This window comes from Pedobacter sp. R20-19 (assembly GCF_000708265.2).
Lineage (GTDB): Bacteria > Bacteroidota > Bacteroidia > Sphingobacteriales > Sphingobacteriaceae > Pedobacter.
In genome coordinates this window covers 57,672-115,342 of the sequence record NZ_JCKI01000010.1, presented here as the reverse complement: position 1 = coordinate 115,342, position 57,671 = coordinate 57,672, and the positions used below count along the sequence as shown (strand labels likewise).

The 57,671-nt window shown below is 36.1% G+C and carries 56 protein-coding genes (2 of these 56 cut by a window edge); 20 read left to right on the top strand and 36 right to left on the bottom strand.

Annotated elements, in window-relative coordinates; translation table 11 throughout:
- The 4 genes from AN34_RS20945 to map form a co-directional block, all read right to left on the bottom strand.
- Nucleotides 1-786 carry the 5' portion of a tetratricopeptide repeat protein gene (locus tag AN34_RS20945; RefSeq protein WP_029288967.1) on the bottom strand. The gene continues 2,238 nt to the left of window position 1, outside the view, so the window shows 786 of its 3,024 coding nt (coding positions 1-786); the start codon lies at nt 784-786; its stop codon lies off the left edge, out of view.
- Between the two features lie 366 nt (nt 787-1,152).
- Nucleotides 1,153-2,082 (bottom strand): aspartate carbamoyltransferase catalytic subunit, encoded by a 930-nt coding sequence (locus AN34_RS20940; RefSeq protein ID WP_029288965.1) that lies wholly within the window; start codon nt 2,080-2,082, stop codon nt 1,153-1,155.
- Nucleotides 2,083-2,168: 86 nt separating this feature from the next.
- On the bottom strand, nt 2,169-2,729 hold the full coding sequence (pyrR, locus tag AN34_RS20935) for a bifunctional pyr operon transcriptional regulator/uracil phosphoribosyltransferase PyrR (RefSeq protein ID WP_029288963.1): 561 nt from the start codon (nt 2,727-2,729) through the stop codon (nt 2,169-2,171).
- A gap of 71 nt (nt 2,730-2,800) precedes the next feature.
- Complete coding sequence (map, locus tag AN34_RS20930; RefSeq protein WP_029288961.1) at nt 2,801-3,565, bottom strand: type I methionyl aminopeptidase; 765 nt, start codon at nt 3,563-3,565, stop codon at nt 2,801-2,803.
- Between the two features lie 68 nt (nt 3,566-3,633).
- On the opposite strand from map, the gene AN34_RS20925 reads away from it, so the two are divergent.
- Complete coding sequence (locus AN34_RS20925) at nt 3,634-4,038, top strand: thiol-disulfide oxidoreductase DCC family protein (protein WP_029288958.1); 405 nt, start codon at nt 3,634-3,636, stop codon at nt 4,036-4,038.
- Here the strand turns inward: AN34_RS20925 and AN34_RS20920 are convergent.
- The 3 genes from AN34_RS20920 to AN34_RS20910 form a co-directional block, all read right to left on the bottom strand.
- Nucleotides 4,029-4,235, bottom strand: a complete 207-nt coding sequence (locus AN34_RS20920) for a hypothetical protein (protein WP_029288957.1) — start codon at nt 4,233-4,235, stop codon at nt 4,029-4,031. The two genes, AN34_RS20925 and AN34_RS20920, sit on opposite strands and share 10 nt — an antisense overlap.
- Before the next feature lie 106 nt (nt 4,236-4,341).
- Complete coding sequence (locus AN34_RS20915; protein WP_029288955.1) at nt 4,342-4,716, bottom strand: DUF779 domain-containing protein; 375 nt, start codon at nt 4,714-4,716, stop codon at nt 4,342-4,344.
- An 82-nt stretch (nt 4,717-4,798) separates the two neighbouring features.
- On the bottom strand, nt 4,799-6,304 hold the full coding sequence (locus AN34_RS20910; RefSeq protein ID WP_029288953.1) for an aldehyde dehydrogenase family protein: 1,506 nt from the start codon (nt 6,302-6,304) through the stop codon (nt 4,799-4,801).
- Between the two features lie 249 nt (nt 6,305-6,553).
- Here AN34_RS20910 and AN34_RS20905 point away from each other — a divergent pair, with 249 nt between their 5' ends.
- Nucleotides 6,554-7,480, top strand: a complete 927-nt coding sequence (locus AN34_RS20905) for an AraC family transcriptional regulator (protein ID WP_029288951.1) — start codon at nt 6,554-6,556, stop codon at nt 7,478-7,480.
- Here AN34_RS20905 and AN34_RS20900 read toward each other — a convergent pair.
- The 8 genes from AN34_RS20900 to cmk all read right to left on the bottom strand — a co-directional run bounded on the left by AN34_RS20900 (nt 7,477) and on the right by cmk (nt 16,406).
- Nucleotides 7,477-9,150: a beta-N-acetylhexosaminidase gene (locus AN34_RS20900; RefSeq protein WP_029288949.1), complete on the bottom strand. Its 1,674-nt coding sequence runs from the start codon at nt 9,148-9,150 to the stop codon at nt 7,477-7,479. The two genes, AN34_RS20905 and AN34_RS20900, sit on opposite strands and share 4 nt — an antisense overlap.
- A gap of 143 nt (nt 9,151-9,293) precedes the next feature.
- Nucleotides 9,294-11,228 carry a 30S ribosomal protein S1 gene (rpsA, locus tag AN34_RS20895; protein WP_029288947.1) on the bottom strand — a complete coding sequence of 645 codons (1,935 nt, stop codon included), beginning with the start codon at nt 11,226-11,228 and terminating at the stop codon, nt 9,294-9,296.
- 311 nt (nt 11,229-11,539) lie between these two features.
- Nucleotides 11,540-11,746, bottom strand: coding sequence for a type II toxin-antitoxin system RelE/ParE family toxin (locus AN34_RS21975; RefSeq protein WP_369818103.1), 207 nt, complete (start codon nt 11,744-11,746; stop codon nt 11,540-11,542).
- Between the two features lie 94 nt (nt 11,747-11,840).
- Nucleotides 11,841-12,065, bottom strand: coding sequence for a hypothetical protein (locus tag AN34_RS20885; protein ID WP_029288943.1), 225 nt, complete (start codon nt 12,063-12,065; stop codon nt 11,841-11,843).
- 27 nt (nt 12,066-12,092) lie between these two features.
- A complete protein-coding gene (locus tag AN34_RS20880; protein ID WP_029288941.1) occupies nt 12,093-13,073 on the bottom strand; it encodes an SH3 domain-containing protein in 981 nt (326 codons plus the stop codon).
- Between the two features lie 126 nt (nt 13,074-13,199).
- On the bottom strand, nt 13,200-14,705 hold the full coding sequence (locus AN34_RS20875; protein WP_051666773.1) for a YgcG family protein: 1,506 nt from the start codon (nt 14,703-14,705) through the stop codon (nt 13,200-13,202).
- 25 nt (nt 14,706-14,730) lie between these two features.
- On the bottom strand, nt 14,731-15,561 hold the full coding sequence (locus AN34_RS20870; RefSeq protein WP_029288937.1) for a DUF1080 domain-containing protein: 831 nt from the start codon (nt 15,559-15,561) through the stop codon (nt 14,731-14,733).
- A 164-nt stretch (nt 15,562-15,725) separates the two neighbouring features.
- Entirely contained in the window at nt 15,726-16,406 is a 681-nt protein-coding gene (gene cmk / locus AN34_RS20865; RefSeq protein WP_029288935.1) for a (d)CMP kinase, read from the bottom strand.
- Between the two features lie 74 nt (nt 16,407-16,480).
- On the opposite strand from cmk, the gene arfB reads away from it, so the two are divergent.
- Nucleotides 16,481-16,891, top strand: a complete 411-nt coding sequence (arfB, locus tag AN34_RS20860) for an alternative ribosome rescue aminoacyl-tRNA hydrolase ArfB (RefSeq protein ID WP_029288933.1) — start codon at nt 16,481-16,483, stop codon at nt 16,889-16,891.
- A gap of 2 nt (nt 16,892-16,893) precedes the next feature.
- Here arfB and AN34_RS20855 read toward each other — a convergent pair whose 3' ends face one another.
- The 3 genes from AN34_RS20855 to lon form a co-directional block, all read right to left on the bottom strand.
- On the bottom strand, nt 16,894-17,409 hold the full coding sequence (locus AN34_RS20855; protein WP_029288931.1) for a murein L,D-transpeptidase family protein: 516 nt from the start codon (nt 17,407-17,409) through the stop codon (nt 16,894-16,896).
- A gap of 50 nt (nt 17,410-17,459) precedes the next feature.
- Nucleotides 17,460-18,410 carry a lipid A deacylase LpxR family protein gene (locus tag AN34_RS20850; RefSeq protein WP_029288929.1) on the bottom strand — a complete coding sequence of 317 codons (951 nt, stop codon included), beginning with the start codon at nt 18,408-18,410 and terminating at the stop codon, nt 17,460-17,462.
- A gap of 82 nt (nt 18,411-18,492) precedes the next feature.
- Nucleotides 18,493-20,964, bottom strand: coding sequence for an endopeptidase La (gene lon / locus AN34_RS20845; RefSeq protein WP_029288928.1), 2,472 nt, complete (start codon nt 20,962-20,964; stop codon nt 18,493-18,495).
- 312 nt (nt 20,965-21,276) lie between these two features.
- Between lon and AN34_RS20840 the strand changes: the two genes are divergently transcribed.
- Entirely contained in the window at nt 21,277-21,897 is a 621-nt protein-coding gene (locus AN34_RS20840) for a tetratricopeptide repeat protein (RefSeq protein ID WP_029288926.1), read from the top strand.
- A 50-nt stretch (nt 21,898-21,947) separates the two neighbouring features.
- Here AN34_RS20840 and AN34_RS20835 read toward each other — a convergent pair whose 3' ends face one another.
- Together AN34_RS20835 and gpmI are read right to left on the bottom strand one after the other, a co-directional pair.
- On the bottom strand, nt 21,948-22,481 hold the full coding sequence (locus tag AN34_RS20835; RefSeq protein WP_029288924.1) for a hypothetical protein: 534 nt from the start codon (nt 22,479-22,481) through the stop codon (nt 21,948-21,950).
- On the bottom strand, nt 22,481-24,004 hold the full coding sequence (gene gpmI, locus AN34_RS20830) for a 2,3-bisphosphoglycerate-independent phosphoglycerate mutase (protein ID WP_029288923.1): 1,524 nt from the start codon (nt 24,002-24,004) through the stop codon (nt 22,481-22,483). Before gpmI ends, AN34_RS20835 begins: the two co-directional genes overlap by 1 nt.
- Before the next feature lie 170 nt (nt 24,005-24,174).
- On the opposite strand from gpmI, the gene AN34_RS20825 reads away from it, so the two are divergent.
- From AN34_RS20825 to AN34_RS20810, 4 genes are all read left to right on the top strand, one after another.
- Nucleotides 24,175-24,573, top strand: coding sequence for a DUF4783 domain-containing protein (locus AN34_RS20825; protein ID WP_029288922.1), 399 nt, complete (start codon nt 24,175-24,177; stop codon nt 24,571-24,573).
- A 156-nt stretch (nt 24,574-24,729) separates the two neighbouring features.
- Entirely contained in the window at nt 24,730-25,572 is an 843-nt protein-coding gene (nadC, locus tag AN34_RS20820; RefSeq protein WP_029288921.1) for a carboxylating nicotinate-nucleotide diphosphorylase, read from the top strand.
- Between the two features lie 49 nt (nt 25,573-25,621).
- Nucleotides 25,622-26,269: a glycerol-3-phosphate 1-O-acyltransferase PlsY gene (gene plsY / locus AN34_RS20815; protein ID WP_029288920.1), complete on the top strand. Its 648-nt coding sequence runs from the start codon at nt 25,622-25,624 to the stop codon at nt 26,267-26,269.
- 90 nt (nt 26,270-26,359) lie between these two features.
- Nucleotides 26,360-27,166 (top strand): M48 family metallopeptidase, encoded by an 807-nt coding sequence (locus tag AN34_RS20810; RefSeq protein ID WP_029288919.1) that lies wholly within the window; start codon nt 26,360-26,362, stop codon nt 27,164-27,166.
- Nucleotides 27,167-27,491: 325 nt separating this feature from the next.
- On the opposite strand, the gene AN34_RS20805 is transcribed toward AN34_RS20810, so the two are convergent.
- The 5 genes from AN34_RS20805 to AN34_RS20785 form a co-directional block, all read right to left on the bottom strand.
- Entirely contained in the window at nt 27,492-28,748 is a 1,257-nt protein-coding gene (locus tag AN34_RS20805) for an anthranilate synthase component I family protein (protein WP_029288917.1), read from the bottom strand.
- A gap of 42 nt (nt 28,749-28,790) precedes the next feature.
- Entirely contained in the window at nt 28,791-29,627 is an 837-nt protein-coding gene (locus tag AN34_RS20800) for a Bro-N domain-containing protein (RefSeq protein ID WP_029288915.1), read from the bottom strand.
- 168 nt (nt 29,628-29,795) lie between these two features.
- The gene (locus tag AN34_RS20795) at nt 29,796-31,076 is read right to left on the bottom strand and encodes an adenylosuccinate synthase (RefSeq protein WP_029288913.1); all 1,281 of its coding nucleotides are present in this window, start codon (nt 31,074-31,076) and stop codon (nt 29,796-29,798) included.
- Nucleotides 31,077-31,114: 38 nt separating this feature from the next.
- Complete coding sequence (locus AN34_RS20790) at nt 31,115-31,609, bottom strand: Fur family transcriptional regulator (RefSeq protein ID WP_029288910.1); 495 nt, start codon at nt 31,607-31,609, stop codon at nt 31,115-31,117.
- Between the two features lie 145 nt (nt 31,610-31,754).
- Entirely contained in the window at nt 31,755-33,962 is a 2,208-nt protein-coding gene (locus AN34_RS20785) for a bifunctional (p)ppGpp synthetase/guanosine-3',5'-bis(diphosphate) 3'-pyrophosphohydrolase (protein ID WP_029288909.1), read from the bottom strand.
- Between the two features lie 110 nt (nt 33,963-34,072).
- Here AN34_RS20785 and AN34_RS20780 point away from each other — a divergent pair, with 110 nt between their 5' ends.
- From AN34_RS20780 to AN34_RS20765, 4 genes are all read left to right on the top strand, one after another.
- Nucleotides 34,073-34,687, top strand: coding sequence for a DUF4294 domain-containing protein (locus AN34_RS20780; RefSeq protein ID WP_029288907.1), 615 nt, complete (start codon nt 34,073-34,075; stop codon nt 34,685-34,687).
- 5 nt (nt 34,688-34,692) lie between these two features.
- Nucleotides 34,693-35,205, top strand: coding sequence for a glutathione peroxidase (locus AN34_RS20775; protein WP_029288905.1), 513 nt, complete (start codon nt 34,693-34,695; stop codon nt 35,203-35,205).
- 5 nt (nt 35,206-35,210) lie between these two features.
- The gene (gene bshB1 / locus AN34_RS20770) at nt 35,211-35,927 is read left to right on the top strand and encodes a bacillithiol biosynthesis deacetylase BshB1 (protein ID WP_029288903.1); all 717 of its coding nucleotides are present in this window, start codon (nt 35,211-35,213) and stop codon (nt 35,925-35,927) included.
- Nucleotides 35,928-36,120: 193 nt separating this feature from the next.
- Complete coding sequence (locus AN34_RS20765) at nt 36,121-37,482, top strand: acyl-CoA dehydrogenase family protein (RefSeq protein ID WP_029288901.1); 1,362 nt, start codon at nt 36,121-36,123, stop codon at nt 37,480-37,482.
- A 76-nt stretch (nt 37,483-37,558) separates the two neighbouring features.
- On the opposite strand, the gene AN34_RS20760 is transcribed toward AN34_RS20765, so the two are convergent.
- Nucleotides 37,559-37,960, bottom strand: coding sequence for a hypothetical protein (locus tag AN34_RS20760; protein ID WP_029288899.1), 402 nt, complete (start codon nt 37,958-37,960; stop codon nt 37,559-37,561).
- A 2-nt stretch (nt 37,961-37,962) separates the two neighbouring features.
- Entirely contained in the window at nt 37,963-39,294 is a 1,332-nt protein-coding gene (gene lat, locus AN34_RS20755) for an L-lysine 6-transaminase (protein ID WP_029288897.1), read from the bottom strand.
- Nucleotides 39,295-39,996: 702 nt separating this feature from the next.
- Between lat and AN34_RS20750 the strand changes: the two genes are divergently transcribed.
- Both AN34_RS20750 and AN34_RS20745 read left to right on the top strand, forming a co-directional pair.
- Nucleotides 39,997-40,479 carry a hypothetical protein gene (locus AN34_RS20750; RefSeq protein WP_051666772.1) on the top strand — a complete coding sequence of 161 codons (483 nt, stop codon included), beginning with the start codon at nt 39,997-39,999 and terminating at the stop codon, nt 40,477-40,479.
- 559 nt (nt 40,480-41,038) lie between these two features.
- A complete protein-coding gene (locus AN34_RS20745) occupies nt 41,039-42,550 on the top strand; it encodes a glycoside hydrolase family 32 protein (RefSeq protein ID WP_029288893.1) in 1,512 nt (503 codons plus the stop codon).
- 38 nt (nt 42,551-42,588) lie between these two features.
- Here AN34_RS20745 and AN34_RS20740 read toward each other — a convergent pair whose 3' ends face one another.
- Together AN34_RS20740 and AN34_RS20735 are read right to left on the bottom strand one after the other, a co-directional pair.
- Complete coding sequence (locus AN34_RS20740; protein WP_036677769.1) at nt 42,589-43,467, bottom strand: 1-aminocyclopropane-1-carboxylate deaminase/D-cysteine desulfhydrase; 879 nt, start codon at nt 43,465-43,467, stop codon at nt 42,589-42,591.
- A 64-nt stretch (nt 43,468-43,531) separates the two neighbouring features.
- Nucleotides 43,532-44,557, bottom strand: coding sequence for a DUF6588 family protein (locus AN34_RS20735; protein ID WP_029288889.1), 1,026 nt, complete (start codon nt 44,555-44,557; stop codon nt 43,532-43,534).
- 101 nt (nt 44,558-44,658) lie between these two features.
- On the opposite strand from AN34_RS20735, the gene AN34_RS20730 reads away from it, so the two are divergent.
- From AN34_RS20730 to AN34_RS20715, 4 genes are all read left to right on the top strand, one after another.
- Entirely contained in the window at nt 44,659-45,687 is a 1,029-nt protein-coding gene (locus tag AN34_RS20730) for an RluA family pseudouridine synthase (RefSeq protein WP_029288887.1), read from the top strand.
- Nucleotides 45,688-45,690: 3 nt separating this feature from the next.
- Complete coding sequence (locus AN34_RS20725; RefSeq protein WP_029288885.1) at nt 45,691-46,530, top strand: aminotransferase class IV; 840 nt, start codon at nt 45,691-45,693, stop codon at nt 46,528-46,530.
- A gap of 312 nt (nt 46,531-46,842) precedes the next feature.
- The gene (locus tag AN34_RS20720; RefSeq protein WP_029288883.1) at nt 46,843-48,339 is read left to right on the top strand and encodes a hypothetical protein; all 1,497 of its coding nucleotides are present in this window, start codon (nt 46,843-46,845) and stop codon (nt 48,337-48,339) included.
- Nucleotides 48,340-48,344: 5 nt separating this feature from the next.
- Nucleotides 48,345-48,866, top strand: a complete 522-nt coding sequence (locus AN34_RS20715; protein ID WP_029288881.1) for a hypothetical protein — start codon at nt 48,345-48,347, stop codon at nt 48,864-48,866.
- A gap of 14 nt (nt 48,867-48,880) precedes the next feature.
- Here the strand turns inward: AN34_RS20715 and fmt are convergent, their stop codons facing one another.
- Nucleotides 48,881-49,789, bottom strand: a complete 909-nt coding sequence (fmt, locus tag AN34_RS20710; protein WP_029288879.1) for a methionyl-tRNA formyltransferase — start codon at nt 49,787-49,789, stop codon at nt 48,881-48,883.
- 89 nt (nt 49,790-49,878) lie between these two features.
- Between fmt and AN34_RS20705 the strand changes: the two genes are divergently transcribed.
- Entirely contained in the window at nt 49,879-50,925 is a 1,047-nt protein-coding gene (locus tag AN34_RS20705) for a DNA topoisomerase IB (RefSeq protein WP_029288877.1), read from the top strand.
- A gap of 229 nt (nt 50,926-51,154) precedes the next feature.
- Here the strand turns inward: AN34_RS20705 and AN34_RS20700 are convergent, their stop codons facing one another.
- Entirely contained in the window at nt 51,155-51,364 is a 210-nt protein-coding gene (locus tag AN34_RS20700; RefSeq protein ID WP_051666770.1) for a hypothetical protein, read from the bottom strand.
- A 222-nt stretch (nt 51,365-51,586) separates the two neighbouring features.
- Nucleotides 51,587-52,855, bottom strand: a complete 1,269-nt coding sequence (locus tag AN34_RS20695) for an exo-beta-N-acetylmuramidase NamZ domain-containing protein (protein ID WP_029288873.1) — start codon at nt 52,853-52,855, stop codon at nt 51,587-51,589.
- 219 nt (nt 52,856-53,074) lie between these two features.
- On the opposite strand from AN34_RS20695, the gene AN34_RS20690 reads away from it, so the two are divergent.
- Entirely contained in the window at nt 53,075-54,295 is a 1,221-nt protein-coding gene (locus AN34_RS20690) for an FtsX-like permease family protein (protein ID WP_029288871.1), read from the top strand.
- Nucleotides 54,296-54,471: 176 nt separating this feature from the next.
- Here the strand turns inward: AN34_RS20690 and AN34_RS20685 are convergent, their stop codons facing one another.
- The 4 genes from AN34_RS20685 to AN34_RS20670 all read right to left on the bottom strand — a co-directional run.
- A complete protein-coding gene (locus AN34_RS20685; protein WP_029288868.1) occupies nt 54,472-55,398 on the bottom strand; it encodes a bestrophin family protein in 927 nt (308 codons plus the stop codon).
- A gap of 26 nt (nt 55,399-55,424) precedes the next feature.
- Nucleotides 55,425-55,922, bottom strand: coding sequence for a hypothetical protein (locus AN34_RS20680; protein WP_051666769.1), 498 nt, complete (start codon nt 55,920-55,922; stop codon nt 55,425-55,427).
- Nucleotides 55,923-56,059: 137 nt separating this feature from the next.
- Nucleotides 56,060-57,415, bottom strand: a complete 1,356-nt coding sequence (locus AN34_RS20675) for a HAMP domain-containing sensor histidine kinase (RefSeq protein WP_029288865.1) — start codon at nt 57,413-57,415, stop codon at nt 56,060-56,062.
- Nucleotides 57,415-57,671, bottom strand: the final stretch of a protein-coding gene (locus tag AN34_RS20670) for a response regulator transcription factor (RefSeq protein WP_029288863.1). It continues 421 nt past the right edge of the window; the window shows 257 of its 678 coding nt (coding positions 422-678); its start codon lies beyond the right edge, outside the window; its stop codon occupies nt 57,415-57,417. The genes AN34_RS20675 and AN34_RS20670 overlap by 1 nt, the downstream gene beginning before the upstream one ends.

Here is a 57,671-nt window from a genome sequence, read left to right as displayed (position 1 = left end):
TGCTGCCACCAAACTTAACATTTCAGGTTCGAACTGCTGTTTTGTTTTTTGAATCGATTCCAAAGCATAGCTGATCACATCATCATAGCGTTCATCCAGGTAATACATGGAAGTAATATAATAAGGATAACTTGCCTCATAAGTGGGTGAACCTTTCAGTTTCTCAAAATTTGCAAGGGCCGTTTTGTATTCCTTATTCAGGTAATTGATATAGGCAAAGTAGTAAGTAGCACTTTCCTGGTAATCACCTTCTTCTTTTTTAACCTGCTCAAATAAAGGTTCAGCTTTGTCGTACTGCTTTAATTCAAAATAAGAATAGCCTTGTTTAAACTGGTATTCGTTTCTTTGCTTCGCCGAAAGGGTAGAAGGATCTGTTTTTTCGAACCATTCTAAAGCTTTCTGATAATTTTTCTGACCAAAATAGGTTTTACCAACATAAAAATAAGCCAGTTTGGTGTTGGGGTTTAGCGGATAATCACGGATAAAAGCCTGAAATAAACTTTCTGCATCACTATTCGTTAATTCCAGCGCACAAACCGCTGCATAAAATTTTGCATTCTCTTTTAAAAGGGATAATTCTGCATTGCTCTCTGTTTGGGTAGAAGGTTTAAATCGTTGTTGCTCAACCAATTTAAACTGTTGTGCAGCCGCAGTGTATTTTTCTTTGTCTAATAATTCTAAGCCAGTTTGATAGTTTTTGTTGAGGTTTTGCACGGCACTAACCTGTGCGTACGAACTAAAACTTCCTGCCAAAAGTAGCGGAATTAATAAGTATCTTTTTTTCATTATGCTATATCTTTTTCATTGGTAATGATGCCTCGGTAACTTATTAACGCAAGCGTATTGGGCTACAAGGGTTCCATTGGTTTCAAATATGGTTGGTACTAAATTAGAAATAGTCTCGGTGTTTATCAACATAAGTAATTAACATCTGTTAATAACACACTTTAACGAAGGGTTTATTAAATTGGTATGGAAGAAATTAGAATGTGGAAAATTTTGGGCTTTTACGCTGTAATCATTATGCTGAATTTAATTCAGCATCTTACTTGCAAATACAGACCCTGAAATAAATTCAGGGTGACGGCTACCTACTAAGGACTTTAGACTTCGGACCATAGGACTCCAGACTAAAGACTCCCAACTCCAAACTTAACCCTGGCTGGCCAATAGATAAAGTACAGCCATTCTTACCGCTACACCATTTTCTACCTGTTCTAAAATGATGGATTGTTTGCTATCTGCAACATCACTGGTAATCTCTACACCACGGTTTATCGGGCCTGGGTGCATAACAATAATTTCTTTATCCAGGTTGTCCAAAATTTGTTTATTCAGGCCATACATCATGGCATATTCCCGTAAGGAAGGGAAATATTTTATATCCTGACGTTCTAACTGAATACGAAGCATGTTGGCCACATCACACCAGTTTAAGGCTTTGATGAGGTTATGTTCTACCTTAACGCCAAGTTGATGAATGTGTTTGGGAATTAAGGTTGTTGGACCGCAAACCATCACTTCGGCACCTAAGCGTTGCAGGCAAAGAATATTAGAAATGGCTACTCTCGAATGTAGAATATCACCAACAATTACAACCTTTTTTCCGGCAACATCACCTAGTTTCTGGCGGATGGAAAAAGCATCGAGCAGGGCCTGCGTAGGATGTTCGTGTGCACCATCGCCAGCATTTACAATTTGTGCCTTAACATGTTTGCTTAAAAATTGACCAGCACCAGCATAAGGATGGCGCATAACCACCATATCCACCTTCATCGAAAGGATATTGTTCACGGTATCAATCAGTGTTTCACCTTTACTTACCGAAGAGGAAGAAGCGGCAAAATTAACCACATCAGCAGAAAGTCGTTTTTCTGCCAGTTCGAAAGATAGTTTTGTTCTGGTAGAGTTTTCGAAAAAGATATTGGCGATGGTAATATCCCGAAGTGAAGGGACCCTTTTGATCGGTCTGTTAATCACTTCCTTAAAATTATCTGCAGTCTCGAAAATTAATTCAATATCATTCCGGTTAATATCTTTAATGCCTAAAAGATGTCGGGTTGATAGTTTGTCTGCTGCCATTTTCTATTATTGTTTTTTATCTGTGTATTATAATTTTATTAACTTTCAGATAGAGTTTCCATGCCAAAATACCCTCTGTAAAGCGTTTATACTTGTTTTGGCAAGGGCGGTTCAGATAATAAAATTACTTTGTCTTCTGCTCCTTCGCTTGCCCAGGTAACTTTAACCTGCTGAGAATTTAAGCTATCTACCACATGGCCGGTATAATCTGGCTCTATTGGTAAATGCCGGCTAAATCTGCGGTCGATTAAAACCAGCAATTCTACTTTTTCCGGACGACCGTAAGCCAATAAGGCATCAAGTGCTGCACGGATGGTTCTACCTGTCCAGAGTACATCATCAATTAGAATCACTTTTTTACCTTCGATAATGAAATCGATAGAATTACTGCTGGCAGTAACCAAACCATCTTTCCTGCGAAAATCATCTCTAAAAAAAGTAATGTCGAGGTTTCCCTTTAAAATTTTCTTGTTTTTAAGTATTTGCTGAAGTTCCTGATGAATCCGATCAGCCAAAAAGATGCCCCTTGGCTGGATACCAATTAAAACAGTATTCGAGAAATCGTCGTGGTTTTCAATTAATTGATGGCAAAGCCGCTTAATTGTAATCTGAATTTTTTGTCCGTCAAAGATTGTTTTCTTTTGCATTGAAGAAGGATTGGGCAAATATAGAAAAATGTTTTAAGGTTGAGAAGTTGAATTTGAAAAATAGCTGATCGTTAAATCCAGATGTCGTTTTCTGCAGTTAAAATAAGTGGTTTATCGCCAGTAATTAATATGGTATGTTCATGTTGGGCAACAAATCCGCCCTTATTTCCAATAAGTGTCCAACCATCTTCCTTGGTTTCAGCAATGCTGGATGCCGTTGAAATGAATGTTTCTACTGCCACAGTAGTATTTTTTCTAAACCTGTCGAAATTATAACGATCATAGAAATTGGCAATTTCATGAGGTGCTTCATGCAGGCTCCTGCCTACGCCATGTCCGGTTAAATTTTTAATGACCTTGAAACCTGATTTTCTGGCTTCAGTTTCAATTAAACGACCAATTTCTGAAATTTTAACTCCCCCTTTTATCTGATTAATTGCTTTTTTAAGAATGTTTTTAGAAGCATCAACTAATAATTGGTGTTGGTGTAAATCTTCACCTAAAACAAAAGAACCACCATTATCAGACCAAAAGCCATTCAATTCAGCAGATACATCTACATTCACTAAATCACCTTCTTTTAATATTTTATGAGCTGAAGGGATACCATGTGCGACTTCGTTATTTACACTAATGCAAGTCCATCCGGGAAATTGATAAGTTAATCTGGGTGCAGATTTGGCACCTAAATCTTGTAATATCTCACCACCAAAATCATCTAGTTGTTTAGTAGAAATACCCGGTTTTGCAAAATTTCGCATTTCCTTAAGCGTATAGGCAACTGCTTTGCTTACGCGTTTCATTCCTAATAATTCCTCTTCTGTAGTGATTGACATAGGCTTATTTTTTTTGCTAAAAATAGCGTTTTAGCTTATAATCTAATAAATTGAATAGCTTTGTGACAATGATATCGAAAAATCCGGTAATTTTTTTTGATGGTGTTTGTAATCTCTGTAACGCATCCGTACAGTTTGCCATTAAACGCGATAAGGAGAATATTTTTAGGTTTACGGCTTTACAGGGAGAATATGCAAAAAAGACTTTGCCTCAGTTTAATATAGATTTAAATAAAATTGATTCGATTGTGTTGGTGGAAAATAAAGAACTCTACACTAAATCATCTGCAGCTTTAAGAATCGCACGCAAGTTAAATGGATTATGGCCCATGCTCTATATTTTCATCATCATTCCAAAATTTATTAGAGATTGGGTTTATGATCTTATTGCTAAAAACCGCTACAAGTGGTGGGGAAGGCAGGAGAGCTGCTGGGTGCCTACAGCTGAATTAAGGCAAAAATTTTACGATTGATTTTGCTCTTGATTGTTTCTTGGTTTCCAAAGCCAGAGTGTTAAAATTACAAGTGGAATGGAGATGCTCAGGGCAATTACAATAAATATACTGCGTTGTTTCAAAATATCTGCTTCATCTGTAATGAAAATATTAACGGTTTCTTTTAAAACAAATAAGGTGAGGATGGTGCAAACGACTGCAAATATTTTACGCATGATTAAAATTTAAGCAAAGATTGCATAATTTTTTAAAAAGATTTACCATAAAGCAAAAATCTATAGGGAGATGTTAAATTGATGGCGGTTTTATTTTATGAGAATATTAATCAGCTGTTTTTACTTCCACTAAATTTTGTAATTCGGCTGCTGAAAAAAGGCGATAATGTATTTTGAAAGTTTTTTGCAGCGGTGTTTCCAATGAAAACCCACCAACACCGAAGCCATCTAAAACATCTAGTGTAAAATGAGAGAATTTCCAATATTCAAATAAATCTCGATCTACCCAAAACTCACAACCTTCTACTTCGCCTAAACAAACATCTCTCATGCGTAAATAGTAGCCACCTTTTTCAAAGCATTGGGGTTGAGTACCTTCGCAGCATCCTCCGGCTTGATAAAACATCAGTTCGCCATGCTTTGCTTTTAGCGTTGCAATCAGGTCTTTTGCTTCTTCTGTACTATCGATTCTGTTAACCATAATGATGTGTTTAAGCTTTTAATCATAAACCGCAGCTGAGATTTTGCTCAACTGCGGCATTGATATTACCAACGGGGGAATTTTAGAAGAAGCCTAATTTATTTTTATCATAAGAAATTAACATGTTTTTAGTTTGGCGGTAATGTCCTAACATCATTTTATGGTTTTCTCTACCTACGCCAGATTGTTTGTACCCTCCGAAGGGTGCTCCTGCTGGATAGGAATGGTATTGGTTTACCCAAACACGTCCGGCGTGAATGGCTCGTGGAATCTGATAAAGTTCATGTGCATCTCTGGTCCAAACGCCTGCACCCAAGCCATAAAGCGTATCATTAGCAATTTCAATGGCTTCTTCTACTGTTTTAAAGGTCGTAACGGCTAATACAGGTCCGAAAATTTCTTCCTGGAAAATTCTCATTTTGTTATGGCCTTTGAAGATGGTTGGTTTGATGTAATAGCCGGTTTCCAATTCGCCTTCCAGCTTATTTACTTCGCCGCCAGTTAATACTTCTGCACCTTCCTCTTTTCCTAATTTGATATATTGAGCAATCTTTTCGTATTGAATTTTTGAAGCTTGTGCACCCATCATCACGGTTGGGTCTAAAGGACTACCGATTTTGATGGCTTCGGTTCTTTCAATTACTTTTGCTATAAATTTTTCATAAATGTCTTCCTGAATCAACAAACGTGATGGACAAGTACAGATTTCGCCTTGGTTTAAGGCAAACATTACCGCGCCTTCTACAGCTTTATCCAAAAAAGCATCATCTTCATCCATGACTGAACTAAAGAATACATTAGGCGATTTACCACCTAATTCTAAAGTTACAGGAATAATATTTTCAGTTGCATATTGCATCACCAATCTGCCAGTAGGCGTAGAGCCTGTGAATGCAGCTTTGGAAATTTTTGGATTGGTAACCAAAGCACGACCTAATTCGGCACCAAAACCATTCACTACATTTATAACACCTGGAGGCAATAAATCGCCAATCAACTCCATTAAAACCATAATAGAAATTGGCGTACTTTCTGCAGGTTTCAGTACTACACAGTTACCTGCGGCCAGCGCAGGAGCCAGCTTCCAGATTCCCATTAAAAGTGGAAAGTTCCATGGAATGATTTGGGCCACCACACCTATAGGCTCGTGTACGATTAGCGAAACGGTATTGGCATCCAATTCTGAAAGTGATCCTTCTTCTGCTCGGATTACTCCTGCAAAATATCTAAAGTGATCAATGCCCAAAGGTAAATCAGCTGCCAAGGTTTCTCTAACGGCTTTTCCGTTATCTATGGTTTCAACGGTAGCAAGGTATTCTAAATTATCTTCCATGCGTTGCGCAATCTTATTTAAGATAATACTGCGCTCTGTTGATGAGGTTTTACTCCAGGTTTTGAAGGCTTCATATGCAGCATCAACTGCAAGTTCTAAATCCTCTTTTGTGGAGTGCGCTGCTTTGGTGAAAACTTTTCCATCGATAGGGGAGATATTATCAAAGTAAGCACCTTTTACAGGTGGAACAAATTTACCTCCTATGTAGTTGTAGTAGTGTGACTTAAATGATGGTCTTTCTATTAAATTTGCCATAATTATATTTTTTAAGGTTGAAAAATATCATCGATATTTTAAAAGATTTTTCATTCTGTTAAAATTATCCATCATACCTTTCGTGACTAAAAGATTTGGTTATAGCAAACCTAATGGCAAACCTGCTTGTAGAGGTAGTATAATTGCATCAAGTAATAGCATTATTGTTGCAGTATATGTAACCTTTGTGAAATACTTATCGATATATTTGAGTAATAGCAAAGCGCTCTAACCAAAATCTTTATCGTTATGCCACATGTATTAGACCAGGTCAGTTTAAGTAAAACTGAAAAATTACAAACATTAGTTGAAAACAGAACTTCATATACTTTATCACATTGCGAATTAAGCGTATTTGAAACCTATGCCGAATCTTACCTGGTGCCACTAACTTTTAATGATTTCGTGATTACCAGTATGCTGCGAGGCAAAAAGGTAATGCACCTCTTTGACAAAAAAGGATTTGATTATTTTCCAGGACAAACGGTGATTGTTCCGCCTTCAGTAACCATGAAAATTGATTTTCCTGAAGCAAGCCAACTCAGCCCAACGCAATGTATAGCATTGGCTATCGATCAGGATCAGATTAAAAAAACAATCGCTTACCTGAATGAATTTTTTCCTAAAGAGGGAAGCAATGAAAAGTGGTTATTAAATTACGATGAATATCATTTTTACAACAATCAAGAAATTGCCTATCTCATTAATAAAGTGATCAGAATTTGTTCAGAAGGTGCAAAAGAGAAAGATGTACTGGCAGATTTAACTTTGAAAGAACTCCTGGTTAGGATTATGCAAACGCAAAACCTTAAAGCTATTGGTGAGGAGACCTATAATTTAAATCAAAATCCATTGGCTTTTGTAATGAATTATATTAAATCAAATTTAAGCGAGAAAATTAGTATCAAGAGTTTAAGTGATAAAGCTTGTATGAGCAAAGCAAGTTTTTACAGGTTGTTTAAACGGGAGTTAGGCATTAGTCCGAATGATTTTATATTAACTGAAAAAATAAATAGAGCGAAGGTTCTATTGGCTCAATCTGGTGCAAAAGTAGCTTCAATTAGTTATGAATTAGGATTTAATGATGCCAATTACTTTATCAGAACTTTTAAGAAGGTTGTTGGGATGACACCTGGTACTTATCAATTACAAATTGCAAAACAGCTCATTCATTAATTTTCGAGATATTTTTTGGAATAAGTGATACCCATCAAATCATAGCGTTTAAATTGAGTTCTCAACCTTTTTTGAAAATCGGGATAATTTCTTTTTTCTCTAGGGCTCCATAAAACTTCGCTCAAGGCATCTAATCGCGGAAAGAGCTGGTATTGAACTTTCGCTGGATTAGTAATATACTCACTCCATAAACAACCTTGGCCGCCCCAAATGTATTTAGCCTGTTCATTGTTTAATTCAGCAGGTATTGGTTCGTAATTGTAAACATTAATAAGCAAAGAGGCTTTACCTGCCGTTAAACTGTCTTCTTTAATAAATTGAGCATGGTTAAAGTAAAGTTTATCTTCTGGCGTCATAATGGCTTTATGTTGTTGCTTAGCAGCTTCCATACCGCCTTTTTCTCCTTGCCAGCTCATCACTACGGCATTTGGAGCCAATCCACCCTGCAAAATCTCGTTCCAGCCGATAATGGTTTTACCTTTACTGTTCACAAATTTTTCCATTCTTCTAATGAAATTACTTTGTAACTCACTTTCATTTTTTAATCCGTTCGCTTTAATAATTTGTTGAGAAACCTCAGATTGTTTCCACCAAATTTTAGATGCTTCATCGCCACCGATGTGGATATAGGGTGAGGGAAATAATGCCATCACTTCCGTTAAAACATTTTCGAGAAATTTAAAAGTAGTATCAGAAGCTTGAAGTACATTGTTATACTTATTCATCATACCCCAGGTTTGGGCAACTTCATATTTTTTATTAGGTTCAGTGCCAAGTTCTGGATAAGCTGCTAGTAGAGCCATACTGTGGGCAGGCATTTCTATTTCAGGAATAATGGTGATGTAACGTTTAGCGGCATAATCAACTACTTCTTTAATTTGTTCCTGGGTGTAAAAACCACCGTAGCGAATCTCATCAGTTTTAATCTTGGCATCCTTTGGTGTAATTTTTACTTCTGATGGCAATACTTGATATTTTATATTTTCATTTCCTTTTCCAGGCCACAAGCCAATAATGCTACCATCTCTCCAGGCACCTATTTCAGTCAGTTTTGGATATTTTTTTATTTCGATTCTCCATCCATGATCATCAGTTAAATGCCAGTGGAAATAATTCATTTTATGAAGTGCTAAGTAATCAATATATTGCTTTACAAAAGCCACATCGAAAAAATGCCGACTCACATCCAAGTGCATTCCGCGGTAATCAAAACGAGGATAATCGACAATAGAAACGGCATGGATTTGAATAGGAAAAGCTTTACGGGAATACGGTAACAATTGAATTAAAGTTTGGATGCCGTAGAAAATTCCTTTTGGAGATGAAGCACTGACTCTGATTTGTTTATCGTCTGAAGAAAGCTCATACCGATCTGGATTTACGGTTTTGATCGCGTTTATTTCCAGTTTGATGATGTTACCTTTTTTATTGAAAGTACTATCTCCGCCGATTACGATTCCATAATATTTTAAAAGATAATTTTTGAAAAATTCAACGCTGTTATTTAAGGAATCTGGCGCAATAATCTGAGTATTGTTATCTATTGTGAAGGGTGATAGAGTAGTATTTAATGTCAGTTTTACAGGCTGAGGAATAATGTTTACTTGCTGAGCAGAAATTTTCAAAGCAAAAGCAGTCAATAAAAACAGGAGTATAATTTTCTTTATCATAGGGTTGTTTTCCTTTTCAAAAGTAATAATTTCAAACGTATGAATATTTAAACCTATAAGGTTTTTAAAACTTTATAGATTTTGCTGCAAAAAAAATCCCGATAACTTTCGCTATCGGGATTAAATTTATCAGTTAAAAAGAACTAGCCTTTTTTAGCTTTGCTTTCTTCGCCTTCTAATTGCGATTTCAATTGAGCCAATACGTCTAAATCTCCTAAAGTAGATTTCTCTACAGAATCTTTAACTTTTTTAACCGCAGTTACAGCCGCTTTAGCTTCTTTCTTTTTAGCATTTCTTTCTTCTGCTACAGCTTCAGCTTTAACTTCTTCCCAAATACGAGCGTGAGAAACAACGATGCGTTTAGCTTCTTTGTTAAACTCGATGATTTTGAAGTCGTTAGTTTCTTCAGCTTTAACTGAAGTACCATCTTCTTTAACCATGTGTTTAGTTGGTACGAAACCTTCTACACCATATGGTAAAGCAATCACAGCACCTTTATCCGTTACTTTAACAACAGTACCTTGGTGAACTGAATCTAAAGTAAAGATCGTTTCGAAAGTATCCCAAGGGTTTTCTTCCAATTGTTTGTGACCTAAGCTTAATTTACGGTTATCAACGTCTAACTCTAAAACAACTACATCTAACACATCACCAACTTTAGTGAATTCGTTAGGGTGGTTTACTTTTTTAGACCATGATAAGTCAGAGATGTGGATTAAACCATCAATACCTTCTTCGATTTCAACAAAAACACCGAAGTTAGTCATGTTTTTAACAGTAGCCTGGTGCTTGCTTCCCACAGGGAATTTAGCAGCTACTTCTTGCCATGGATCATTAGATAATTGTTTAATACCTAAGCTCATTTTGCGTTCGTCTCTATCTAAAGTTAAAACTTCAGCTTCGATCTCATCACCTACTTTTAAGAATTCTTGTGGATTTCTTAAGTTTTGTGACCAGCTCATTTCAGAAACGTGTATTAAACCTTCAACACCTGGGATGATTTCTAAGAAAGCTCCGTAATCTGCAACAGTTACGATTTTTCCTTTTACTTTAGAACCAACAGCTAAGTTAGCATCTAAATTCTCCCAAGGGTGTGGAGTTAATTGTTTTAAGCCTAAAGCAATACGTTTTTTCTCATCATCAAAATCTAAAACAACCACGTTGATTTTTTCATCTAATGATAATACTTCTTTTGGATGCTCTATGCGGCCCCAAGAAATATCAGTAATGTGAAGTAAACCATCAACACCACCTAAATCGATGAACACACCGAAATCAGTAATATTTTTAACAGTACCTTCTAGTACTTGTCCTTTTTCTAATTTAGAAACGATTTCTACTTTTTGGCTTTCTAAATCGTCTTCAATTAACACTTTATGAGAAACGACAACGTTTTTAAACTCATGGTTAATTTTAACAACTTTAAATTCCATTGTTTTACCCACGTATACATCGTAATCGCGGATAGGTTTAATATCAATCTGAGATCCTGGTAAGAAAGCCTCAACGCCCATGATATCAACAATTAAACCACCTTTAGTACGGCTCTTAACGAAACCATTGATGATTCTATCATTTTCAAGCGCCTCATTAATTGCTTCCCATGATCTTTGGGTTTTTGCTCTTTTGCGGGAAAGGATCAACTGACCGTTAGCATCTTCTGGTGCTTCAACGAAAACGTCAACTGAATCGCCGATTTTAAGATCTGGTGTATCACGGAATTCTGAAGTAGAAACTAAACCGTCTGATTTAAAACCAACGTTTAATACTACATCTTTGTTGTTAATTGAAACAACAATACCGCTGATGATTTCACCTTTAGTGATCTGATTGAATGTTCCGGCATACATATCTTCAAACTTTTTACGGTCTGCATCATTGTAATTACCGAAAACTTTTTCATCTGCATCCCAGTCGAAATCTTCGGTTGGTGTTGCTAATGATGATTTGATCGATTCGATCGAAACTGAATCAGCTTCTGATTCAATAGTTTCTTTTTCAGTCAGGCGTCCGCCTTCTCCCTGAAGTTCAGCTGTTTTAGCTGCTAATTCTTTTTCTGCTACTTGTTTTTTAGCCATTAATTAATTATCTCCTTTTTTCCCTATTTAGGGACTGCAAAGGTAAAAATTTTTTAATTAATAGAAAAGATTTTTTTAATAAATGTTGCTGATTTTTAGGTTATTAAGATTCTACATTCATCATGCTAAATTTATTTCAGCATCTAATTTGTATAATTCAATAATATGAATGTGATTTTTCTCAATTATTTAGAAATGAGTGTGCGTTAATTCTTTGGACGCAACAGTCCCATTATTGCTAATAGTCCTCGCTGTGCTATATGCTATTCGCTCTAACGGGTTTAAATTGATAAATATGCAAAGCAGAAAAGTTATCCTGATATTTCTTTTAATAGCTCAAGAAGCTCCTTATCAGAAATGTTATCTTGCTCAGATTTATCATAAATGGAAAGTAGATAAACTGTGGACTCAGTGATTATAAAGTTTGTAATAACTCGGGCTCCGCCTGATTTGCCTTTACCTTTGGATGTAATTGCAATTCGAATTTTAAAGCAGTTTTTGCCAATAGGAGTACCTATCGCGGGGTTTTTTTCTAAGTCATCGAATAAGACAGCTAAATCTGCCTTTAGTGAATGATATTTCTTTGAAAGTTTTTTAAGCTACCTTCTGAAACTAGGAACTGCTATAACAGCATAATTCATCAAGCAGCTGCTTTGCTGATATTCCTTCCAATTTACCCTGCTTGATCAATTTAAGTTCTTCAACGGCTTTTTTTATTTCTGCTATTAAAAGATCCTTAGGCTCAATAATTTTTTTAGCTTTAACATAAGGAATGCTATTCAGCACATCCAATAAATAAGATGCTTTGTGATCTGGAATCTCTAATAATACTTTCATAATACCAAATATACAAATTTTATAGCCCTACTTCTTTGTAAAAGTTCCCCTGGTAAATCCTTCTCCAACCAAGGTTTGTTCATCTCTAATCAATAGTAAGATCATATTTTGCTGATCATAAAGTTTGATCATGTCTCCTTCAATAACATACTTTGCTTTAAAAGTAGAATCCGTGTAAGTGTCTTTCACTAATACAGAATCCTGAGTGCCGAAATCGAAGGTTTTATATTGTGTATCACTATCGCTGACATATGTTCCTGAAACTTTTTTTGGCTGTATAAAAGTAACAAAGCAAAAATAAACAACCACCAGAACTACTATTGCAGAAATACCAATTAGTATTTTATTCTGATTGGAATATTTAAAGATAAAATAAAGGATAGTGCCAAAAACCAGTGCAACTATAGCGAAAAGAATAATATTAGAATAATCTTTAGCAATTTTTGGTACTTCAACAGAAACACCTGTTTTTGCAGCAGCAGGTTTAGTAATTGGCGAAACCCTAACCAAAAATGACTTACTTACCCAACCTTCGCCATTACTTACTTTAATTTTAAAATAACTGGCATTCGTTGAATCAATTACAGCCACATTTTCATTTTCAGGTAAATATCCGGTTATCTTACTTTTAGCATCAGCCCTTTCCCTTACTCTCAGGTTATCGGTAGTTACCCGATAAATCACATCTGCTGTAGAACTGGTTGTTGCATTTGGTGCAGGCGCATTCGCTTGAGGTACTGCTGGTTTTGTAACTGAAGTTTTTTGAATAAAATCTTTACTTGCCCAGCCTTCACGGTTTTTTATTTTAACCTTATAGAATTTCGCATTCGTGGTGTCTATAACCTCAACCTTTCCATTTTGCATAATAGAGCCTATAACCTTACTTTTAGGGTTATTGGTTTCCCTAACCCGTAATTCATCAGCCGTTACACGATAGGTATCCTGAGCAATAACACGCGTGGAGAAAACAAAAAGGGCAATTAATATAAAGAAAATTCTATTCATCATGATGTGATTATGCAATTAGTTTAAGGGTGATTGGGTAATGGCGCAAAGCGCAAACATCGTGCTAAGCAAGTCAAAATTAGAAAATACTTTTAATTAGGCATAGAAAACAGTTAAAATGTCGTCTCGCTACCAACTTCCCCCGGTGCCACCGCCGCTACTGCTACCACCACCCCAGCTACTGGAGGAAGACGAAGAACTGCTGCTACTGCTAGATGAAGAAGACCCCGATGATGAATTGGATTTCACCAACATGGCCAAAGTTATCCACCTAATAAACTCAGTCTTTTTACAGAAACTACACTCATTAATGATTTTGGCTTGTCCTTCATGGCTATAAGTTGCAGATTTAGTCGTAATTTTTTTATTTAGTTGGTAAGTTCTAAATCCGCAAGTCGGACACTCCAAAAATTTGTCAAATTCTTCAGCAGGCCACTGTTTTATAATATGTTCTGTTTTACCCTTATTTTCCCAAATGTCGTAATCATAAACCTTCTCCTTTTCTTCTTTACGTTGGCCGGGTGTTAAATAAGGCGTTCCCTCTATGTTAATATCCCTATCAACACGGGTCATCTCCTCATTTTTGCTATCCAGAACAGGCTTAAAACGATCATTTGTTTTAGCACTCTTGATTAGATGTCTGATGATGGTAATAATGATAAGTGGAGAAAAAAAGACCAGCCACCAGTTTTTCTGATGAAAAGCCTTAACTGCATTAAAGAAATTTTTATCGTCCTGATGTTGATTTCTGATGGAGGCAATAAAAAACAAATACCTGAAGAAAAGCATGATGGACAAAATAAAAAAAACAATAATGGGTATTTGGGCTAGTTTTACTTTTTCAATAAGATCAAACCCTCCAAAAAATACAATGGCGAATACTAAGACAAAACTAAAAATAATAAAGCCAGCACAGCCTTTTATAAGCGCAGGATCATAACTTTCCTGTTTTGAAGATTTTGATTTCTTTTCCTTATTAGATTGTTTGTCTACGATTTTAAAAACAGCCCAAAAGCCTAAAATGATAAGCAGCATAGGGAGCCAAAACTTTTCCAATGAACTGTTGCTATCTTTTTGCGTGAAAAACTGATTCAGTTCCGATTTGTTCTCCGGATTCAAAATAATGATCCCGATAGCCTCTATTGTATTAATAATGCCTTTGCCAAAATCATTTTCTCTAAAGGCAGGGAGTAAATTTTGCTCTGCAATATGCTTTAACTTTACATCTGGCAAAACACCTTCTACACCGGTGCCTGTAATAAACCGATATTTCCGCCTGTCTTTTGCAATGAAGAGCAATAAGCCGTTATTGGCAGTTTTGGAGCCAATTCCCCAGGTATTAAAAAGCTCAAAAGCAAAATCAAAGTCTTCCTGATCATGGTTGAAATCATTTACAATTACAACAGCCATCTGAACATTGGTTTTGCTTTCAAATTCAGATATGGTGCTATTGATTTGTAGAATATCTTGAGGCGATAATATTTTATCGGGGTTACTTACCCAGCCACCATCTTGTTTTTTCGGATCAGGTATTTCAGCTATTGTATATGCTTTTTGCCCTAAAGCAATTGTCGTTATAAATAAGAATAAAAGGAGAATAAAGTGTCTAATCAAAGAATGGATTAAGCGCATCATTTATCTAACAATAAATAGATCAAAATTATTTTTCTAGTAACTGATTAACTACCTGATCAAGTTTCGTTTTATTTTTCAGATAAGGTTTCAGGTCAAAAAGTTTAACAGTTTTAAATTCTATTGGATGACTTTCACTTTGAAGGGAGATATAGCCGGATTTTAAAGGGGTGCCATCAATTTTTATTTTTGGATCGTAATTAGAAACATTATCACCGCCAATTTTTGGTTTGGTGTATTCTAGCACTACCTCTTTATTAATGATGTGTTTAATTACAGAGTCTCCTAGCACCAGAAATTCTGCAGTGACCCATTGATCTCCGGAATAAGTTTTCGACTTTGAATCTAAGCAATGATCGGTAAACAATTTGCCTTGATAATTAATCAGCGTGCCGGGTGTACAAACATTACTGGTATGCCGTAAATGTTCGCCATCGCCACCTAAAATCTGTGCTTCAATAGAAATGGGAAAGTCCTGGTTTTTTAACATCGTTGCCGGATCCTGACAATGCAGCATGGCACCGCTATTACGAAGTGCCCAACCTTCACCGCCCTTGGCCTGGTTACCAACAAACCGATAAGTTACTTTTAATAAATAAGCAGAAAAAGGCTTTTTATAAAAGATATGGCCATATTGTTGGTCAAATCCCTGATAACCATCATAACTTACTTTTATTAAGCCATTTTCTACCCGAAAGGTATTGGCGTAGTTTTCTCGATAGTTATGCTTGGAAATTTTGATATTCCAGTCTTTTAAATCTTTACCATTAAAAAGATTAATCCAGCCTTTTTGGGCCTGGGCATTAAAATTTAAACAAATAAGAAAACTAAACAGGAGTGGGGCATATATTATTTTCATAGCGGCTTAGTGGTTAGCTGCTAAAAATATGCATTTTTTTGTTTTCCAGGAAATAGTGTTCAGTTGGCAATTTTAAGTTACCAACTTGTAGTTACCAATTAAAAAGGCATCATCAAAAGCACTAACTTCTAATCTACTCCAACAACTAACCAACTTCCTCTATCTTATCGATCCAACAAAGGCTCTACTCTTCCTATGGCGAAAGCCAGTTGCTCATCCTGGGTTAAATTGGTATTGTCTAAAATGATGGCATCATCAGCACGTACTAGCGGACTCTCCTTACGGGTGGTATCTGCATAATCACGATGTGCCAGATTTTCAAAAACTTCTTCCAGGGTAGTTTGGTTGTTGCCTTTGCTCTCTAATTCCTTAAACCTGCGTTCAGCCCGGATTTTTGGATCAGCAGTCATAAAGAACTTTAACGGTGAATTTGGGAAAACAGTGGTGCCGATATCGCGGCCGTCCATTACAATACTTTTTGATTTACCCATCCGCTGTTGCTGTTTTACCATTTCATGGCGAACAATTTTATGCGCAGATACTTCACTCACATTTTGTGAAACAGGCATTAAACGAATCTCATCAGAAACCTCTTCTCCATTTAAAGTGATGTGTGATTCGTAATCTCTTGAATGAAAGTTTAATTCTATATGTTGTAGTGCATCGGCAACAGCTGAGTCATCACTCACGTCAATGTTGTTCCTCAAAAAATATAGGGTAACCGCACGGTACATGGCCCCGCTATCAACATAAATAAAACCTAATTTTTTAGCCAATGCCTTAGCTAATGTGCTCTTTCCGCAGGATGAATAGCCATCAATAGCTATAACCAAGTTCTTCTTCATTCTTTTACAAAGGTAAAAAAAGCCAATTGACTTACTAACTTTTTTTAGAAGGCTAATCTTTATACTTTTGTAACATGTTACCCACCAGAGAAGAAATTTTAAAATCGGTTGCCTTTAAAACCTCCAGAAGTGGGGGAAAGGGTGGGCAAAATGTTAACAAAGTGTCGAGCAAGGTTGAATTGATTTTCGATTTAGCTGCAAATCATTATCTCAGTGATGAGGAAAAAACGTTACTAAAATCTCGGCTGGATAACAAGCTGGATAGTGAAGGTTTACTTCATATTGTATCGCAGGAAGATCGTAGCCAACTTTTAAATAAGGAGAAGACAGTTGCAAAACTAATTGAACTTCTCAAAAACGCTCTTCGTATTCAGAAGAAGAGAAAGCCAACTAAAATTCCTAATGCTAAAATTCAAAAGCGCCTACAAAATAAAACCCTTATCTCTTATAAAAAAGAAAGCCGTAAAAAACCGTCTTTTGATTGAATTTAGGGTTTTATCTCTATGGTTGTACCAATTTTTACTGCTCGGTATAGCTCATCTATTTCACTATTAGTTAAAGCCATACAACCATTCGTCCAGTCAAAAAATCTTTGAAACTTGCCGATAAAACTAAGATGATTTCTGATTCCGTGTATTTTGATATCACCACCAGGAGATTTATTAAGCCTTTTGGCTTTGACAATATCTTGTTGATTTGGATAGGATACACCTAAGTTTTTATGATAGCCACTATTTGGATTTTTAGCGTTAATGGTGTAAATGCCTTCAGGTGTTTTTTCATCTCCTTCTATTTCTTTATGCCCTAAAGGATGATCGCCAAGCGAAATCTGATAAGTTTTAATCAGTTTATTTTTGGAATAAGCTAGAAGTTTTCTGTTAGATTTCTGGATAACAAGATAGTCTACTTGAGTATTTAATGGAAGTTTTTCTTCGGGGTATAAGTTGTAAAATGCAGAACAGACTATTAAAAAGGCGATTATCAAAATTATTTTTTTTCTCATAGAAAATAACCTGTAAAGTGATTAATTTATTCAAAAATTTCCATAAAATATTATAGGCTTCCAAACCGATAATACAAACTCAAGCCGCCATAATTCTGTGCTTTAGCCACACTCTTAACCTCCTTGGTTTTGAAAATGATATTAAAATCTGCAGTAAATCTTTTTGAACTGTAATTTATGCCAAATTGCTGTTCAAAAACTATTGGTTTTATATCGAAAGTAACCGGACTATTGTTATTAAATAAACTGCCTTGGATGGTAGCATCATAAACCACAACATTCAGTTGCGGTTTGGCATAGAAGAAAAGTTCAGATTTATTTAAGGCTGCTGTTTTTGAGTCACCTATCACCGCATTATGATAAGCACTATTAAACAACTGGTTTAATCTTCCAGCTCTAAATAAAATTGATGTACCTAAGCCGGAAAATGTAGCGCCTAAGTTTGCAAAACCCTGGCCACTTAAATCAACTATATTATCGGTAGATCGTACCAAAAGCTTACTGTAGTTTGCGGCAAGGTTAACAGCGAATTCATTTTTAATTTGATATTCCCATCCGGCAGGGGTATAAAAGCCAACTGTTTTATGCAAGAATTTTTGCGCATCCTGTGCCAGTGAATTTGGTCCAACGGTTCCAATTTCTACACTGGTTTTCAAAACACTTTCATTTTTATAAAATACAGAATAAGCAGCACCGGCATATAAATAACCAGCAAATGGTCTGTCTTGATCTTCTTTTTTAGCTACCTGTCCCCAATATGGGGTATACATTTTCTGACCGGCAGAAATTTCATAGGTTTTCTTTTCTATTTTTTTTGAAAACTTTGCTGGATCTATCGCCCTTCGAAAATAAAGGAATAATCCATTGGTATAATAGCGGTCGTTTAAGGTAGCTAAGTAAGCATCATTTTCGGTTTTAAAACCAAATTCATTTTTGAAAGACTGACTAAAACCAGTTATGCAGATGAAGCATAGGATAGCGGTGGCGAAAAATAATTTCATAAAAAAGCCCGGATGATTACCCGGGCCATAAATGTATTTATTGTTATTGAATTTTCGAAAGATCATCCAAAAGATTTACCATTTAATTGACAATCGGAGCAGCTTTAATACTCAAGTCTAATGGTTTTTTAACCTTATTTTTTGTTAAAGCCAATTCTATTACCTCACTCATTTCACTTACGTAATGAAAAGTAAGGTCCTTGATATAGCTCTCTTTGATCTCTAAAATATCTTTTCGGTTACTTTTACAAAGGATAATTTCCTTAATATTTGCTCTTTTGGCAGCCAGGATTTTTTCTTTAATTCCGCCAACAGGCAAAACTTTACCCCGCAAGGTGATTTCACCAGTCATGGCTAAATGTTGTTTTACCTTACGTTGTGTAAATACTGATGTTAGTGCTGTTAACATGGTTACACCTGCTGAAGGTCCATCTTTAGGTGTTGCACCTGCAGGCACGTGAACATGAACATCCCAATGATCAAACAGGGCATAATCAATACCGAATTCTGCAGCATGTGCACGTAAGTAAGCCAGCGCAATCACTGCCGATTCTTTCATGACATCTCCGAGGTTACCCGTTAAAGTTAATTTACCTTTACCCGGACTTAAGCTGGATTCAATAAATAAAATATCGCCACCTACACTTGTCCAGGCCAAACCAGTAACCACACCTGCTACTTCATTGCCTTCATATAAATCTTTATCGTAAATTGGTGCACCTAAAATGCGTTCAACATCTTCATTGGTTAAAGTTACATTGTATTCTTCTTCCATAGCTACCTTAGTAGCCACACCACGCACTAAAGAACCTATTCTCTTTTCTAAACCACGTACGCCAGATTCACGGGTATAATCTTCAATTACCTTTTCAATTAGCGCAGGTTTAAGATTAATATGTTTGTTTTCTAAGCCGTGATTTTCTTTTTGTTTTGGCAAAAGATATTTTTTAGCGATCTCAATCTTTTCTTCAATCGTGTAGCCATTTACCTCAATAATTTCCATACGATCCAATAATGCTGGTTGTATAGTACTTAATGAATTTGCTGTTGCGATGAATAAAATATTAGATAAATCATAATCCATTTCTACATAATGATCATAGAAGGCATTATTTTGTTCAGGATCTAAAACCTCAAGTAAAGCTGAAGATGGATCGCCACGGTGATCGGTTCCAACCTTATCTATCTCATCTAAAACAAATACAGGATTATCTGCACCTGCTTTTTTGATTGATGAAATAATACGACCAGGCATTGCACCAATATACGTTTTACGGTGACCACGAATTTCTGCTTCATCACGAATGCCACCTAAGGCCATTCTGACATATTTACGGCCTAAAGCTTTTGCTATAGATTTTCCTAATGAGGTTTTACCAACACCCGGAGGGCCTACCAGACATAAGATTGGCGCCTTCATATCACGCTTAAGCTTTAGTACAGCCAGGTATTCAACGATACGTTGTTTTACTTTTTCTAAGCCAAAGTGATCTTTATCCAGAATACGTTGTGCTCTTTTTAAATCAAAATTATCCTTTGTAAATTCACTCCATGGCAAATCCAGTATCAATTCAAGGTAATTCAATTGAACAGAGTAATCTGGAGCAGCCGGATTCATCCGTCCTAATTTATCTAGCTCTTTATCAAAGTGATCATTAACTTCTTTTGACCATTTTTTCAGCTTTGCTTTTTCTTGTAAAGCATCGAACTCTAAGTCAGCAGAGTTTCCACCTAATTCTTCTTGAATTGTTTTTAACTGCTGGTTTAAAAAATAATCACGTTGTTGCTTATCCAGATCGGTGCGAACTTTAGATTGGATCTGATTCCTTAATTCCAGCATCTGCAATTCAACCATCAACAATTCCATTACCTTCTGTGCACGATCAAGCAATTTATTCATTTCCAGAATTTTTTGCTTGTCGGCCATTTCGGCATTCATATTTGATGAAATAAAATTGATCAGAAATGAATTGCTTTCAATGTTTTTCAAAGCAATGCTGGCCTCACTAGGGATATTTGGAGACAGCTGAATAATCTGAGCAGACATTTCACGTATAGACGCAATTAAAGTTTTAAATTCTTTATCAGCCTTATGTTTTTGCTCCTCAAATTTTTTAACTACAGCTTTGATGTAAGGCTCATTCTGAACTTCCTCAATCAGGCTAAACCTTTGCTTCCCCTGTATAATTACAGTGGTATTGCCATCTGGCATTTGCAATAGTTTAATAATGTTAGCCACTGTACCTACCGTGTTAAGTTGCTCAAAGGTAGGATCTTCAATAGAAACGTCCTTTTGAGATACTACCCCAATAATTTTATTTCCCTTGTAAGCTTCCTTTATTAATTTTATTGATTTATCCCGTCCAACGGTAATTGGAATAACCACTCCTGGAAACAAAACAGTATTCCTTAAGGGTAAAATAGCCAATGTTTCAGGCGTATCCTCGTTATTCATTTCCTCCTCGTCTTGTTGAGACATTAAAGGGAAGAATTCGGTATCCTCATTTATTATTGGCATAGCAGAATGGAAATCAAATATATCTTGTTTACTCATTTTCACGTTTTCCTCTCACGACAAACTGGCAGTTTGATCGTATTCACATTGTTTAATTATGTTAGTAATATAATAAATTCAACTCTTGTGCCAAAGTAAAAACTATATTAATCTTATGTTAAAAAGGCAGACAAATATAATTATTGGTGTTAATATCATAATTCTTTTAATTTAGCGTTTATGCTAATATCTGGGCATTCCGTTTTTTAAGGGTAAAGAAAATTAAAAACTATTAAATTATTATAATAGAATTATATTGCAAAAAAATACGCCCTATGAAGGTGCTAGATTTATCTAAATTATTATTCATACATGAACTATTTTAAAAAAGCGATTTTAGGATTAATCATTTTCTCATCAACTACAAGTTTTGCTCAGAACAATTATGAAAAGAGTATGCAGGCCATGATGAAGGGTGATTATAGAACTGCTGTTACACAATTAGAAAAAGCTGATACCAAAACACCTGATAATGCCAATGTTTTAAAAATGCTGGGTTATTCTTATTTTCAAAACGGAGAATATGAAAAGTGTATTGCAACCTATAGTCGTTTACTAGCCATGAAGCCTAATGAGGTTTCTGCTTATTACTACCGTGGAAAAGCCAGATTAAACATTGCTAATGATCCGAAAGAATCGTTGAATACCATGCGTGAAAATTTTTATACTGCTGCCATTAAGGATTTTACCAAAGCGATTGAAATTAATGGAGACGAGGATACGCAGATGTTTCAAAATCGTGGGTTAGCCTATAAAGATTATGCAATTTATAAATCTTATAAAGTAAAAAAAGGAGCAGAGAAGGTTGCCTGTATCGGGTTATTTAACAGTTCTATTGCAGATTTTCAAAAGGTACTCACCATGCAGCCATTAAGAAAAGATATTATAGACTGGGTTACCTATGATAAAGCACAGATAGCCAGTTTAAAATAAATTTAAAAATTCCATAAAAAAAGCAGTCAAACTGATGTTGACTGCTTTTTTTATGGAATAAACCTGGCCATTACTGCATAATTTTTTATTGCAAGAAATCTTATTTTTTGTTGTTTTTTAATCTGATACAACTGATCCGGAAGATAGATAAGTGTATCCTGTGATTGAAATAAAATATTTTTATTATTAATAATGATTTCAATTTTACTTACACGAGAGAATTGGTGTGTTACTGAAACCTTTTTAATCGGAATCTTCTTATTAGTAGTCGTATAAATATCTACACTATCACTGCTGTTAATCTTAAAGCTGCCCTTCCATGAGTTTTTGTTAATATCTGCGTTTACAAAAATGGCAAGTTCTTTATCCCAGTCATTAATTAGTGAAGTTTTATGTTCTTCGATACCGTTAATACTTACCATTTTATTTACTTTGGTTTTAGCATTTCTCAAACGAATAACCTCCCTCCCGAAGTAACCTTTTAAATCGAAATAGGTTAATCCGGTATTTGCCATAGGTTCTTCATGCTGATTACAGGAAAGAAGTGCCAGGGCAAATACCAGTATATAAAGGTTTTTGATCATTATACTAAAACGTTTCCAGTCATTTCAGCTGGAATATCAACGCCTAAAATTTTAAGAACAGTAGGCGCAATATCACCCAGTTTTCCATCGGCAATAGTTTTATAATCATTGTCGATTAGGATACAAGGAACCAGATTTGTAGTATGAGCCGTATTTGCAGATCCATCGCCATTTACCATAAATTCTGAGTTACCATGATCTGCCAATAAAATAAAGGAATAACCATTTTCTAAACCTTTATTGACTACAATCTCCGCACATTTATCTGCTGTTTCTACCGCTTTTACCACTGCATCAAAAACACCTGTGTGGCCAACCATATCTGGATTAGCAAAGTTTAAGCAAATAAAATCTGCCCATCCCGATTCCATTTCTGCTGTGATGGCTTCGGTTATACCAGCTGCACTCATTTCTGGCTGCAGATCATATGTAGCTACCTTTGGAGAAGGAATTAAAATACGTTTTTCATTCGGAAATTCAGTTTCCCTGCCGCCCGAAAAGAAGAAGGTAACATGAGGATATTTTTCAGTTTCTGCAATACGAATCTGATTCTTATTATTTTCAGATAAAACTTCACCAATTGTTTTGGTCAGATCATCTTTTGTGAACATTACATTCACTTTTTCAAAGCTCTCATCGTATGTGGTCATAGTCACATAGTACAATGGCAACTTATGCATTTGTTGCTCTGGAAAATCTTTTTGTGTTAGTGCAGTAGTAATTTCGCGTCCTCTATCAGTACGGAAGTTAAAACAGATCACCACATCATCAGGTTGAATGGTTGCAATAGGCGCTCCATTTGTTTGGGTAAGCACTACCGGATTTAAAAATTCATCAGTAATGCCATTTTGATATGAATTTTGAATAGCGTTCAAAGCATCTTGTGTTTTTTCTCCAACACCATTTACCATCACATCATAGGCCCGTTTTACACGCTCCCAACGATTATCACGATCCATTGCATAGTAACGACCAACCATTGTAGCCAGTTTTGCATTTCCCTGCTGAAGATGGTTTTGTAGATCTGTAATAAAACCTAATCCAGAATTTGGATCCGTATCTCTGCCATCTAAAAAGGCATGTACAAAAGTATTTTGAACCTGAGCCTCATTTGCTGCATCGCAAAGTGCTTTCAGGTGTTCTATATGTGCGTGAACACCTCCATTTGAAACTAAGCCAATAAAGTGAACGGCTTTATTATTTTGTTTCGCATAATCAAAAGCATCAAGTAAAATAGGATTTACATGTAATTCCCGGTCCGCTATAGATTTGTTAATTCTTCCAAGTTCCTGGTAAACTACTCTACCAGCACCTAAATTCATATGTCCAACTTCTGAATTTCCCATTTGTCCGGCGGGTAACCCTACAGCCTCACCGGATGCTTCCAGTTTTGAATTTGGGTAGTGCTGTAATAAGGAATCGAAAAAAGGTGTTTTTGCAGCGTATGCAGCATCAGAATTGTCTTGACGTCCGTAACCCCAGCCATCTAAAATGATAAGAGCAACTTTTTTATTATTTACCATATTTATTCAAAAATTATAATTAAGACTAAAACATTTTCTTGTAAACCATGTTCTAGTATTCTATTCATATGGCAAATATAACTTTATTGAAGGTTATACAAATTAAGAAATCTGTTTTTTGATAAGCTAATGGCATAATTTTAGCTACTATTTCTGTATAAAATACAGAAATGATCCGGAGCTTCTTTTTACTTATCATTAGTTTATCGTCATTATATAGTTCTAAAGCCTATCAGGCTGATATTATTGATGATTTATCCTCGTATTTTAAGGCTGGCAATGCTAAAGAGATTGCTAAAAATTTTGCATCGACTATTGAATTGATTATTGTTGACGAAGAAGATGTCTATTCTAAAGCACAGGGTGAACAAATTTTGAGAGATTTTTTTGTCAAGCATCCCCCAGTTAAAACAAGCGTTTTTCATAAAATTAACAATAGTCCAAACTATCGGTTTGGGGTCGTAATTTTAAATACTTCAAAAGAAACGTTCAGGGTTTCTATTACCATGAAGAAATTTAACAGTAGCTTTTTAATTACTGAATTAAGGATTGAGCCTGCAAAGGATTAAGACTAAAACCGCTATCATACAAGGTAATAAATCATCTGTAAACCTAAATCGGTGTCAGTATTTTCTGTCAAATTCTTCTGTCAGTTTCCTTTTAAATCTATCTGTCGATTGTCTGCTCATAAATAATTCTTATTTTTGCGGCATAAAATCTATACTTTGGATATTCAACTTATACATCAGTTTATAAAAAATGCTCTTGCTGAAGATGTGGGCGATGGTGATCATACTTCATTATCAACTATTCCGGAGGGAACGCAAGGAAAAGCAAAACTTATCATTAAAGAAGATGGAATTCTGGCCGGGATGGAGTTAGCGCTGGAGATCTTCAAAATTGTAGATGCTGATTTACAAGTGAATGTATTATTGCAAGATGGAGCCGAAGTAAAAGTCGGAGACATAGGATTAACAGTTTCAGGAAGCACACATGCTATTCTTATTGCTGAACGGTTGGTACTAAACTGTATGCAGAGAATGAGTGGCATTGCTACAAAAACGCATCACATTGTTTCACTTTTGAAAAATACTAAAACTAAAATTTTAGATACGCGTAAAACAACGCCAGGTTTACGTTACCTTGAAAAATGGGCAGTGAGAATTGGTGGTGGTGTTAATCACCGGATTGGATTGTATGATATGATTCTGATTAAGGATAATCATGTTGATTATGCCGGCGGAATATCTAATGCGATTCATTCGACCAAGAAATATTTAGCTGATCACCACAAATCGCTACAAATTGAGATTGAAGTGAGGAGTATTGAGGAATTATCGCAAGTATTGGCTATTGGAGGTGTTGACCGGATTATGCTTGATAATTTTAGTTTCGAAAATCTAAAAACCGCTGTAGCATTGATTGATGGTAGATTTACAACCGAGGCATCTGGCGGCATTACAGAAGATAATGTGTTAGCATATGCTGCTTGCGGTGTAGATTTTATATCAATGGGTGCACTTACACACTCAGTAAAAAGCCTGGACTTCAGCTTAAAAGCATACTAAATTGATGTGTTGTAAAATTGAAAGCTTAAATTTTGTATCATTGTAGGCTATGGTTACGGTTTATTCGCTCAGCGCCTTATTGTTTGCATATCTATTTGGATCTATACCAACTGCAGTATGGCTTGGTCAGGCTTTTTATGGTATTGATGTAAGAGAGTATGGAAGTGGTAACGCAGGCGCAACCAATACATTCAGGGTTTTAGGCAAAAAAGCAGGTATAGCGGTAATGATCATTGATATCGCTAAAGGCTATACAGCTACCAATTTAGCTTATTTAATAGGGATGTCTGTTACCGGGCCGCAAAATTCTGTTGTTTTTGTTAACTATCAGCTAGCCTTAGGAGTAACCGCTGTGATGGGGCATTTATTTCCTGTTTTTGCAGGTTTTAGAGGTGGAAAAGGAGTGGCAACACTTTTTGGAATGATTTTGGCAGTTAACTTCGAAGCATCTATGCTTTGCGTTCTGGTTTTTGTGATTGTACTATTATTAACTAAATATGTTTCATTAAGTTCAATCTGTGCTGGCTTTACATTTCCACTCAGTGTTGTCTTTTTGTTTCAGGTTTCAATAAAATCTGAAGTACTTTATGGCATGGTGGTTTGTGTTCTGATCTTAGTTACACATCAAAAAAATCTCGAAAGATTGCTGAAGGGCAAAGAATCTAAAGTGTATTTGTTTAGGAAAAAAACTAATTAACTAACAAAAACACATTATTAAAACTTATTTACAAGCATACTGTTTAATTCTCGGTTTGCCTGAAAGGTTTATCATTCAACTAAAATCATTATGAAAAAATTATTTTTAACGGCAGGTATTGCTGGCATTCTATTATTTAATTCATGTTCAACGGTGCCTTTAACAGGACGTAGTCGATTTGATTTGGTAAGTAATGATCAGGTTTTGCCCATGGCATTTCAGGCATATAGTACCTTTTTAACAGAGAATAAAAGCACTGTTTTATCTGCATCAAATGCACAAGCCTTAAAAGTGAAAACTGTAGGTAATAAGCTAATTAGTGCAGTAAAAACCTATATGAACAACAACAATTATGGTAATTTAATTGCTGATTACCAGTGGGAAGTTAATGTGGTTCAGAATAATGAGAAAAATGCATGGTGTATGCCTGGCGGTAAGATTGTGGTTTATACTGGTATTTTACCTGTAACACAAGATGATGCAGGTTTAGCAACTGTAATGGGACATGAAATTGCACATGCTATTGCTGGTCACTCAGCCGAGCGTATGTCGCAGGAGATGGTAGCACAAGGTGTTGGAGCAGCTGCCGGAGTAGCATTATCTAAAAATCCTAAGACACAATCCATTTTTAATACGCTTTATGGTGTAGGTACACCAGTTGCAATGTTAAAGTTCAGTCGTAATCAAGAGTTGGAGGCAGACCGTTTAGGCTTAATCTTCATGGCTATGGCCGGATATAACCCACAAAACGCAACGAGTTTTTGGAATAGAATGTCGGCTGCATCTGCAGGAGCACAAAAACCAGCAGAATTTTTAAGTACCCACCCAAGTGATGCAACCCGTATTGCTCAAATTCAAAAATATTTGCCTGAAGCACAACAGTATTATAAAAAATAAAGGCTTTCAAGGTGAAAGGCTTAAGGTTTAAAGGTGTAAGGTTTATGCATGGTGCTAAAACCTTACACCTTTTTTATTTTTAATAGATGAGCCTATCTATCTTTAATGAAGTAATATGTCCGATAATAATGATTAATTTGAAAAATAGATCACATAATTAGGATAGAAAAATGCTATGACTGGTTATGAGATAAATTATTTTTTTGGGCAAATCTTGAAACATACTATTGTAGTGGTTGTTTTTTCTAACCACCTAACCACCTAACCACCTAACCACCTAACCACCTAACCACCTAACCACCTAACCACCTAACCACCTAACCACCTAACCACCAAGCACTTTTAAAATTGCGCTTGCTTTGAGCAAACATTCCTCATATTCTTTTTCTGCATTGCATTCATAAGTAATTGCTCCACCAACCTGGAAGGATAAATATTTATTCTCCGCATTGTACAGAATACTTCTGATGATCACATTGAAATCAAAGTCGCCGTCTGGATTCATGTAACCAAAAGAACCTGAATAGATCCCACGTTTAGTTTCTTCATACTCTTCAATTAATTCCATTGCTTTAACCTTAGGAGCACCAGTCATGGAACCCATCGGAAAAGTGTTTTTTATTGCATCCACCAGATGAATTTCAGGATGAAGTTCGCAACTGATCGTCGACATCATTTGGTGAACCTGTGGAAAGCTATAAATGCCAAAAAGTTCATCTACTTGAACAGAACCTTTGACCGCTGATTTTGTAAGATCATGGCGCACCAGATCTACAATCATTACATTTTCAGATTTTTCTTTCGAATCATTTTTAAGCTGAATGGCAATTTGCTGGTCTTCTTGTGGATTATTGCTTCTCCTTGCCGTTCCCTTTATGGGTTGTGAAATGAGTTTGTTATTGCGTTTGCATAAAAACCTTTCCGGTGTAGCCGATAAAATGTAATGATTTTTGATTTTGAAATAACCTGAAAATGGAGTAGGAGATAAGCTATTTAATGCTTCGAAGGTTTGTACAGGATTTATTATCGCATATTCTGCAAAAAACTCCTGACAGAAATTAACTTCATAAATATCACCACGAAGAATGTGATTTTTTAAAGTTTCTACTTTATCAATATATTGATCTTTTGTTATTCGCTTTGTAATATTAAGTTGATTATCATCGGGAATATTGTTGGTTTTAAATTGTTTGATCTCATCAATAATCGACTTATTACCTATTATAACATGTATTTCATTATTTTTAATACCGATCAAATACTTCGGAACAAAAAAGTATAAATCAGGAAAAGCCAATTGGTCGGGATGATTCGATTCGAGATTTTCAATTCCGTTTTTGAGGTCATAGCTAAAAAAACCAAATATCCATTCTTTATGTAGCGAATAAAAGTCTTTTAACTGATCAAATGCCTGCATGATGGAACATTCTAATTCATGGTGCATGCCAGCTGCGATGATGAAATCATAGGCCGAATAAAGGTCTTTATATTGATTAGAATCCAACAAACAGCAAACATTAAACTGATTAGCCCAATGCAACGCTTTTTTTTTGAAATCAGGTGTGTGTTGTATAGTTTTCAAAGATGCTTTTTTGTTTTTTGATGAGGTTAAGATGATTATTTCCTATTCCAGATTTTTATCATTTCTTTTTTCTGCAAGCCCTTTAAAGTTTTGACTGCTTACTATTTTCTTACCCGATTTTTGCTCTAAATCCTCTCTAGCCTTACCCGCAACGCTGCCACCTGCTGTTGCTGCGGTATGGTTTTCTTCAAAGCCTTTAGCATCTCTATTTTTGGCGATTTCTGTTGTTGAAGCTTCACCTAGCATCGAAAAAATCAGCTCTAAATCGGTCATGTGGTCTCTCAAATTCTCATTCGCTTTTGTTAAACCTTTTAACTTTTTATAGTCGCTTGGGATAATGCCGAAAGTTGCTTTGCTAATTTCGGCAGTTAAAATAGCGTATTCTTTACCTTCTTTAACACCTCTTTGTTTCCACTCGTTAGTAAGTTCATCTCGAACAAGAATACCGCGAATTCGTTTTTCAATCCATTCATCACTGTATCCTTTGGCTTTATAAGTAGCTCTAATTCTAGCTTGTGCTAATTCAGGGTTTTCTATTTCGGCAATTCTTTCTGCACCAACTTGTGCCAGCCATTGCTTAAAAGGTTCGGCTTTTGGCGATGGGATGGATTGAATAAGACGTAAAAGTTGTTCTGTATTGGCAACGTCCGTCATTCTCATTTTTCCATCATCCGCTGGCATTTTCAACTGTCCCAATTTATGGGACAGTTCACTGCCTTCATTTTGTAGTTTTGTTTTTAAAGCATTCCAATATTTTCTAGGACGTGGTGAACTTGTTAATACTTCAACCACATCAACTATAGAAAAATACCATTTATCCTCTTGTTCATTCCATACAGAACGTACTGCCTTGTCTTCAAATAATTTTAAATCGCTCATTTTTATTTAAATTAAACTTTGGTGTAATAATTAGATATCGATGAGATGTAATGTTTTAGGTAGGGAGTTCTAAGATAAATAAAGACTGTTAAAAAACTAAAAAATGTTATATACAGAAAAAGCAACCATTTTTCAGGTTGCTTTTTCTGTATATATATTGGAAATATTTTAACGTAATTCTAAAGTTTGTGCTCTATCTGGCCCTACAGAAAGGAATTTAATTGGCACTTCTAATTCTTTTTCTAAAAATGCAATATAATCGTTCAATTTAGCTGGAATCTGATCAACTGAAGTAATTTTAGTCACGTCAGTAGCCCAACCTTCAATTGCTTTCAATACTGGTTTAGGTTCAATTGAAATGATGTCGTATGGCATGTAATCAATGGTTTCGCCATTATATTCGTAATGCGTACAAGCATAAATGGTTTCGAATGTATCCAATACATCAGCTTTCATCATAATTAATTCGGTTACACCGTTTAACATGATGGCATACTTTAATGCAGGAAGATCAATCCAACCACAACGACGGGCACGACCTGTTGTTGCACCAAATTCATGGCCTAAAGCACGTAAATTTTCGCCAACTTCGTTATCTAATTCAGTAGGGAATGGGCCACCGCCAACACGCGTACAATAAGCTTTAAAAATACCATAAACAGCGCCAACTTTGTTAGGTGCAATACCTAAACCCGTACAAGCACCAGCAGTGGTGGTGTTACTAGAGGTTACAAACGGATAAGATCCAAAATCAACATCTAATAAAGTACCTTGCGCACCTTCCGCTAAAACTGCTTTTCCTTCTTTTAAATAGCCGTTTACAAAATGTTCGCTATCTACGTGAGGGATAGATTTTAAAAATTCAATGGCTTCAAAGAATGATGCTTCTTTTTCTGCCAGTTCATATTCAAAACCTTCGTAATGTGAAAGGATTTCTGTGTGCTTTTCCACTAACTTAGCATAGCGTTCTTTAAAATCTGGAAGTGTGGTATCGCCAACGCGAAGACCATTACGACCAGTTTTATCCATATAAGTTGGGCCAATTCCTTTAAGTGTTGAACCGATTTTATTTTTACCCATGCGTGCTTCATTAGCCGCATCCAATAATTGGTGAGTAGGTAAAATTAAGTGTGCTTTACGTGCAATTACCAATTTGCCATCGGCAACAGGATCATGACCAGCTTTTTTTAAGTTATCTAACTCTCTTTTTAAAATGATTGGATCGATTACTACACCATTCCCGATAAGGTTCATGGTTTTTTCGTTAAAAATTCCTGATGGTATAGTATTTAAAACAAATTTTTTGCCATCGAACTCTAAAGTGTGTCCGGCATTCGGACCACCCTGAAAACGGGCAATAAGATCATATTTTGGACTGAGTACATCAACGATTTTTCCCTTTCCTTCATCACCCCATTGCAGGCCGAGAAGTACATCTACTTGCGTCATTATTAAAAATTTAAGCTGGTTTTATTTTGTGGATTGATTTAATTGTCTTCTAGTTTGGCCGTTTTGGCAGACTCGTTTACTTTTCTGGCCATGCTACAATCTGAGCAAAACCCATATAAGTTTAACGAATGATGTTTTACATCGAATTTTAAAAGATCTCCAACCATGGTTTGAATTTGGTGAATACGGGGATCGCAAAATTCTACTACTTTACCACATTCAATACAGATGACATGGTCATGCTGGCGGTAACCGTAAGATTTTTCGAATTGCGCCATGTTTTTGCCAAACTGATGCTTGGTAACCAAATCACATGAAACCAATAACTCTAAAGTATTGTATACAGTAGCTCGACTTACACGATACTTTTGATTTTTCATGTGGATATAGAGGGTTTCAACGTCAAAGTGATCGTTTCTTGAATATATTTCCTCTAATATGGCGAAACGCTCAGGCGTTTTGCGTAGATTCTTGTTTTCTAAATAAGCTTCAAAAATCTTACGAACGAGCTCATTTGTTTTTTGTTCAGGCATAGTGTTTAAACTCCAATCAAAGGTAGGTAAATTGTTTGATTGTTATGTTGTTCTATTGTTGAAATGTTGTAAGTTTAGTCCGAAGTCAAAAGTCTAGATACTGACTTAAGACTTTTGGATTCGGATTAGAGACTTTCTGTCTCTTTTATGCATCAAACCTCGTTACTCCTGTAACTCCTCTTACTTTTAACAGGTTCTTAATTAAGTTTTCCAGGTGCTCGGTGTCATTAACGAAGATCATGATTGAGCCATCAAATATGCCTTCATTCGTATCAACAGTAATGGAACGCATATTTACTTTAAAGTCAGTTGAAATTACCCTGGTAATGTTATTGATTAAACCAACATCATCAATACCAACGATTCGTAAACCAGTTAAGAAAGTTAATTCCTGCTGTTTATTCCATTTTGCTTTCACCACCCGGTAGCCATAATTAGCCATTAATTGTGCTGCATTAGGGCAATTGGTTCGGTGAATTTTAATTCCGTCACTAACCGTAATGAAACCAAAAACATCATCGCCAGGAATAGGATTACAACAAGCCGCAAGCGTATAATCAATACGTTGCATGTCTTCACCTATTAGCAGTATATCAGATTCTCCACCCTTTATTTTGTTTTTTACGCCATCTACAGTTAAATTTTCAGGGCGTTCTGGTCCGCGGGTTTCTACTTCCTTCTCGCTATTTAAATATTCTTTAATATCTCTTAGCTCAATTTTTCCCAGCGCAACATTTACAAAAAGCTCCTGAGTGGATGGTAATTTAAAGAAGTAACTTAGTTTTTGTAAATTATCGGTATTGTAAGTGATTTTAAGCGATTTAAGCTTCCGCTCCAATATTTCCTTCCCATTATCGGCAATCTTTCTTTTTTCTTCTTTGAGTGATGATTTGATTTTGGATTTGGCTTTTGCCGTCACTACTATATTTAACCAATCTTCCTTTGGGGTTTGTTTATTGGAGGTGATAATTTCTACCTGATCACCATTTTGCAGTTTGTAAGAGATGGGAACCAGTTTATGATTCACCTTGGCTCCAATACAAGTTGCACCAACGCCAGTATGAATTTCAAAGGCAAAATCTAAAGCCGTTGCACCTAATGGAAGTTGAAGTAAAGCTCCTTTTGGCGTGAAAATGAAAATCTCATCAGAGAAAAGATTCATTTTAAAATCATCCAGAAAATCTAAAGCATTCGCTTCTGGATTACTCAGCATTTCCCTCACTTTTTGGATCCACTGGTCAAGGCCGTTATCATTGCTCGATTCTTTATATTTCCAATGCGCTGCAAAACCTTTTTCGGCAATTTCGTTCATTCTTTGCGTCCGGATTTGTACTTCTACCCATTGTCCGCGTGGGCCCATCACAGTGGTATGCAAACTTTCATAGCCATTTCCCTTTGGCGATGATACCCAATCACGCAAACGGTCAGGATTTGGACGGTATAAATCTGTTACGACAGAGTAGGCCTTCCAGCAATCTGCCTTCTCATTTTCATAGGCGCTGTCTAAAATTATACGGATGGCAAAAAGATCATAAACCTCTTCAAAAGGGATATTTTTCTTTTTCATCTTGTTCCATATAGAATGGATGGATTTCGGCCTGCCATACACATCAGCCACCAAGCCCTGTTCGTGAACAATTTCATCAATCGGTTCTACAAATTTTTTGATGAAAAGCGCACGTTCTGCTTTTTTCTCATTCAATTTCTTGGCAATAAACTTATAAGTATCAGGATCAAGATATTTCATGGAAAGATCTTCTAATTCTGATTTTATGGCATATAAGCCCAAACGATGTGCTAATGGGGCATATAAGTAAATGGTTTCTGATGCAATTTTCAGCTGCTTGTGGCGGGGCATGAAATCCATTGTGCGCATGTTGTGCAAGCGATCGGCCAGCTTAATCAGAATTACCCTTACATCATCAGCAAGCGTAAGCAGCATTTTTCGAAAATTCTCTGCCTGTAGCGAACTATTGGTATCAAATACGCCTGATATTTTGGTTAATCCATCAATAATTTTCGCGGTTTTTTTTCCAAATTCCCGTTCAATATCCTCAAGAGTGATGTCAGTATCTTCCACCACATCATGCAGCAAAGCGCAAACGATTGAGGTTGTACCTAGGCCAATTTCTTCTGCAGCAATTTGTGCAACAGCTATTGGATGATAGATATATGGTTCACCAGATTTGCGGCGCATATCTTTATGGCTTTCAAGCGCCATATCGAAAGCCTTTCTGATTTCTTTTTTATCTCCTTTCTGCAAAGTAGACTTGCTGGCCCGAAGTAAGGCCCTGTATCGCTTTAATATCTCTTGCTTTTCCGCCTCTAAATCAATCACTAACTCTGTTTTCATTTGTTTTTTTTGCGTAAAAATTTGCGTCTTATTTATGAATAAAACTTATATTAGTTGTGTTAGACGACTAATATATGAAATAACACCTAACTTTGTTAAAGTATAAATTTATGAATTTAAAAGGGCTAATCATTCTGTTTATTGTCATGATTTTTGGTGTCAAGCTAAAAGCCCAGGATGCTACAGCTCCGGTTTTTCCTAAAATGAGTAAGGCAGATACGATTAGGGTGGCTTCTACCAATGATAATGGAATAATGATTCCCTGGATGCAGCTTCAGGATGTGAGCATTTTTGCACATAGAATCTGGAAATCTCCGGCTGAACAAATGGCTTACAATAGGTTGCGCTACAATGTTTTAAAGGTAATGCCTTACGCTTTGTATGCCAAGCGCCGGTACCAGAAGCTGGAAGAAGATATTGCCCGCACACCCGAAAAAAAGGACCAAAAGAAACTGGTTAAGCAATGTGATCAGGAAATTAAAGACATGTTTAACCGTGAAATCAAAGAACTGACCATAACACAAGGCCAAATTTTAACCAAGCTCATCGATCGGGAAGTTGGAAGAACTACTTATGATATTGTAAAGCAAACCAAAGGTGGTTTTGCTGCTTTTTCTTATCAGATTGTTGCCCGTGTGGTTGGCCATAATTTAAAGAGTACTTACAACCCTAATGAAGATCGTGATATTGAATCGATCATCAGGACTTCAGGGTTTTATCAATAAATCAAATGCAGGAAAGCATTCCGAATATCTATTCTTTCAAGGTTAAGAAAATCAATGGGGAAGAACAACCCCTTTCCGCTTATCGGAATAAAGTTGTTTTAATTGTAAATACGGCATCTGAATGTGGATTTACTCCACAGTTAAAGGAACTGCAGCAATTAAAAGATGAAATTAACCATCCAGATTTTGAAATTTTAGGCTTTCCGACAAATGACTTTGGAAAGCAGGAGCCTTTGGCTGGAGATGATCTCGCTTCGTTTTGCGAAATTAACCATGGTGTAAAATTCCCTGTTTTTGATAAGATCATGGTTCGTGGTGAACATGCACATCCACTTTATCAATTCTTAAGCGATAAAAAACAAAATTTAAAATTAAGTTCTAAACCAAGATGGAACTTTCATAAATATATTCTGAACAAAAAAGGCGAACTGGTCGATTTTTATCTGCCCTTCACCAAACCCTTGAGTTCCAAGATTAAAAAGAAAGTTCAGCAGTTGCTGAACGAAAATGCCAATTAATAATCATGAAATTAGATATTTTAGTGATAGCTGTTCATCCTGATGATGCAGAACTTTGTTGTTCAGGAACAATTTTAAAACACATTGCTTTAGGTAAAAAAGTTGGCATTGTGGATTTAACCCGTGGTGAATTGGGTACCCGCGGAACTGCTGAAACCCGGGATGAAGAAGCTGCAGATTCTGCCAGAATATTGGGTTTACATGCCCGGGAGAATCTTCGTCTAAGAGATGGTTTTTTTCAAAATGATGAGTTTCATCGCCTGGAAGTGATTAAAGCGATCAGGAAATATCAACCGGAAATTATTTTAAGCAATGCATTAGAAGACCGTCACCCAGATCATGGCCGGGCCGGTGATTTGGTTTACGACTCAGTTTTTCTTTCTGGCTTACCTAAAATCGAAACAAAAATTGAGGGTGTGAATCAGGATGCACATCGACCAAGATTATTGCTGCAATATATTCAGGATCGTTATCTGAAACCAGATATCATTGTTGATATCTCGGAACATATGGATAAAAAGATAGAATCGATCAAAGCCTTTAAAACACAGTTTTACAACCCTGATGTGGATGGTTTGCAGACTTATATTTCATCTCCGGAGTTTTTTGAAACCTTAATTGGCCGTTCAAGAGAATTTGGTAAAAGTATTGGCGCAACCTTTGGCGAGGGATTTACTTCAAGAAAATTGTTAGGGGTAGATAACCTGTTTGATTTGAGATAGGGAAATTGTCATTCAGACCGCAGCGCAGAATCTTTAACATGTAATCACTAACGTAAACACCATGCGAATTTCCGGTTCGTACTGTCTGTTTGGTTTGCTTTTCTATAGGCTGTAGATTCTTCGTTCCTCAGAATGACAAAATCGGGTATCCAACAAAATCGCCCTTCATTTGTTACTCTCCAAACGAATAATCATGGCGAATATATTCTCATCACTCAAAAACGCATATAACCTTTTTAAACATGTAGATTTCGATAAGTTAGAAGCACTGTCTAAAAAGGTAGATCTTCCCAAAATGGTTGAAACGATTTCTAGTCTGGATGATAAACAAATTCAGGGCATGATGAAAATGATGGGCGGATCAGGTAAAAAGAGAGAATTGCCACCAATCGAAGGTGATTTTTACCACCTGGGCGACGAAGCTTTGAAAGATGAAGATCGTGCTTTACAATTAAAAGTTCGTGCCTTTTTAGAAAAAGAAGTGAAGCCCATTGTTAATCACTATTGGAACAAAGCTGAATTTCCGTTTGAAATCATTCCGAAACTTGCTGAACTTAATATCTGCGGATTAACCTATAAAGGTTATGGCTGTCCCGGAAAATCGAACTTGATGGAAGGTATACTGGCGATGGAGATGGCCAGAATAGATACATCAATATCTACTTTTTTTGGTGTTCAAAGTGGACTTGCCATGGGTTCCATCTATCTCTGCGGATCAGAAGCACAAAAACAGCAATGGCTGCCTTTAATGCAGCAGTTTAAAATTATTGGCTCTTTTGGATTAACAGAACCTGAAGTAGGATCTGCCGCTGCTGGTGGTTTAACCACAACGTGTAAAAAAGTTGGTGATAAGTGGGTGCTGAATGGTCAGAAAAAATGGATTGGTAACGCCACTTTTGCTGATATACTGATTATCTGGGCACGTGATGAAGGTGATGGTGAAGTAAAAGGCTTTATCGTAAAAAAAGATAACCCCGGTTTTGCTGTAGAAAAAATGCAGGACAAGATGGCCTTGCGCATTGTTCAGAATGGAATCATCACCTTAAGCAATTGCGAAGTTGAAGAAGCAGACCGTTTGCAAAATGCCAATTCATTTAAAGATACAGCAAAGGTTTTGCAAATGACGCGGGCAGGAGTGGCCTGGCAGGCCGTTGGTTGCGCCCTTGGTGCTTACGAAAATGCTTTGGAATATACCCGAACCCGGAAACAATTTGGAAAACCTATTGCCTCTTTCCAATTAATTCAGAATCATTTAGTAGAAATGCTTTCTAATCTTACGGCCATGCAAACTTTGTGTTTTAGGCTTTCTCAATTACAGGATCAGGGTTTATTGAAAGATGAGCACGCATCCTTAGCTAAAGTTTTTTGTTCGTTACGTACCCGTGATGTGGTAAGCAAAGCTCGTGAGGTGATGGGCGGAAACGGGATTTTGCTCGAATATAATGTGGCCCGTTTTGTGGCTGATGCCGAGGCCATTTACTCTTACGAAGGAACTAAAGAAATTAATACCTTAATTGTTGGAAGAGCAATTACCGGATTTTCAGCATTTGTTTAATCTCGAAATTTCTCCCGCAGATCAAGATGATTTTCGCTAATTTTTCTGCGGTTATCTTTTTGATCTGCGGGAAATTTTATAAAGGATATTTATTAAATGCCACCTGACTCATCGCACTTTTTTCATACAAGGCTATACAATCTTTATTGAATGAAGGATCGAAGTTTATAGCTCCGGGTTCCAATGTTTGAGGTACGTTTGCTTTTGCCATAAAGAAATAAACCTTTGTACTGCCATATTTGGTATGTGGCATTAAATTTCCATAATCTTCCATTTCTTTCCAAACAGAATCTTTAACGGTTACCACATAAATACGTTGTACTGGACCAGTATTATTCGCATTTCTATATTTAGTAACTTCTTTAAAGCCTGCTTTCATATCTTCTGTTCCAGGTTGATTAAAGGTATCTTTAACCATAAAGAAAACTAAAATAAGAACGATTGCCGTAATAACGTAAATAAGGGATTTTCTGCGCATGCTTACAATAAAGGCAATATTTTTTCCATAACCGTCAAGCCTTCGTCAATATGTTTTTGTTCGATACAAAGTGCTGGTCTGAAACGAATGGTCTTTTCACCACAACCTAAAAACATCACATTGTGCTCCAATCCTTTACTGATAAAAGTATTGCGCATTTCTTTATTTGGAAAGTCAAATGAGCAGAGCAAACCGCGTCCGCGAACATTGGTCATTTTATCATATTGCTGAGCAAGATTAGTCAGGTTGTCTTTTAGATACGAACCCACTTTTTCTGCGTTTTCGCAAAGCCGATCATCTGCTATGATTTGTAGAATTTGAGATGAACGCACCATATCAACCAGGTTACCACCCCAAGTAGAATTGATTCTACTCGGAACTTTGAATACATTTTTTTCCACTTCATCAACCTTGTTCCCAACTAATATTCCGCAAACCTGCATTTTTTTTCCGAAGGCTATAATGTCTGGTCGTGCTTTTTCACTAAAGTTCTGGTGACACCAGAATTTACCTGTTAAACCTACACCAGTTTGTACTTCATCGTAAATCAGGAATGCATCATTTTCATCAGCCAAAGTTTTCAATTGAATCAGAAACTCTTCACGAAGGTGATTATCGCCACCTTCAGATTGAATAGGTTCAATAATAATAGCACAGATCTCATCTTTATTTTCTGCAAAAGCCTTCTTAATCTGGGCTATAGATATTTCTTCGGTTTGGATCGCATGATTTAAATTTTCATCAGCTAGTGGAAATTTCACTTCTGGTACGGATACCCTTGGCCAATCAAATTTGGCAAACCATTTTGTTTTATCAGGTAAGGTATTGGTGAGGCTTAAGGTGTAGCCCGTTCTGCCGTGGAATGCCTTCTCGAAATGTAATACTTTAAATCCTTTTTCTTCCGTATATCCTTTGGCAAAGTTCTTCTGAACTTTCCAGTCCATGGCCACTTTGATGGCATTTTCGACAGCCAATCCGCCGCCTGCAATAAAGAAAGCATGTGGTAAATAATCTGGAATCCCAATTTTGGAGAAGGTTTCTAAGAATTGTGCATATTGCTGGGTATAAACATCAGAATTAGATGGGTTTGCCATCGCAGCCAGCAATAAATTTTTCTTGAAGTTTTCATCGTTTACCATTTTAGGGTGATTGTATCCCAACGGCACAGATGCAAAACAGGTAAAGAAATCGAGGAGTGTCCGGTTGTATTTAGCATCATAAATATAAGCACCATGACTTTTTTCCATATCATAGGTCAGGTCGAAGCCATCGGCTAAAATGTGCTTGCTTAATGATTCTTTAACTTGGTCGGCAGGTATGGTTAACTCGTACATAAACTTGGTTTTGGTATAATTCAAATTTAGTAAAATGTGCCTGGAATCAAAATTTAAGCACTTTTTACAAGAATTAGCCAAAAAATAGGTTTAAACTGTTTAAAGTATGATTATAGACAAAATCGGGTTTTAGACTTTATCGATGTGGAAAACTTTTTTGACTAAGCAACCAAGTAAATGATTGATGAAACGATAAGTATTACTGATTTGTACAAGTAATGTATTCAGGTATCGTAGAGCTAATATAATAATCTATATGTACATCCTCTCACCAGCGCGTTCATGCCGCATGTGAAAATATAAAATAATAGATCACGAGGCATTCAGGATGTGATTAAATTATTTATGAATTGATTGCTAGCGCACGCGTGCCGCGTGTGAAATATTATTATAACAATTCATACTGATTTTTTATTAATGAGCGCGTAGTTCTAGAGGTCTTTTTTTAAAAATATTAGTAAACGAAATCCCTGATAAGTAATAAAGCTATTTACAGTCGATACTCAAGCTTACCCAAATATTTAAAAACACAATTTTATTTAATGTCAATTTCCTATATTTAAATCAGAATAAAGTCCCGCAATTAAAACCATTATCCCACCAGCAATCCCATGGTAAATGGTTAATTCATCCCGCATTTTTTGAATAAAAAATTAACAGGATTACCAATTAACCTTAATATTTAACTAAAAACACTTTACCATGAGTTTAAGCAACAAGATTTCGATCGAAATCACCACAGAACAGTCTGCAGCCATTGCGGAAGCATTTCAACAGTTAAAAACGGTTTTAGCTCCGATGTTAGTGATCAATCTAACTGCTGAAGAGCGCCAATCGACACTTAAGATGGGTGATAAGACGCTTGCCTTTGTAAATAAAACCCTCGATTATGCCTTGCAAAACCCAACTTTGGTTCCTAACTATGTCGATTTAGGCGAAGCCAGGAAAAACAATAAACTTGCTGCCGATATCTATGGTATTTACCAGCAGCTAAGCATTCTGCTAAGAGCCGTAGAAGATACCGGTATGGTTGCGGGGAGCGAAGCTTATGAAGCTGCTTTGGTGATTTATCATTCTATAAAGGGTGCTAGCCGTTCTGACATCCCTGGTACACAGGTGATGTATGATGATTTGAAACAACGTTTCCCGGGGCGTGGTAAAAGTATTATAGCATCAGAACAATAATTCATTTTTTAAAAAAGCTCATTTTTGCTATTTAAAAGTACCTCTGAAGACCAATTTGGTGTTCGGAGGTACAAAAAGGGTTCTCCAAATAGAAACGAATACCCCAAAGATAGAAAAAGGTCACATCGAGCTAGAAATAAGATATTTACAGGTATAAAAAATTCTCTTGCAATTAGAAAAAATAAGTTTAAAGATATAAAAAGGTATTTTAGGGCTAGCATAAATAGCCTCAGAGAATGTAAAAGGTAGGTTGTTGAATGCAGAAATTAGATTTGCTATCATTGGCCGCTGACTGAAATCGTAAAACGCCTGTTTACATAAAATATTTGGTCGTAGATTTTAGTTATGACCTTTTTAATTAAAAAGACTAATGCTTTTCTGTGTTGTTTTAATCATAACTTTATCGTTTCAATATTTATTAATAAATTGATTTTGGAAACGCTATAGCACAATAACAGTGGAGATAAAAAGACCGATAACATTTTAATATAATGTAAATAATATAGAAATTCATGCTGCCTGCTTAATGCTGGTATTCTATTATTAAAAATTACTACTCATGAAATTTAAATTTTTAAAACCAATATTGGCGCTCTTCCTTGGATTATGTGCAACGAAATCGCAAGCACAATCAATCACCGAAGAAAAGTATAGACCTGCATTTCATTATTCACCACAGGCACACTGGATGAATGATCCCAATGGGATGGTTTATTATAATGGCGTATACCATCTTTTTTACCAATATTATCCAGGAGGAACAACCTGGGGACCAATGCATTGGGGCCATGCCACTACCCGTGATCTTTTTCATTGGGAAGAAAAGGCAATAGCACTTTATCCGGATAGTTTGGGCGCTATTTTTTCTGGCAGTGCGGTAATTGATAAGGATAATACCGCAGGCTTTGGCAAAAATGCTATGGTAGCCATATTTACGCATCATAACCAAAAAATGGAAGATGCTAAAACTGGTCGCCATCAATACCAAAGCCTGGCTTATAGTAATGATGAAGGGGCAACATGGCAAAAGTACAAAGGCAATCCGGTCTTGCCTAACCCGGGAATAACCGATTTTAGAGACCCAAAGGTGATGTGGTATGAGGCTGGGAAAAAATGGGTGATGACATTGGCTACAAAAGACAGAATTACTTTTTATTCTTCACTAAACTTAAAAGATTGGAAGCGGGAGAGTGAATTTGGTGCAAATTTGGGTGCTCATGGTGGGGTATGGGAATGTCCGGATTTGTTCCCTCTTAAAAGTAATGGAAAAACTTTTTGGGTACTTCTGGTGAGTATTAATCCTGGCGGACCAAATAAAGGCTCAGCAACTCAGTATTTTATTGGCAATTTTGATGGAAAGAATTTTGTGCCGAAATCAAAAGCGGTAAAATGGATTGATTATGGAACAGATAATTATGCAGGTGTAACCTGGTCTAATACCGGCAGCAGGAAAATTTTTCTTGGCTGGATGAATAACTGGCAGTATGCTAATCAAGTGCCAACCAAAGCCTGGCGTGGCGCCACAACCATTCCGAGAGAATTAACGCTTACAGACAAGAATGGTGATCTGTTTCTACAGTCTTTACCCGTAAAAGAATTTAATCCATTACTTAAACTTGTTTACAGCAAGAAATTTTTATCCGCTAGTAATGAATTGGATTTATCGGTAAACTTTAAACCGTTAAAAGGAAAAGTTAAGCTTAATGTTTCGATTGAAAATAAGGGAGACTTAAACATTATCCTGTCCAATAGTAAAGGGCAAAAACTGATAATAGGCTATGATGAAAAGAAAAACAATTATTTCATCGATCGAAGACAATCAGGCGAAACAGGTTTTGAGAAAGGTTTTGCAGCAAAACACGTGGCTCCAAGAATTGCTAAGGCTGAACAGTTAAAACTAAGCTTAATTTTGGATGAGGCTTCTGTAGAGCTTTTTGCAGATGATGGATTGACCGTTATGACGGATATTTTCTTCCCTGAAACACCACTAGAAACCCTTAAAATTCAGAAGAAACCTAAAAATAAATCCATCGGTGTTTCCCTCTGGAGTATTGATAAGAATGGTCATTAACCTACCGAAAAGCAGATAGAACTCACATCATTAGTGCACTATGGGAAGTAAAATTTATCCTTCATTCCCAACAAACCCAATAATCCACCGGTATGAATAGCCAGGATTTTATCTGTTGGTCGGATTTGATTTTGCTGATGTAAATCTAGAATGGCATAAAACATTTTCGACGTATAAACCGGGTCAATCAGCACCCCTGTTTCCTTTGTGAATTTTTTGATAAAGGCCAAAAGTGCTGGTGTAGTTTTCGCGTAGCCACCAAAATGATAATCGGTATGCAAAATTAAATGGTTTGAAATTTCGGTGTACCTGGCGATTTCATCGGCAATAAAACTGCCACCCTTTAAAACCGGAACAACATGGAGTTTAGTGTTTAAACCAGCATCCTGAATGCCCTTCAATAAACCTGCGGCTGTGGTGCCTGTGCCAGCAGCCACAAAAATATGATCGTAAGTTTTGGTGAGTTCTGAAATGATTTCACTACAACCTTGAACCGCTTCTACTGATGCGCCACCCTCATCAATAAAGTAAGTGCTGTCATCCGAATCAAAATATTGTTTATATAAATCAACTTTGTTTTTATAAGATTCCCTATCTACGAAAATGAGGTTCATTCCATAGAGAGAACAGATTAAAAGCATTTCATTTTTTACTTCTTCACCTCTCACAAAAGCCGTAGCCTGTGAACCAGAACGTGCAGCTGCGGCTGCTGTGGCCACCAGGTGATTAGAGTAAGCACCACCAAAAGTAACTAGGTGATTTTTTCGTTCTGCTTTTGCTTTTTGTAAAATGTATTTGAGTTTACGCCACTTATTTCCCGAAATATAGGGATCAATCAGGTCATCTCTTTTAACAAATAAATTGCTGAACGGATGAAAATCAATTTTTTGAACCGGACTATATATTTTTTCGAACACGTGTAAAATTAAAAAACACCTGATGATTTCAGGTGTTTTTTAATTTAAATGTTTAGTGCGTCTTTTATTGTCCGATGCCAAACCCTACACCAGCATTAACCATGCTGTATTTAGCTTGTGTATAAGAACCATAAAGTTTAAAAAACCCAAATTTCAATTGAAAACCTAAACTGGCTCGAATGCCATCGATGTCTGTTCGGTTAACCGAAACCGGATCTACATAGGTTGCTGTGGTTACAGGACTGGTTTCAAAACGATATGTACCCAATGCTTTCAAATTTGTTTTAGAAGTTTGGTATCCGACACTTGCAAAGGGCGTAAAAAACATAATTTTCTTTGAAACGATGGCATCTACATTAACTCCATTAAATCTGGCATCTATGCGCTGATCGGAATTTGCGTCGTTATTAATATTTAAGTCGAGGTTATATTTGTATTGGGTAAATCCTCCGGCTAGTGCGATATCTATGGGAATTAATTTTTCGGTTTTTCCTAAAATTAAGGGTAATAATTCAATCTTCGCACCCACACCAATCATAGAAATGCTTCCTAAATCGCTACCCAGTTTAATTTTCGGCATTGCCCTTAAGGAGATATCAATATTTTTGGGCAGACCTAAAGTGGCCTGAATTTGTGGTGAAGGTACAACATGAAAACCAACGCCTTGTGGCAGGTTAAAGAACTTTCCGGTTGGAATGCCATCACTGGTGTAAACTTCCATTCGGCCACCATCCTGATCTTGACCGAAAGCAGTTGGGCCGATTGATGATGCACCTGCTGCGGGTTTAATATTATTTAAACCTAAGGTGTTTACATCGTAAGATCGGTCTGATTGTGGTACAAATGCTGCGGATGCGGAAACCCTGACTTCAAATTTTAAAAAACCTTTTGATTTGGCAGTGTTGCTCCAGCCATCATTCAGGCCCTGACCTAAACCTTTATACAAAGGGTCAAAGTAAGCGTTAATCAGTTTGGTTGCATCTGCCGGACCGGAAACAAATAGGTTTCCAACATCTTTTTGCGCATTTGCCCGGGGTGCGAAAGCAAATAGCAAGAAAGCCAGAAGGGCTTTTACGTAGGGATTTTTCATGGTAGAATGGTTTAGAACGGTTTGTATCACTAAGATAGCCCAGTTTTTTTAATTATAAAATCATTTCGATAATCTTAGGGGTAAAAGTTTATTTTTGTAAAATGGAAAATGTGGTAGAATTGCAGGAATCAGAAGAGCAGGAATTATATGAACACTTAAAAATTGTTGTTGATAAAGGACAATCTTTATTACGCATCGATAAATTTTTAATGGTTCGTGTTGAAAATGCTTCTAGAAACCGCATTCAGAATGCCATTGATGCCGGTAATGTTCTGGTCAATCAAAAGCAGATCAAACCAAGTTATAAGGTTAAGCCTTATGATGAGATTTCGATCGTTTTGCCACATCCGCCCCGCGATACCGAAGTTTATCCTGAAAATATTCCTTTGGATATTATTTATGAAGACAGTGATTTATTGGTGGTCAATAAACAAGCTGGAATGGTGGTACATCCTGGCTTTAATAATTATACCGGAACCTTGGTTAATGCTTTGGCTTTCCATTTTGAACAACTACCACAACTGCCTGGAAATGATGGTCGACCAGGTTTGGTGCATAGAATTGATAAAGATACTTCAGGTTTGCTGTTGATCAGTAAGAATGAAAAATCAATTACACACCTGGCCAGACAGTTTTTTGACCACAGCATCACCAGAAAATACATTGCACTGGCTTGGGGTGATATTGAAAACGATGGAACCGTAACCGGCTATATCGGCAGAAGTGTGAAAGATAGGAGGGTGATGGATATTTATGAAGAGGAAGAAAAAGGAAAATGGTCTGTTACACATTACAAGGTTTTAAAACGTCTGGGATATGTTACCTTAATTAGCTGTGAGCTGGAAACTGGCCGTACGCACCAGATTCGTGCACATATGCAACACATTGGTCATCCGCTCTTTAACGATGCCATGTATGGTGGCGATAAGATTTTAAAAGGAACCACGTTTAATAAGTATAAACAATTTGTAGATAATTGCTTTGAATTATTACCAAGGCAGGCGCTACATGCACAAAGTTTGGGTTTTATTCATCCAACAACAAAAGAATATATGCATTTTGAATCGCCATTACCGGCTGATTTTAAAGCTGCTTTAACAAAATGGGAAAATTACATCGTCGCATCATAAAATATGTCTCAAGAGTACCTTTTATTTAATGATGAATTTCATCCCGTTGATGTTCCTGTTTTAACTACTTCCAATAGAGGTTTTAAATTTGGTGATGGGCTTTTTGAAAGCATGCGGATGATCAATCATAAGCTGCAGTTTGCAGATTTACATGCCGACAGGCTTGCTGCAGGGATGAAAGCACTGAAAATTGATGGTCATGTTTTAATGGATGATTATTTTCTTCGGCAGAAAACTGCAGACCTGGTTAAAAAAAACAGATGGAATGGAAATGTACGTTTCAGGCTTTCCGTTTATCGTCAGGGTGCAGGAGTTTACACACCAGAAAGTAATAAGTCTGGCTATGTTTTAGAGGGGATTCCATTAAAGGCTACCGACTATGAATTAAATACAAAAGGATTAATCATTGATGTTTTTGATGAAATGACTAAATCCATCAATAAGCTTTCGAATTTCAAAACCTCAAATGCTTTGCTATATGTAATGGCTGGTCTATTTAAGACGCAGAACCGATTAGATGAAGCAATTATTCTAAATCAAAGTGGCTTTTTATGTGAAAGCATCAGTTCGAACATTTTTGTTGTGTATGATAAGCAAATCTATACGCCTGCATTAACTGAAGGTTGTATTAGTGGTGTAATGCGTACCACGGTGATGCAGATTTGCAAAATGAATGATATTGCATTAATTGAAGCACAGATTAGCCCTGAAATTTTAAAAGAAGCCGAAGAAGTTTTTATCACCAATGCTACGCAAGGTATTCAATGGATTATGGGCTACGGCAGAAAAAGGTATTTTAATGAGTTTTCTAAATTTTTGAATGAGAAGCTGAATGCTTTGTAATTAAGGTTCATTTCTAAATTAATGAATTATCTACTTTTTTAACCATTAAATTTCATAGGCCTTAAAGTATCTAATTATTTTCACTACCATTATTTTAAGGAAGTATTGATCCACAATAATCTATGGTAGTCATTTTTTATTTTTTTTCTTCCTTGTGGTAGTGTGTTGTGATTTAAAATACAAATTTTTTCGATGTTCTATGTCGTAGCTATAATTATTTTATTTTTTTTAATGTAGTATTAGGTTGTATTTTAATTTTTTTTTCTATCTTCATTTACCTCTACTATACTAATCAAATTCTACAACTATTTTATGAATACTACATGTTCTCTGTTAAAGCAGTATACACTGGTTTTAATTTTATTATTTAGCACAACAATTTTTATTTATTCCTGTAAAAAGGATAAAGACAATCATTCAGTTTTAAGTGTAGAAGAAATTAAAAAGTGGTACATCACAAACGCTAATGCCTTTAATACGGAAAGTAAGATCTTTGAGCATAAAAATCCTGATTTTACAAAATCTTTCGCGGCTTTTAAAGATGGACAACAGGTAACCGAATTTAATTTTGATAGCCCTAATAAACTGGTTTTTGATAACGGAACATCTACTGATGCTGAAAAAGAAATAGCATTAGCCAATACTGAAGTTAGACTACTGTTTTTTAGCCCTATTGATACAAAGACAATTTCTGCTGCGGCTTTTATGGTTATTATTGGCAAAGAAAAACAAGATTTAACAAATGTGCATTATAAAGATTTTAATCAATTTAGTGGTCGTATCATATTTTATAATAGTAAGGGTGCCTTGGCAAATGGTTATGAAATCGAGCATGGGAATATTTTAAAAAGTTTTGGTAAAGCAAGTTTAAAACCTAATGAACTTCTAAATTTAAAACTTCATAACCAAGCCAAAATAGCTAGTGACCGTATAGCAAGTGGTACGAGATTAATGCTATACGATATTAATAGTAACTGTTTTGAATTCGTAACTACTTCAGAACAGGCTTGTGTTTCATTTAATGCGACAAGGTCTTTTTTAAATAAAACAGGAGTTGAAGAATCAAAGCGTCAAAAATTGATGGTAGGAAATGACATGTATTGTAAATGGATGATTAGTGGAGAATATGTAGGAAGTGAATGCCAAAGTAGTGGAAATGATGGAGGTTATAATGGAGGATCGGGAAATACCGGAGGGCAGGAAGGTGGTGGAAGTGGGAGCGGAGGGGATAATTCAAATAAAGAAATCATTGATAGTGTAAAAAACCCTTGTTTGAAAGCATCATTATCACTCGCAATTTCTAATGGGATTAATAATCAAATAACAGGTTATATGAATTCTACATTTGGTACATCGTCCCAAAAGAACTTGACATTTTATCAATCATCTACTTTAGCAAGTCAGGACGATGGTATTACAAATGGAAGTCAATATGATATTAATATTTATTTAAATTCAAATACGTTGCCAAGTTATTCTAAAGAATACACTATAGCAACTATCTATCATGAAGTCTTACATGCTTATTTAAATTCATTATTTCAGCCAAACTCAAATGGACAAACATTTATTAATATACCAAATCAACATGAATATATGGCTACAAATTATGTAACAGTTATTAGCAGTGCTTTAACATCTAAATTTCCTGAAATATCCTCATACGATGCTTGGGGTCTTGCTTGGGGAGGTTTACAAGAAACCAGTTTATGGGACGTTTTAACTGAATCAGATAAACAACAAATTATAGATATTAATAAGAACTACTCAAATAGAGGATCACTTAAAAAAGGTGATTATTGTAATTAAAGACTATGAAAGCAACATTTATATTACTCTTAATCTTATGTTTTTTTAAGGTTAAAGGACAAAACAAAGATTCTGAACAATTTATAAATGATTTTTATAAAGGTAATGACACAATTGTTTATTTTCAAATCATTGATAAATTCACACTTTCGCAATTAGAGAAGATTGTCTCAAAGGATACTTTAAGAGGTATTTTTGAAGATGATGATAAAAAATTTAGTCTTACTGGGTCAGAAAGATCTCAGATAAAACAAGAGTTAAATCAGATGCAAAAATATGAGTGGTCTTCAAAGCTATTTAAAAAAATAAAAGGCATCGCCGTTGATCCTGATTCTATTAACAAAAATCTAGGACATAATAAAATCGTGACTTTTAGTAAGCCAATTTTTCTTAGAGGGAAAAGATTTTGCCTTTTTTATAATGGTTATACTTGCGGTTCGAAATGTGGCCAGGGAAGATTTGTTTTATATAAGAGGGTAGCACAAAAATGGTTTCCCTATACGACATTATATAGATGGATTGCTTAATCCAACATGTTATTCTACAACCTCATTCCCCTTAAAAAGTCCTCAATCAGCATACGTTTCTTACCTTCAAACTGAATGTCCAGCAACTTAATAAAACCATCTTTCGTGGCGAATTTTAAATAAGTTTTGCCATCAGTTAAAAACCCACCTGCAGCAATTCCTGGCACCTTATCTTCAGGCTCTGCTTTAAAAATTTTCAATGTTTTATCATTTAATAGGGTGAAAGCAGTTGGATAAGGACTCAATCCTCTGATCAGATTGTGGATCTTTGCTGAGGAATTATTCCAGTCGATCTTACAATCTTCTTTAAATATTTTCGGTGCATGTTTTAATTCATCGCTTTGTGGCTGTGGTTGCTCTATAAAATCTCCGTTTGCTATAGCAGTAACTGTTTTTACCAATAAATTGGCCCCAATTACCATTAATTTATCATGCAATTCTCCGGCAGTTTCATCGTCACCAATGGGGGTATGATCACTTAAAATAATATCTCCAGTGTCTATTTCGTGAGTTAAAAAGAAGGTTGTTACCCCACTTTCCTTTTCGCCATTGATGATGGCGTGATTAATCGGTGCTGCTCCTCTGTACTGTGGTAGTAAAGAGCCATGAAGGTTGATGGTTCCTTTTGTTGGCATATTCCAAACCACTTCTGGAAGCATTCTAAAGGCAACCACCACTTGTAGGTCAGCCTGAAAAGATTTTAACTCAGCTAAAAATTCGGGATTTTTAAGTTTTTCTGGTTGCAGTACCGGGATTGATTTTTCTACAGCATATTTTTTTACGGCACTTTCGTTAATTTTCTGCCCACGTCCGGCAGGTTTATCCGGAGCCGTTACCACTGCAACAATGTCGAATTTAGCCTGAACCAAGGCGTCAAGAGAAGCAACTGCAAAATCGGGTGTACCCATAAAAACTATTTTCATACCGTGTGTGTTGTGTTCTAAAATAATGTGATCAGTCACTTTAAGTTTTACAAAATAACTAAAAAATTAATTCATCCTGATAAGTAAAAATGGTACAAGGCGAAGATGTTGTAAAAGCGAGCGGATTAGTTTATGTAACCGATGCCATGCCTGGCATTTACCGAAAAGGCAAACCCGGTAAATTTTACTACGAAGATAAAAAGGGAAATAAAATTACTGAAGAAAGGCACCTCGACCGCATTAAAGCATTGGTTATTCCTCCGGCCTGGCAAAATGTATGGATTGCCAATAAACCTAATGCCTATCTGCAGGTGACCGGAACAGATGCTGCAGGTAGAAAACAATATCGTTACCATACCAAGTGGACAAGCCGGCGATCAGAAGATAAATATTTCAGACTTTATGAATTTGGGAAAGTATTGCCCGAAGCTCGGAAACAGATTGTCAAAGATCTTAAGCGTAAGGAACTGGATGAGCGAAAAGTGCTTGCCATTTCTGTAGATGTTTTGCAAAAGTCTTTAATTAGAGTGGGCAATGAAAATTACAAGCAATTGTATGGCTCATTTGGCTTAAGTACTTTAAGAGATAAGCACGTTAAAATTGAAGGCAGCAAAATTAATATAGATTTCATCGGTAAAAAAGGCGTGAGGCAAACTCTTGTCTTAAATGATAGAAGCCTGGCGAAGTTGGTTAAGAAATGCCGTGATATACCCGGGCAAGACCTTTTTCAATATTACACAGACGGTAAAGAGCACCGGGGTATAGATTCTGGTAAAATCAATAACTATATTAAAGAAATCACTCAGAATGATTTTACAGCAAAAGACTTCAGGACTTGGGGTGGCACTTTGGAAGCCCTGCGCCAGTTTGCAAAATGCTCAGTGGATGTTGATGTAGAATTAAATACCAAAAAAACAGTGATTAATGTTTTAGATTGTGTGGCCAAAAAATTGGGCAATACCAGAGCTGTTTGTAAGAGTTCGTATGTATATCCATTACTGATTACTGCTTATGAAAATAATGAGTTGGTGAAATACATGAAAAAAATGAATAACAATAAAACAGTTGGTAAATTAGGACTTGAACATGATGAAAAAGTGTTGCTTTCCTTCTTGAAATCGACTGGAAGTAGATAAATTAATCTCGTCAAAGAATGCCAATTTAGTGGTTTTAATTAATTCAAAATAATAGAATTATTACCACTGAATGGCTAAACATTTAGGTATCAAAAGAGAAGGTTTCTCTAAAATTTTAGAAAAGCTTTGTTTGAAAATCTGTAATGAAGAAAATACTAGAGGTGTTAAACCATTTACGTTGATATGAAATGAAAATAACATTGGTGATTTCATGAAATCACCAATGTTATTAATCTTCTTTAGGAGCCTTTTTTATAGGATGAACAGGCTGTTCTTCGTTTTCTCTTTGTTCGGCCGGATCATCTGTTTTAACCGGTTTATTTGGGATGCTATCATCAGGTTTCCGAACAGTTTGATGATCTGTCGGTTTGCGTCCTTTAGGCACTTCCTCTTTATAGTTACTTCCTGGCTTATCGCTTGTTTCTTTAGGTCCGCTCATAATTTTAATGGTTGAGTAATTGAATTTTGAATGATTTTATAGCAATATTTAGAATCGCTTATTAATTAACAAAGCCTAATCCGTATTGTTTAGTTCTGTATGTCAAGAATGCGAATTATTTCTAGAATTTCATCGTTCCATTATAAGCTCATTACCATACACCAATTCATTCACTCATTCAAAATTCATTCATTCAAAATTCACTTAGTCAAAATTCACTCATTACTTATAAAGCAGATATTTAAGGCGCATTTTTTTGTAAGCACTTAACCCAGGTTCCCAACTTGCCCTGATTTCTTTTTCACTTTTTCCTTCAATAACCTGTTGTCTGAAATCGGAAACCCCAACTAAACGTTCAATTACACCCATTTCCTTACTTAATTTGGTGTTAAAAAAATCTGCCTTTTGCGGCGAGGCCTTATAGAGCTCAATCAGCCATGAAATATTAACCTGTTTAGCTTTCCTTAATTTAACAGTATCGTAATTTCTTAGATCTAAACCATAACAAACCTGGTTTTGAAATAGTGGCGTTTCCGACATTCCTTTGATGCTCTTCGGCGTGAAGCTGAATTTAAATTTATCTTTTAAATATGGTGCACCCACAATAGTGAAAGGAAACATCGTACCACGACCGTGATTTAAATAGGTGCCTTCAAATAAGCAGGTTGAAGGATAAAGTAATATGGCTTGCTGCGTATTTAAATTAGGTGAAGGCTTAACAGGTAAAACATATTCCATCTCATGATCATAATTTAGGTTTTTAATCACGGTAATCTTGCAGGTTACTTTATTTTTTAACCAACCTTCACCATTCAGCATTTGTGCATATTCACCCACTGTTAATCCATGTGCAATAGGAATAGGCTGCACACCAATGCCTGATTTAAATTTACGATCTAAAATAGGGCCGTCAATTAAATATCCGTTCGGATTTGGGCGGTCTAATATGATTAATTCTTTATTGTTAGCTGCGCAAGCTTCCATTACATTTTGAAGCGTATTAATGTAGGTGTAAAAACGAACACCAACATCCTGAATATCAAAAACCATAATGTCTATATCAGCCAAATCTTCAGCGGTGGGTGTGCTGTGTTTTCCATAAAGCGACACGGCTTTAATTCCTGTTTTGGTATCTACTGCATCATCCACTTTAACACCAGCACTTGCATCTCCTCTGAAGCCATGCTCGGGGCCGAATATTTTCTGAATTTTTACGCCCTGTTTAAGTAAACTATCCACAACGGTTTGTGTGCCGATCACTGATGTGGGATTAACGACCATGCCCACACGTTTTCCTTTTAAAAGCGGTAAATACTTTTCCGTTTGCTCGGCTCCGGTTTTAATCTCACTGGTATCAGGGATGTTTATGCTCCTGATGGTGGTTTTTTTATTCACTTTCACCTTGCCAAAGTCATCTTCTATTGATTTCGGTTGACTGCAGGCAGATAGTGCGAGTAAGCTCGTAAAAGCAAGGCAGATATATCTTTTCATTTTATGTATACTTTAAAGGTTATTCGAAAGGCTGTTTTTAACCATCATTCCAAATGCATTTCATGCAAAATAAATTATTCTCAACAGAGATAAAGGTAAATCATTAAAACAATCCTTCATTTTATTGATTTACTTAATCGGTAAACGGCTATAATATTTCAAATATATGCCATTTTTAAAAATGATTTAAGCATTTTTGCTGTTACAAAATTATCTAAATTGAATTTCGAATATTTCATAGCCAGCCGTATAGCCATTAAATCAGAGCGAACTTTTTCAAAGTTAATTGTACGCATTGCTATTGCGGGTGTGATGCTTAGCCTGGCCGTCATGATATTGTCTATTGCCATCATAAAAGGTTTTAAAACCGAAATTCAGGATAAGGTTAGGGGCTATCTTGGTGATGTACAGATTACCCGATATGATCTAAATAATTCTTTTGAGCATTCGCCATTTGTGCTGGATGCGGAAACAAAAAAACAGTTAAAGGATAATCCAGAGATTGATTTCTACTATCCTTTTGCCACCAAACCAGCTATTCTTTCTGCAAATAATGAAATTGAAGGGATTAACTTTAAGGGAGTAGATAAAAATTACAACTGGAATTATATTAAACAGCATATCATTAGTGGTACCATTATCGATTTTGCTGACAGTACTGCTGCCATGCAGGAATTGCTTATTTCCAGCTATACAGCCAATAGGTTAAAGCTTAAAACTGGAGATGATTTTATCATGTACTTTGTACAAAACCAGTTGAGGCCAAGGAAATTTAAAATAGTTGGCGTTTATGATATTGGTGTTGAAGATATAGATAAAGGATTTGTACTTGGAAACCTGAATATTATTAAGCGGTTAAATAACTGGAAATCAGATGAAATTGGCGGCGTTGAAATCAGAATTAAAGATTTTAACAAGTTAAAGTTAGTTGCTGATGGAATTTTTGAAGAGTTACCGCAAAATCTGAGATCATTTTCTATTAAAGAAAACTTTCCCAACATCTTTACCTGGTTAGGTTTACTGGATGTGAATACGCGGGTGTTGCTTATTCTAATGTTGATTGTTGGAGTGATTAATATGGTTACTGCATTATTAATTATGATTTTAGAACGCACCAATATGATTGGCATGCTTAAATCTTTCGGTGCCAGTAACTTGTCGATTATGAAAATATTTTTATTTAATTCGGCTTATCTAATCGGAATTGGCTTATTACTGGGGAATATATTGGGGCTTGGTTTGGGTTTTTTTCAGCAATCCACCCATATTTTTAAGCTTAATCAGGCATCTTACTTTCTAGCCTATGCGCCTATTGAGTTTCATTTTATTGATGTGGTGGCATTAAACCTGGTTACAATAGTGGTGTGTTTGGCAGTATTAATCATTCCATCTTTACTCATTAGTAAAGTATCGCCATTAAAAGCCATCAGGTTTAAATAAGCAACATTTCTACTGCTTTAGTTTAGAAGTTTATAAAAAAAATTGATGCGGCAATGAAACATCGCCGCATCAATTATCATTATAACTAACTGCCATTTAAGCTTCACTCCATCCAGAGGGAACACTTTTGGCTAACTAACCATTCCAAAAAGGAATAGCACTAAGAATTAAGATTTTTATAAAATATAGTATGAACCAACTGATGCCAGTTCTGTCTGTGGTTTATCTTCATATAGTTGATCATCATCCAGCATTTGCAGTAAATCTCTTTCTATGTTTCTGCATATGGTTGTGGTCGGCGTATCTGTAGGCTTATTTTCAAAGGGGTCCTGAAGATGAACGGCCATTTTTTCGACCAATAAAAAGAACGCTGCAATAGCAACAACCAGTGGTACTTCCATGTATCCAAAGTATTCTATTAATCCAAAAGGCAATAACACGATAAATAAATGGATAGACATGTTGATGTATTTACTGTAAGTTACAGGGAAAACAGTATTCTTAATCCGCTCAGAGCCACCCATATGGTTACACAATGCCGTGATTGATTTGTCGATTTCAATCTGCTGATACTTGTTGATCCAGCCTTCACTAAGTGCTTTTTTTAAATCCATGCCGTGCAACTCCAGTAAAGAGGTAGTCACATTTCTACGTTTTTTGATAAACGCAAGCTCTTCCGGACTTAAATATTCTTCCAATCCTTTGCGGGCATTGAAGCCTCTAAGCGATTGGCTTAGCGAATAACACCAGCCAATTTGTCTTTTAATAAAGCGTTGTTTAAATGCTTCCACCTCATCTAAGCCATATGGATTTTCTACAAAGGATAAAATCTGACGGGATATCGAGCGGGAATCATTTACAATGGCGCCCCAAAGTGTGCGTGCTTCCCACCACCGGTCATAAGCCTGGTTTGACCGGAAAGCCAATAGCAGGGAAATAATGGTTCCCAGTAAGGCTGGTACCGCCACTGGAATGGAAATGCGGGTAACATGGAAATTTTGATAAAGCACAACAATGCCTACAGAATAACTGATCACAAAAAGTAGTTCTGATTTAATTTTTCCAAAGATGTATGTGAGCGGAATGTTATTTCGTAATAGCATAATAAATGGTCTTTGTTCGTGAAAAATTAAGCATTAAACTCTTGTAAGTGTGCTTCAGGAATACGCGTTTCTATCAGGTTTTCCTGAACATGAAGTTTCATGATGTTTAAATAGAGCACTTCGCAACCTGACCGTTCCGTTAAAAACTTCGGATCAATGCTGTATTTATTTATTGGCCTAAAATTATATTCTTTAGGATAGGCGATATAGGCAATATCAAATGCTTCTATAAAATTTTTAAAAGCGGATACGGTACTTCCATAAAAATATTCAATTCCAATCGCATTAATATGATTGGGATACCGTTTCTTTGAAGCCTCTAATTTTTGATAAAATTCATCACTTACATTTTCATAATCGCGACTCCGACGACTTAACATCAGCATATCTGTAATAGAATCTGATAACTTGAAAGCATGCAAGAATATAATGTTTAAGATTTCATTAGGATGAACTTGTACAAGTGCATCAATAATCTCTGTACTTTCTAAGTTGAAGTCGGTAGGTACTAATACTGTTTTCATTGCTCACTTGATTAAATAGATGAATAATTAATACAAGTTTAGGTCTATGTTATTACAGCCAGATAAGAATGAGATTAGAATACCATTAGAATTGCGATGGTAGGTGAAGTATGAGCGCAAATATATAAAATATTGTACTATACGCTAATTAAAGGCAGCATTATTTTAATTTCCGTTCCAATGCCTTCTTGTGATTTGATGGAGATACTGCCTCTGTGAAGGCGGATAATATTTAGTGATAACGGTAAGCCTACGCCATAACCTTTGTAATCATTGGTGTTTGACGCACGGTAGAAAGGTTCAAAAATATGCTGAATATCTGTTTGGGGAATGCCAATACCCCTATCAGTTACAGCGATGGAGAGTGTTTTGCCTGTACTTTCAATTCCAATACTGACTAAATTTTCGTTGGAATACTTGCAGGCATTACTCACCACATTGGATATGGCTAGTTTAATTAAATTCTTATTGACTTTTAAAGTTAGCAACGCTTCATCTTCCGGTAATTTACTGAAGTCGATTTGAATGTTACTATTGGGGTATACCTGGTTTACTGATCCTTTAATTTCCCAGAGCAATTCATCCATCCGCACTTCTTCCCAAGGTTGATTTTTGCCATTAAAACCAGATTGTGCGAGGCCAAGCAAACTGGTTAAAATATGTTCCAGCCTTTCTGCTTCATCTTTTATTCTAGATAGCGCCTTGTGCTGATCATGAAGCTCCTGATCTGGCTTCATGGCCAGTTCTACTTCAGCACTTATTACCGTTAAAGGTGTTCTAAGCTCATGCGATGCATTGCTAATGAAGTTGTTTTGAGTTTCAAAGGCCGTTTCCAGGCGATTTAACATGTTGTTAAAGGTTTGTGCCAGTTGAGACATTTCATCACTTCCCTTTTTAACGTCCAGACGCATGTGCAAATTTTCGGCTTTAATTTTCTTTACACTCCTGATGATGTTTCTGAGGGGAGTAAGCATATAATCAGAAAATTTCCAACCCACTACAAAAGAGAGGACTATAGAAAGGAAAAAACCGATAATCAGGATCTTTTGAAGGTCTTCCAGTTCTCTGAATCCAAAAGGATCATTCGCAGAAATAATTACGATGTAGCCACCTTTAGAAGTTTTAAAGTATTTGCCAGCATAAAAATGATTTTCGAAACGATAGCGGGCCATCAAACCCGCATCAATCTTCTTATAAAAACTCTTTGGCAATTCTCGATCTAATTGCGAAGTGGTTTTTTTGGGATCAATAATAAATTCTCGTTCAGATGGAAGGCGCTCCAGGTATTGATTGCGCATTTTGGCATAAACAGCGTTATTATCATCCTCATATAATTTAATTTGGGCCGCAATATTAACCCTTGCCTCTAATCGCTTATAAAAATCTTCAAATGCAAACTGATTAGAAAAATACCAAACAAAACCACTTAATAAGGAAATAATTACTGCCGATAGGATGGCAAAAAGTAAAGTGATTTTTTGAGCAATTTTCATTATTTCTCTTTTAAAACATAGCCCAAGCCCACGGCGGTATGGATGAGTTTTTGATCGGCGTTTTTATCAATTTTTTTTCGCAGATAGTTCACATAAACATCTACCACATTGGTGCCGAGATTGAAATCAATATCCCAAACGTTCTCAAGAATATCAATTCGTGATAGGATTTTGCCTTTGTTTTTGGCCATGTACTCCAGTAAGCGATATTCGGTAGCAGTGAGTACAATTTCGGTTTTGCTGCGGTTAACAGTTT

Bases quoted from the DNA above. Each gene is read 5' to 3' on its own strand.
- rpsA (WP_029288947.1), bottom strand. From the start codon at position 11,228: ATGGCTAAAAAACAAGTAGCAGAAAAAGAATTAGCAGCTAAAACAGCT.
- AN34_RS20695 (WP_029288873.1), bottom strand. From the start codon at position 52,855: ATGAAAAGATATATCTGCCTTGCTTTTACGAGCTTACTCGCACTATCT.
- AN34_RS20750 (WP_051666772.1), top strand. From the start codon at position 39,997: ATGAGTTTAAGCAACAAGATTTCGATCGAAATCACCACAGAACAGTCT.
- fmt (WP_029288879.1), bottom strand. From the start codon at position 49,789: ATGAAAATAGTTTTTATGGGTACACCCGATTTTGCAGTTGCTTCTCTT.
- AN34_RS20705 (WP_029288877.1), top strand. From the start codon at position 49,879: ATGGTACAAGGCGAAGATGTTGTAAAAGCGAGCGGATTAGTTTATGTA.
- cmk (WP_029288935.1), bottom strand. From the start codon at position 16,406: ATGAAGAAGAACTTGGTTATAGCTATTGATGGCTATTCATCCTGCGGA.
- AN34_RS20790 (WP_029288910.1), bottom strand. From the start codon at position 31,609: ATGCCTGAACAAAAAACAAATGAGCTCGTTCGTAAGATTTTTGAAGCT.
- AN34_RS20765 (WP_029288901.1), top strand. From the start codon at position 36,121: ATGGCGAATATATTCTCATCACTCAAAAACGCATATAACCTTTTTAAA.
- arfB (WP_029288933.1), top strand. From the start codon at position 16,481: ATGTTACCCACCAGAGAAGAAATTTTAAAATCGGTTGCCTTTAAAACC.
- bshB1 (WP_029288903.1), top strand. From the start codon at position 35,211: ATGAAATTAGATATTTTAGTGATAGCTGTTCATCCTGATGATGCAGAA.
- AN34_RS20880 (WP_029288941.1), bottom strand. From the start codon at position 13,073: ATGATGAATAGAATTTTCTTTATATTAATTGCCCTTTTTGTTTTCTCC.
- AN34_RS20680 (WP_051666769.1), bottom strand. From the start codon at position 55,922: ATGAAAACAGTATTAGTACCTACCGACTTCAACTTAGAAAGTACAGAG.
- map (WP_029288961.1), bottom strand. From the start codon at position 3,565: ATGTCAATCACTACAGAAGAGGAATTATTAGGAATGAAACGCGTAAGC.
- AN34_RS20855 (WP_029288931.1), bottom strand. From the start codon at position 17,409: ATGAGAAAAAAAATAATTTTGATAATCGCCTTTTTAATAGTCTGTTCT.
- pyrR (WP_029288963.1), bottom strand. From the start codon at position 2,729: ATGCAAAAGAAAACAATCTTTGACGGACAAAAAATTCAGATTACAATT.
- AN34_RS20745 (WP_029288893.1), top strand. From the start codon at position 41,039: ATGAAATTTAAATTTTTAAAACCAATATTGGCGCTCTTCCTTGGATTA.
- AN34_RS20715 (WP_029288881.1), top strand. From the start codon at position 48,345: ATGAAAGCAACATTTATATTACTCTTAATCTTATGTTTTTTTAAGGTT.
- AN34_RS20735 (WP_029288889.1), bottom strand. From the start codon at position 44,557: ATGAAAAATCCCTACGTAAAAGCCCTTCTGGCTTTCTTGCTATTTGCT.
- AN34_RS20835 (WP_029288924.1), bottom strand. From the start codon at position 22,481: ATGATCAAAAACCTTTATATACTGGTATTTGCCCTGGCACTTCTTTCC.
- AN34_RS20785 (WP_029288909.1), bottom strand. From the start codon at position 33,962: ATGAAAACAGAGTTAGTGATTGATTTAGAGGCGGAAAAGCAAGAGATA.
- AN34_RS20850 (WP_029288929.1), bottom strand. From the start codon at position 18,410: ATGAAATTATTTTTCGCCACCGCTATCCTATGCTTCATCTGCATAACT.
- AN34_RS20720 (WP_029288883.1), top strand. From the start codon at position 46,843: ATGAATACTACATGTTCTCTGTTAAAGCAGTATACACTGGTTTTAATT.
- AN34_RS20810 (WP_029288919.1), top strand. From the start codon at position 26,360: ATGAAAAAATTATTTTTAACGGCAGGTATTGCTGGCATTCTATTATTT.
- AN34_RS20700 (WP_051666770.1), bottom strand. From the start codon at position 51,364: ATGAGCGGACCTAAAGAAACAAGCGATAAGCCAGGAAGTAACTATAAA.
- AN34_RS20730 (WP_029288887.1), top strand. From the start codon at position 44,659: ATGGAAAATGTGGTAGAATTGCAGGAATCAGAAGAGCAGGAATTATAT.
- AN34_RS20725 (WP_029288885.1), top strand. From the start codon at position 45,691: ATGTCTCAAGAGTACCTTTTATTTAATGATGAATTTCATCCCGTTGAT.
- AN34_RS20685 (WP_029288868.1), bottom strand. From the start codon at position 55,398: ATGCTATTACGAAATAACATTCCGCTCACATACATCTTTGGAAAAATT.
- lon (WP_029288928.1), bottom strand. From the start codon at position 20,964: ATGAGTAAACAAGATATATTTGATTTCCATTCTGCTATGCCAATAATA.
- AN34_RS20925 (WP_029288958.1), top strand. From the start codon at position 3,634: ATGATATCGAAAAATCCGGTAATTTTTTTTGATGGTGTTTGTAATCTC.
- AN34_RS20885 (WP_029288943.1), bottom strand. From the start codon at position 12,065: ATGAAAGTATTATTAGAGATTCCAGATCACAAAGCATCTTATTTATTG.
- AN34_RS20675 (WP_029288865.1), bottom strand. From the start codon at position 57,415: ATGAAAATTGCTCAAAAAATCACTTTACTTTTTGCCATCCTATCGGCA.
- AN34_RS20940 (WP_029288965.1), bottom strand. From the start codon at position 2,082: ATGGCAGCAGACAAACTATCAACCCGACATCTTTTAGGCATTAAAGAT.
- AN34_RS20875 (WP_051666773.1), bottom strand. From the start codon at position 14,705: ATGATGCGCTTAATCCATTCTTTGATTAGACACTTTATTCTCCTTTTA.
- gpmI (WP_029288923.1), bottom strand. From the start codon at position 24,004: ATGGTAAATAATAAAAAAGTTGCTCTTATCATTTTAGATGGCTGGGGT.
- AN34_RS20870 (WP_029288937.1), bottom strand. From the start codon at position 15,561: ATGAAAATAATATATGCCCCACTCCTGTTTAGTTTTCTTATTTGTTTA.
- AN34_RS20910 (WP_029288953.1), bottom strand. From the start codon at position 6,304: ATGGCAAATTTAATAGAAAGACCATCATTTAAGTCACACTACTACAAC.
- AN34_RS20800 (WP_029288915.1), bottom strand. From the start codon at position 29,627: ATGAGCGATTTAAAATTATTTGAAGACAAGGCAGTACGTTCTGTATGG.
- AN34_RS20915 (WP_029288955.1), bottom strand. From the start codon at position 4,716: ATGGTTAACAGAATCGATAGTACAGAAGAAGCAAAAGACCTGATTGCA.
- AN34_RS20775 (WP_029288905.1), top strand. From the start codon at position 34,693: ATGCAGGAAAGCATTCCGAATATCTATTCTTTCAAGGTTAAGAAAATC.
- AN34_RS20920 (WP_029288957.1), bottom strand. From the start codon at position 4,235: ATGCGTAAAATATTTGCAGTCGTTTGCACCATCCTCACCTTATTTGTT.
- AN34_RS20840 (WP_029288926.1), top strand. From the start codon at position 21,277: ATGAACTATTTTAAAAAAGCGATTTTAGGATTAATCATTTTCTCATCA.
- AN34_RS20795 (WP_029288913.1), bottom strand. From the start codon at position 31,076: ATGACGCAAGTAGATGTACTTCTCGGCCTGCAATGGGGTGATGAAGGA.
- AN34_RS20760 (WP_029288899.1), bottom strand. From the start codon at position 37,960: ATGCGCAGAAAATCCCTTATTTACGTTATTACGGCAATCGTTCTTATT.
- AN34_RS20905 (WP_029288951.1), top strand. From the start codon at position 6,554: ATGCCACATGTATTAGACCAGGTCAGTTTAAGTAAAACTGAAAAATTA.
- lat (WP_029288897.1), bottom strand. From the start codon at position 39,294: ATGTACGAGTTAACCATACCTGCCGACCAAGTTAAAGAATCATTAAGC.
- AN34_RS20780 (WP_029288907.1), top strand. From the start codon at position 34,073: ATGAATTTAAAAGGGCTAATCATTCTGTTTATTGTCATGATTTTTGGT.
- AN34_RS20825 (WP_029288922.1), top strand. From the start codon at position 24,175: ATGATCCGGAGCTTCTTTTTACTTATCATTAGTTTATCGTCATTATAT.
- plsY (WP_029288920.1), top strand. From the start codon at position 25,622: ATGGTTACGGTTTATTCGCTCAGCGCCTTATTGTTTGCATATCTATTT.
- AN34_RS20900 (WP_029288949.1), bottom strand. From the start codon at position 9,150: ATGATAAAGAAAATTATACTCCTGTTTTTATTGACTGCTTTTGCTTTG.